Source organism: Sorangium aterium (assembly GCF_028368935.1).
Classification (GTDB): domain Bacteria; phylum Myxococcota_A; class Polyangia; order Polyangiales; family Polyangiaceae; genus Sorangium; species Sorangium atrum.
In genome coordinates, this window is sequence record NZ_JAQNDK010000001.1 from 1,036,400 (window position 1) to 1,091,942 (window position 55,543).

The 55,543-nt window shown below is 70.4% G+C and carries 51 protein-coding genes (1 of these 51 only partly in view); 28 read left to right on the forward strand and 23 right to left on the reverse strand.

Features of this window, described 5'->3' with window-relative positions; genetic code table 11:
• Positions 1–53, forward strand: partial view of a sulfate reduction electron transfer complex DsrMKJOP subunit DsrP gene (dsrP, locus tag POL72_RS03680; RefSeq protein ID WP_272093602.1) — the end only. The gene continues 1,222 nt to the left of window position 1, outside the view; only the last 53 of its 1,275 coding nucleotides appear in the window; its start codon lies off the left edge, out of view; it ends in the stop codon at positions 51–53.
• 126 nt (positions 54–179) lie between these two features.
• On the opposite strand, the gene POL72_RS03685 is transcribed toward dsrP, so the two are convergent.
• The gene (locus POL72_RS03685) at positions 180–1,922 is read right to left on the reverse strand and encodes a hypothetical protein (protein WP_272093603.1); all 1,743 of its coding nucleotides are present in this window, start codon (positions 1,920–1,922) and stop codon (positions 180–182) included.
• Positions 1,923–2,375: 453 nt separating this feature from the next.
• Here POL72_RS03685 and POL72_RS03690 point away from each other — a divergent pair, with 453 nt between their 5' ends.
• A complete protein-coding gene (locus POL72_RS03690; protein ID WP_272093604.1) occupies positions 2,376–4,052 on the forward strand; it encodes a carboxylesterase/lipase family protein in 1,677 nt (558 codons plus the stop codon).
• A gap of 153 nt (positions 4,053–4,205) precedes the next feature.
• The gene (locus POL72_RS03695) at positions 4,206–4,838 is read left to right on the forward strand and encodes an NUDIX hydrolase (protein WP_272093605.1); all 633 of its coding nucleotides are present in this window, start codon (positions 4,206–4,208) and stop codon (positions 4,836–4,838) included.
• An 82-nt stretch (positions 4,839–4,920) separates the two neighbouring features.
• On the opposite strand, the gene POL72_RS50155 is transcribed toward POL72_RS03695, so the two are convergent.
• A complete protein-coding gene (locus POL72_RS50155; RefSeq protein WP_272093606.1) occupies positions 4,921–6,993 on the reverse strand; it encodes a TonB-dependent receptor plug domain-containing protein in 2,073 nt (690 codons plus the stop codon).
• Between the two features lie 507 nt (positions 6,994–7,500).
• On the opposite strand from POL72_RS50155, the gene POL72_RS03705 reads away from it, so the two are divergent.
• Both POL72_RS03705 and POL72_RS03710 read left to right on the forward strand, forming a co-directional pair.
• A complete protein-coding gene (locus POL72_RS03705) occupies positions 7,501–7,977 on the forward strand; it encodes a MarR family winged helix-turn-helix transcriptional regulator (protein WP_272093607.1) in 477 nt (158 codons plus the stop codon).
• 4 nt (positions 7,978–7,981) lie between these two features.
• Positions 7,982–8,692, forward strand: a complete 711-nt coding sequence (locus POL72_RS03710) for a DUF8817 family protein (protein ID WP_272093608.1) — start codon at positions 7,982–7,984, stop codon at positions 8,690–8,692.
• Positions 8,693–8,887: 195 nt separating this feature from the next.
• Here POL72_RS03710 and POL72_RS03715 read toward each other — a convergent pair whose 3' ends face one another.
• From POL72_RS03715 to POL72_RS03725, 3 genes are all read right to left on the reverse strand, one after another.
• The gene (locus POL72_RS03715) at positions 8,888–10,966 is read right to left on the reverse strand and encodes a hypothetical protein (protein ID WP_272093609.1); all 2,079 of its coding nucleotides are present in this window, start codon (positions 10,964–10,966) and stop codon (positions 8,888–8,890) included.
• Positions 10,967–11,299: 333 nt separating this feature from the next.
• Entirely contained in the window at positions 11,300–12,016 is a 717-nt protein-coding gene (locus POL72_RS03720; RefSeq protein WP_272093610.1) for a TetR/AcrR family transcriptional regulator, read from the reverse strand.
• A 5-nt stretch (positions 12,017–12,021) separates the two neighbouring features.
• Complete coding sequence (locus tag POL72_RS03725; RefSeq protein WP_272093611.1) at positions 12,022–12,636, reverse strand: DUF3995 domain-containing protein; 615 nt, start codon at positions 12,634–12,636, stop codon at positions 12,022–12,024.
• A 545-nt stretch (positions 12,637–13,181) separates the two neighbouring features.
• Here POL72_RS03725 and POL72_RS03730 point away from each other — a divergent pair.
• The 5 genes from POL72_RS03730 to POL72_RS03750 all read left to right on the forward strand — a co-directional run bounded on the left by POL72_RS03730 (position 13,182) and on the right by POL72_RS03750 (position 18,946).
• On the forward strand, positions 13,182–14,249 hold the full coding sequence (locus POL72_RS03730; RefSeq protein ID WP_272093612.1) for a hypothetical protein: 1,068 nt from the start codon (positions 13,182–13,184) through the stop codon (positions 14,247–14,249).
• Between the two features lie 129 nt (positions 14,250–14,378).
• A complete protein-coding gene (locus POL72_RS03735) occupies positions 14,379–15,368 on the forward strand; it encodes a hypothetical protein (protein ID WP_272093613.1) in 990 nt (329 codons plus the stop codon).
• Between the two features lie 71 nt (positions 15,369–15,439).
• Positions 15,440–16,153, forward strand: a complete 714-nt coding sequence (locus POL72_RS03740; protein WP_272093614.1) for a hypothetical protein — start codon at positions 15,440–15,442, stop codon at positions 16,151–16,153.
• A gap of 193 nt (positions 16,154–16,346) precedes the next feature.
• Positions 16,347–17,705: an AAA family ATPase gene (locus POL72_RS03745; RefSeq protein WP_272093615.1), complete on the forward strand. Its 1,359-nt coding sequence runs from the start codon at positions 16,347–16,349 to the stop codon at positions 17,703–17,705.
• Positions 17,702–18,946, forward strand: a complete 1,245-nt coding sequence (locus POL72_RS03750) for a vWA domain-containing protein (RefSeq protein ID WP_272093616.1) — start codon at positions 17,702–17,704, stop codon at positions 18,944–18,946. The genes POL72_RS03745 and POL72_RS03750 overlap by 4 nt, the downstream gene beginning before the upstream one ends.
• A 74-nt stretch (positions 18,947–19,020) precedes the next feature.
• Here POL72_RS03750 and POL72_RS03755 read toward each other — a convergent pair whose 3' ends face one another.
• The 4 genes from POL72_RS03755 to POL72_RS03770 form a co-directional block, all read right to left on the reverse strand.
• Positions 19,021–21,801 (reverse strand): hypothetical protein, encoded by a 2,781-nt coding sequence (locus tag POL72_RS03755; RefSeq protein WP_272093617.1) that lies wholly within the window; start codon positions 21,799–21,801, stop codon positions 19,021–19,023.
• A gap of 403 nt (positions 21,802–22,204) precedes the next feature.
• Positions 22,205–23,746, reverse strand: a complete 1,542-nt coding sequence (locus tag POL72_RS03760) for an NCS1 family nucleobase:cation symporter-1 (protein WP_272093618.1) — start codon at positions 23,744–23,746, stop codon at positions 22,205–22,207.
• An 80-nt stretch (positions 23,747–23,826) separates the two neighbouring features.
• Positions 23,827–24,753 (reverse strand): PAS domain S-box protein, encoded by a 927-nt coding sequence (locus POL72_RS03765; protein WP_272093619.1) that lies wholly within the window; start codon positions 24,751–24,753, stop codon positions 23,827–23,829.
• Positions 24,754–25,069: 316 nt separating this feature from the next.
• Positions 25,070–25,561, reverse strand: coding sequence for a hypothetical protein (locus POL72_RS03770; RefSeq protein ID WP_272093620.1), 492 nt, complete (start codon positions 25,559–25,561; stop codon positions 25,070–25,072).
• A gap of 151 nt (positions 25,562–25,712) precedes the next feature.
• Here POL72_RS03770 and POL72_RS03775 point away from each other — a divergent pair, with 151 nt between their 5' ends.
• Positions 25,713–26,507 (forward strand): hypothetical protein, encoded by a 795-nt coding sequence (locus POL72_RS03775; RefSeq protein WP_272093621.1) that lies wholly within the window; start codon positions 25,713–25,715, stop codon positions 26,505–26,507.
• Positions 26,508–26,553: 46 nt separating this feature from the next.
• Here the strand turns inward: POL72_RS03775 and POL72_RS03780 are convergent, their stop codons facing one another.
• The 4 genes from POL72_RS03780 to POL72_RS03795 all read right to left on the reverse strand — a co-directional run bounded on the left by POL72_RS03780 (position 26,554) and on the right by POL72_RS03795 (position 29,890).
• Complete coding sequence (locus tag POL72_RS03780; protein ID WP_272093622.1) at positions 26,554–27,537, reverse strand: aldo/keto reductase; 984 nt, start codon at positions 27,535–27,537, stop codon at positions 26,554–26,556.
• Between the two features lie 340 nt (positions 27,538–27,877).
• Positions 27,878–28,231 carry a YciI family protein gene (locus tag POL72_RS03785; protein WP_272093623.1) on the reverse strand — a complete coding sequence of 118 codons (354 nt, stop codon included), beginning with the start codon at positions 28,229–28,231 and terminating at the stop codon, positions 27,878–27,880.
• A gap of 103 nt (positions 28,232–28,334) precedes the next feature.
• On the reverse strand, positions 28,335–28,757 hold the full coding sequence (locus tag POL72_RS03790; RefSeq protein WP_272093624.1) for a DoxX family protein: 423 nt from the start codon (positions 28,755–28,757) through the stop codon (positions 28,335–28,337).
• Between the two features lie 140 nt (positions 28,758–28,897).
• Positions 28,898–29,890, reverse strand: coding sequence for a sigma-70 family RNA polymerase sigma factor (locus tag POL72_RS03795; protein ID WP_272093625.1), 993 nt, complete (start codon positions 29,888–29,890; stop codon positions 28,898–28,900).
• A 242-nt stretch (positions 29,891–30,132) separates the two neighbouring features.
• On the opposite strand from POL72_RS03795, the gene POL72_RS03800 reads away from it, so the two are divergent.
• Positions 30,133–30,681: an EF-hand domain-containing protein gene (locus POL72_RS03800; protein WP_272093626.1), complete on the forward strand. Its 549-nt coding sequence runs from the start codon at positions 30,133–30,135 to the stop codon at positions 30,679–30,681.
• A gap of 43 nt (positions 30,682–30,724) precedes the next feature.
• On the opposite strand, the gene POL72_RS03805 is transcribed toward POL72_RS03800, so the two are convergent.
• The gene (locus POL72_RS03805; protein WP_272093627.1) at positions 30,725–31,120 is read right to left on the reverse strand and encodes a hypothetical protein; all 396 of its coding nucleotides are present in this window, start codon (positions 31,118–31,120) and stop codon (positions 30,725–30,727) included.
• Positions 31,121–31,417: 297 nt separating this feature from the next.
• On the opposite strand from POL72_RS03805, the gene POL72_RS03810 reads away from it, so the two are divergent.
• Positions 31,418–31,957, forward strand: a complete 540-nt coding sequence (locus tag POL72_RS03810) for an EF-hand domain-containing protein (RefSeq protein WP_272093628.1) — start codon at positions 31,418–31,420, stop codon at positions 31,955–31,957.
• A 10-nt stretch (positions 31,958–31,967) separates the two neighbouring features.
• Here POL72_RS03810 and POL72_RS03815 read toward each other — a convergent pair whose 3' ends face one another.
• Positions 31,968–32,543, reverse strand: a complete 576-nt coding sequence (locus tag POL72_RS03815; protein ID WP_272093629.1) for a hypothetical protein — start codon at positions 32,541–32,543, stop codon at positions 31,968–31,970.
• 379 nt (positions 32,544–32,922) lie between these two features.
• On the opposite strand from POL72_RS03815, the gene POL72_RS03820 reads away from it, so the two are divergent.
• Positions 32,923–33,717 (forward strand): hypothetical protein, encoded by a 795-nt coding sequence (locus POL72_RS03820; RefSeq protein WP_272093630.1) that lies wholly within the window; start codon positions 32,923–32,925, stop codon positions 33,715–33,717.
• Positions 33,718–33,796: 79 nt separating this feature from the next.
• Here the strand turns inward: POL72_RS03820 and POL72_RS03825 are convergent, their stop codons facing one another.
• From POL72_RS03825 to POL72_RS03835, 3 genes are all read right to left on the reverse strand, one after another.
• Positions 33,797–34,651, reverse strand: a complete 855-nt coding sequence (locus tag POL72_RS03825) for a hypothetical protein (RefSeq protein ID WP_272093631.1) — start codon at positions 34,649–34,651, stop codon at positions 33,797–33,799.
• Between the two features lie 345 nt (positions 34,652–34,996).
• On the reverse strand, positions 34,997–35,503 hold the full coding sequence (locus tag POL72_RS03830; protein WP_272093632.1) for a hypothetical protein: 507 nt from the start codon (positions 35,501–35,503) through the stop codon (positions 34,997–34,999).
• A 13-nt stretch (positions 35,504–35,516) separates the two neighbouring features.
• Complete coding sequence (locus POL72_RS03835; protein ID WP_272093633.1) at positions 35,517–35,669, reverse strand: hypothetical protein; 153 nt, start codon at positions 35,667–35,669, stop codon at positions 35,517–35,519.
• A gap of 150 nt (positions 35,670–35,819) precedes the next feature.
• Here POL72_RS03835 and POL72_RS03840 point away from each other — a divergent pair, with 150 nt between their 5' ends.
• The 11 genes from POL72_RS03840 (at position 35,820) to POL72_RS03885 (ending at position 48,354) form a co-directional block, all read left to right on the forward strand.
• Positions 35,820–36,221: a hypothetical protein gene (locus POL72_RS03840; protein WP_272093634.1), complete on the forward strand. Its 402-nt coding sequence runs from the start codon at positions 35,820–35,822 to the stop codon at positions 36,219–36,221.
• A gap of 94 nt (positions 36,222–36,315) precedes the next feature.
• Entirely contained in the window at positions 36,316–36,519 is a 204-nt protein-coding gene (locus POL72_RS51550; protein ID WP_373372184.1) for an HNH endonuclease, read from the forward strand.
• Positions 36,520–37,043: 524 nt separating this feature from the next.
• A complete protein-coding gene (locus POL72_RS03845; protein WP_272093635.1) occupies positions 37,044–37,652 on the forward strand; it encodes a YdeI/OmpD-associated family protein in 609 nt (202 codons plus the stop codon).
• A 29-nt stretch (positions 37,653–37,681) separates the two neighbouring features.
• Positions 37,682–38,035: a VOC family protein gene (locus tag POL72_RS03850; protein WP_272093636.1), complete on the forward strand. Its 354-nt coding sequence runs from the start codon at positions 37,682–37,684 to the stop codon at positions 38,033–38,035.
• A 139-nt stretch (positions 38,036–38,174) separates the two neighbouring features.
• Positions 38,175–39,317, forward strand: coding sequence for a penicillin-binding transpeptidase domain-containing protein (locus POL72_RS03855; RefSeq protein ID WP_272093637.1), 1,143 nt, complete (start codon positions 38,175–38,177; stop codon positions 39,315–39,317).
• Positions 39,318–39,512: 195 nt separating this feature from the next.
• Entirely contained in the window at positions 39,513–43,709 is a 4,197-nt protein-coding gene (locus POL72_RS03860; RefSeq protein ID WP_272093638.1) for a PAAR-like domain-containing protein, read from the forward strand.
• Positions 43,706–45,382: a hypothetical protein gene (locus POL72_RS03865; RefSeq protein WP_272093639.1), complete on the forward strand. Its 1,677-nt coding sequence runs from the start codon at positions 43,706–43,708 to the stop codon at positions 45,380–45,382. The genes POL72_RS03860 and POL72_RS03865 overlap by 4 nt, the downstream gene beginning before the upstream one ends.
• A gap of 134 nt (positions 45,383–45,516) precedes the next feature.
• Positions 45,517–46,149 (forward strand): endonuclease III, encoded by a 633-nt coding sequence (gene nth, locus POL72_RS03870; protein ID WP_272093640.1) that lies wholly within the window; start codon positions 45,517–45,519, stop codon positions 46,147–46,149.
• A 7-nt stretch (positions 46,150–46,156) separates the two neighbouring features.
• Positions 46,157–46,840: a uracil-DNA glycosylase gene (gene ung, locus POL72_RS03875; protein WP_272093641.1), complete on the forward strand. Its 684-nt coding sequence runs from the start codon at positions 46,157–46,159 to the stop codon at positions 46,838–46,840.
• A 7-nt stretch (positions 46,841–46,847) separates the two neighbouring features.
• Entirely contained in the window at positions 46,848–47,612 is a 765-nt protein-coding gene (locus POL72_RS03880) for a YkgJ family cysteine cluster protein (RefSeq protein ID WP_272093642.1), read from the forward strand.
• Between the two features lie 124 nt (positions 47,613–47,736).
• Positions 47,737–48,354 (forward strand): glutathione S-transferase family protein, encoded by a 618-nt coding sequence (locus POL72_RS03885; protein ID WP_272093643.1) that lies wholly within the window; start codon positions 47,737–47,739, stop codon positions 48,352–48,354.
• Positions 48,355–48,498: 144 nt separating this feature from the next.
• Here the strand turns inward: POL72_RS03885 and POL72_RS03890 are convergent, their stop codons facing one another.
• From POL72_RS03890 to POL72_RS03900, 3 genes are all read right to left on the reverse strand, one after another.
• Entirely contained in the window at positions 48,499–49,443 is a 945-nt protein-coding gene (locus tag POL72_RS03890) for a DUF4351 domain-containing protein (RefSeq protein WP_272093644.1), read from the reverse strand.
• A gap of 94 nt (positions 49,444–49,537) precedes the next feature.
• Entirely contained in the window at positions 49,538–49,762 is a 225-nt protein-coding gene (locus tag POL72_RS03895) for a hypothetical protein (protein WP_272093645.1), read from the reverse strand.
• A 12-nt stretch (positions 49,763–49,774) separates the two neighbouring features.
• Positions 49,775–49,954 carry a hypothetical protein gene (locus tag POL72_RS03900; RefSeq protein ID WP_272093646.1) on the reverse strand — a complete coding sequence of 60 codons (180 nt, stop codon included), beginning with the start codon at positions 49,952–49,954 and terminating at the stop codon, positions 49,775–49,777.
• Between POL72_RS03900 and POL72_RS03905 the strand changes: the two genes are divergently transcribed.
• Positions 49,953–50,858, forward strand: a complete 906-nt coding sequence (locus POL72_RS03905) for a PP2C family protein-serine/threonine phosphatase (protein WP_272093647.1) — start codon at positions 49,953–49,955, stop codon at positions 50,856–50,858. The genes POL72_RS03900 and POL72_RS03905 overlap by 2 nt on opposite strands.
• A 19-nt stretch (positions 50,859–50,877) precedes the next feature.
• On the opposite strand, the gene POL72_RS03910 is transcribed toward POL72_RS03905, so the two are convergent.
• Positions 50,878–51,777 carry an SCE4755 family polysaccharide monooxygenase-like protein gene (locus POL72_RS03910; RefSeq protein WP_272093648.1) on the reverse strand — a complete coding sequence of 300 codons (900 nt, stop codon included), beginning with the start codon at positions 51,775–51,777 and terminating at the stop codon, positions 50,878–50,880.
• 333 nt (positions 51,778–52,110) lie between these two features.
• Here POL72_RS03910 and POL72_RS03915 point away from each other — a divergent pair, with 333 nt between their 5' ends.
• Together POL72_RS03915 and POL72_RS03920 are read left to right on the forward strand one after the other, a co-directional pair.
• Positions 52,111–52,956 (forward strand): aldo/keto reductase, encoded by an 846-nt coding sequence (locus POL72_RS03915; RefSeq protein WP_272093649.1) that lies wholly within the window; start codon positions 52,111–52,113, stop codon positions 52,954–52,956.
• Positions 52,957–53,125: 169 nt separating this feature from the next.
• Entirely contained in the window at positions 53,126–53,998 is an 873-nt protein-coding gene (locus POL72_RS03920) for a hypothetical protein (protein WP_272093650.1), read from the forward strand.
• Positions 53,999–54,017: 19 nt separating this feature from the next.
• On the opposite strand, the gene POL72_RS03925 is transcribed toward POL72_RS03920, so the two are convergent.
• Complete coding sequence (locus tag POL72_RS03925; RefSeq protein ID WP_272093651.1) at positions 54,018–55,499, reverse strand: thioredoxin family protein; 1,482 nt, start codon at positions 55,497–55,499, stop codon at positions 54,018–54,020.
• Positions 55,500–55,543 lie beyond the last annotated feature (44 nt).

Below are 55,543 nucleotides of genomic sequence, written 5' to 3' on the forward strand. Positions count from 1 at the left end.
CGCGCTCCGGTGACACCCGCACAGGCGAGCACGCGCCGCCGCTTATGCACTAGCGCTGCTGTGCGGCATGGAGCGCCGCCGGACACATCTCGGGCTCGTCGCGCTCGGCTGCGGGCCTGACCCGGAGAAGGTCGGCGATGCGCCCCGGGTGGACAGCTCGACCGGCGGCGCTGCCCGGCTCACTCGGCGACGATCGCGACGGAGGCCGGGAGCGCCCCGATCTGCGCCGTGACCACGCCGTCCTCGTACGAGAAGGGCACCGCGCGATCTTCCTCGAAGTCGATCGACGCGGCGGTGACCTGCGTCGGGCTCGCGTCCACGGGGAAGCTCACCGTCACCCCCTCTTGCTCCACCACGCCTGCGCTGTACTCGTGGTTGATCACGTGGAGCACCGTGCGGCCGTCCGCGAGCCGCACGAGGTTATGGCTCATCTTCTTCTCGCCAGCGCACGCCTCGGGCTGCTCGGCGGACGCGCACTCCTCGAAGGAGAGGGTCACGGGCCCGGCGAGGTCCGTCGCTCCGTGGTACAGGCCCTCGTGGGACTTGTAGAAGTCGCGGAAGCGCGCGAAGAACTCCATCATCTCGAGCGCGGTCGCCGTGCTCTCGTCCGTTGTCGTGTGCAGCGGCAGGGCGAAGTACAGGCCGTTCGCGTAGGCCTCCGCGGCGTAGACGCGGAAATAGTCCTTCCGCTCCTCCAGCGGGAGCCCGTAGTAGCGGTTCATCATGTCATTGGGCCAGTCCAGGAACAACATCAGGGGCACTTCCTTGCCACCGACGAGGGCTTGAACGCGCTTCGAGCGCGCCTTGAGCCCCCGCAGAGCGGTCTGGAACGACACGGTCCCGTCGAGGTGCCCCTCCACGACAGGCACCCAGTTCATGCCGCGCGGGCCGTCGCCGTCGATGTTCCAGTCGTACAGGCCCACGCTCTGCATGTCGACGAACGGCACGATGCCGTTCGACGAGATGAAGATCTCGCGGCCGTGCTGCTCGCGCGCGTAGCGGCGGAGCTCGAGCACCACCTCCTGCCAGTAGACGAGCGCCGGATAGATCTCGACGAACGTCCCGACCTGCGGGTCTGGGCGGTTCCCCACGGTCCGACCCCACTCCTCGACGAGCAGCTCGTTCCCGCTGTCGAAGGGCTTCGCCGTTGCGTTCACGCGCTGGAGGTAGCCGCGGAAATCGAAGCCTCTCCCGGCCGTCTCCGGCGCTCCTCCGCAGTCGAGCCCGTCCTCGGGGAGGAGATCGAACCCCTGCTGCCAGCCGTCCGGACGGCCGCCGTGCTTGCGACAGAGGTAGTTGCCGAAGTCCGCGACATGGTGGTCGTCGAACCCCTCGTTGCCATCGTACTCCGCGCCCCCGTAGCCGCCGTTGATCTCGTCGAAGTTCAGCCCGTCGACGCCGAGGTCGATCTGGAGCTTGCCAATCTCGACGAGCCGCGCCCTGTAGCTCGGGGACGCCATGCTCGACCGGTGGGCGCCTGGCACGATCTGGTCGTGGGCGACGAGCTCGCCCGCGGCGTTGCGCGTGGTCTGCTCCCGAAATTGCTCGTCGCTGTCGACCTCGTCGTCGAAGAGGATGGATGCGGTGCTGCCCGCGACGAAGCGGACACCGCGCTCGCGGCAGCTCGCCAGATACTCGGCGTCATAGTCGTCGGCCTCGATCCCGGTATCGCGCCAGCGCTGCCACGCTCTCGGCACCATGTCCGGGGCGAGCTCGAGCACCTGGGGATCCGCCTCGTTCACCTCCACCTGGCTGAACGCGAACACCGTCAGCTCCGACGTGTCGAACGTGCCGAACACCTCGGGGTGGATATCGGGCATGACCGGCGTGATCTCGCCTCCACCCCCCTCTCCCTCCTCTCCCCCCGCCCCGGTCGCCGTGGTTGCGCCCTCGCCGCCCGCGCCCCCGCTGGACGCCGCCATGCCGCCGCTTCCCCCAGGTCCTCCAGGGCCAGGATCCGAGCTGCACGCGCTCTCGGTCAGGGCGCCGGCCATGACCATGCATGACAGCAGCCACGACCAGCCTGATCTCCCGGTCCGGGCCGCGCGACCCTGGTACCTATGCGCCGGAGCCTCTCGACGCCCGGCGCCGCCCGCGATCCCGTCGTTGCGATGAGTTGCCATGCGCACAGAAGGCGTTCGCGCCATCCGCCATGTCAAGGCGGCCTGCGCCGCAGCACGAAGCTGTCACAGTGGGAGCTTCTCAGACAACCACGTCAAATTCCAGCACCACCGCTCGCGCTTCATGGTTGAATTCCGCGTGCGCAGAACGTCGCTCCGCCGACTGGCGGCCTTCATCGCCACCTGCGTCCTCGGCGCCGCGCTCGCCTCTTCCCACGGTCCTGCATTCACGATTTGCTCTTGACGGAGACGATCATGCCTATTCGACCTTCATTGTCGCACACCATTCTTCTTGGCCTGCTCGCTGCCGCCTGCAGCTCGAGCGAGCCGGCTCTGGAGGGCTCCGGCGGCTCGGGCGGCGCCGGCGGCTCGGGCGGCGCCGGCGGCTCGGGCGGCGCCGGTGGGTCCGGCGGCAGCGACGCGGCTGCGCCGCTCGTCGAGACGGAGGCGGGTCCGGTGGAGGGCGCGCGCGTCGGCGCGACGCGCAGCTTCCTGGGCATCCCGTACGCCGCGCCGCCTGTCGGGGACCTGCGCTGGAGATCGCCCGCGCGGCACGAGCCGTGGACCGAGCCGCGGGCTGCCGTCGAGGTCGGCGTCCCTTGCCCGCAGATGGACCTGCTCACCCCGGGCTTCAATGAGAGCTCGGGAGAGGACTGCCTCACCCTGAACGTCTGGACGCCCGAGCGCCCGGCGTCCTCTCCCCTGCCCGTCCTCGTCTGGATTCACGGCGGCGGCTTCGAGCTCGGCAGCGGCGGGGAGGCCGATTACGACGGCCGGGCGCTCTCCGAGGCGACCGGGTCGGTGGTGGTCACCTTCAACTACCGCCTTGGCCCGCTCGGGTTCCTCGCCCTCCCGGAGCTCAAGTCGGAGGATCCCGATCACCCCTCGACGGGCGCGTACGGCCTCGAGGACCAGCGCGCCGCGCTCGAATGGGTCAAGGCCAACATCGCCGCGTTCGGCGGGGATCCGGGCAAGGTCACGCTGTTCGGCGAGTCCGCGGGCGGCATCAGCGTCTGCATGCACCTGGTCTCGCCCAAGAGCAAAGGCCTGTTCCAGCGCGCCATCATCGAGAGCGGACCGTGCGACTCCGCCGCGGACGAGGCGGCGGCCAGCGCGCAAGGGCAAGAGCTCGTCGAGGCGCTGGGCTGCACCGACGCGCCGTCGGTCCTCGAGTGCCTGCGCGGCAAGTCGGCCGAGGAGGTCATGAGCGCGCTGCCGCGGGGCGCGGCCTTCCTCGAGGGCGCCGGCCCGACGTGGTTCCCGGTCGTCGACGGGTGGAACCTCCCCGACAGGCCGGGCAAGCTCCTCGAGGCCGGGAGCTTCGAGAAGGTGCCGACGATCCTCGGCAGCAACGCGGACGAGGGCACGCTCTTCGTCGCGCTCTGGGGCGAGTCCGCGGCGGTCGCCGACGACGCCGCGTTCGAGACGTTCGCCGAGACGCTCGCCCCGGGCCACGGCGAGGAGGTGGTGGCGCTCTACCCGAGCCAGACCTACGGCTCGGCGCAGGCGGCGGCGATCGCGGCGCTCGGCGATTCGATGTTCGTGTGCCCGACGCGGCGGGCGGCGCGCGCGCTCGCGGGCGGCGGCGCGGCGACGTATCTCTATCATTTCACCTATGCGCCCGAGAGCTCGCTGCTCGGCGATCTCGGCGCCTTCCATTCTTCCGAGATCAAGTTCGTGTTTGGCAACCCGACATTGGTGTTGCCGGAGCCGCTGACCGCGGGCGAGCTCGGGATGTCGCAGAAGATCATGGGGTACTGGTCGCGCCTCGCGGCGAGCGGGGACCCCAACGGCGAGGGCGCCGTCACGTGGCCGAGGTATGAAGCGGAGGGGGACGAGAGCCTCGCCCTCGATCTCGAGATCGCTCCGCAGGCCGGCCTGAAGAGAGAGCTCTGCGACGCGTGGGACACCTTCGCCACGGCGGCTCCCTGACGGCGCTCGCACGGAGGGCCGCGGCGCGTCGCGCCATGGCCGGGGCACGGCGTGCGGCCTGCGTGCCTTGCCTCCGGGCCCGCCGCGCGATGGATCCCCGAGCGCAGCCGCCGCGCTCTAAATAGCGATAGATATTATGCTATCCTGACCACGGTGCTCTCCTCCTACGACCTCGCCGCCATCATGGCCCGCCTCGACGGGCGCGAGGCCGCGCTCGACCTGCTCACGCAGGAGCGCCAGGCCGCTGTCGCCGCGATCTTGCGGGCGCCTGCGGGACCTCTGGGCACGGCGCTCGACCCTGCGGGGGGCAGGGAGCCCGGGGAGGCCGAGCTCCTCCTGATCCGCCGGGCCGAGCACCCGGCCGATCCCTGGTCGGGGCACATGGCGCTCCCGGGCGGGCGGCGCGAACCGGCGGACGAGAGCCTGCTCGCCACGGCGATCCGCGAGACGCGGGAAGAGGTGGGGATCGACCTCGCGGCGCACGGGACCCTGCTCGCGCGCCTGCCCGAGGTCCCGGCGGTCGCGCGCGGGCGGCGCGCCGGGATGATCGTCGCCCCGTTCGTCTTCGCGCTGCGCTCCACGCCGGAGCTCACCCTGAGCGACGAGGTGGCCGAGGCGCTCTGGACGCCGCTCGGGCCGCTCGCGCGCGGCGAGCGCACCTCGCGTTACGCGTACACGCACGAGGGAAACGTCCTCCAGCTCCCGTGCCTGCTCGTGGACGAGCGGGTCGTCTGGGGGCTGACGTACCTCATGCTGAAGCAGCTCTTCGAGGTGCTCCACCGGTAGCTCGCGCGGCCGTCGGATCAGCCGGTCTGCCGCGACGTCGCCGGCGTCGTCGGCGTCGTCGGCGTCTTTTTCCCCTATCCCCTCAGAAACCGCCCTCGATCGCGAGCCCAGGCATCGTGATGGGCCCGAGCTTCCGCGGCGTGCACCCGCTGTCGTCGCAGCTCACGTCGAACACCTCCTTCGCCAGCGTCGCGTTCTGCACGTCGAGCACGAGCCCGAGGTAGCTCCGCGCGCCAAGCGCCCAGCGCTTCGACAGGCGCATGTCGAGCCGGTAGAACGGCGCGATGCGATCCGGGTGCTCGCGCGGGGGGCGGCCCGGGGCGGCCTCGTCGGCGGGAAAGCCGGTGTAGAAGACATGGCGGATCCCGGCGCGCCAGCCCGCGCCGAGGTCGTAGAGCAGCGCGACGTGCGCCACGTGCGTCCGGTCGTAGGCGGAGGGGACCGTCGACTTTCCCCGCGTGCGCGTGGAGCGCGACAGCGTGTACGACGCCAGGAAGAACATGTCGCGGCGGAGCGCCCCGCGCGCCCCGAGCTCCAGACCGTACGTGTCGCCGAGGCTCCGCGTGAGGAAGCGCTCCGTGCTGAGGTTCGTGCCGCGGCCCGTCCCGATCGGATCGCTCAGGCCGAGGGTCACCTGTCGAAACACCGTGGCGCTGAAGTTGACCGGACCCGCGTCGGCCTCGACGCCGAAGCTCGACTGCAGGCTGCGCTGCAGCCCCCCCGGGATGCCGCCGATCTGGAGCGCCGGCAGCGGGGCGAGGCCGGGCAGCTGCGAGGCGAGGCCGAGCGCCGGGATGAGCCGCACGTGGTCGCCGACGCCGAAGCGGCCGACGATCCTCGGGTCGATGGCGAGCGCGCTCTTGCCGAGCGACGTGTAGTGGTCCACGCGCACGCCGGGCGTGAGGGTGGACCGCTCGTCGAGCACGATCAGCGCGTCCGCCCACGCGCCCAGCGCCAGGTCGAGCCGGCTGCGGAAGAGCTCGGGGAAGCTCTCGTCGAGCTGGGCCGTCCCCTCGGCGGGCGTGTCCTCCTCGGTGGACGCGCCGCCATCGGCCTCGCCGTCCGCTCCGCTGGGGTGCGGCGTCACCACGTAGCGGTCGACCGCCGCGTCGACGCCCACCCGCAGGAGCGCGCGCCCCGCGAGGATGGGCCGGGCCAGGCTTATCCTCGCGTTGAGCTTCCAGGCCTCGGCGCTCTGCACGCCCACCCCGCGCGACCGATCGAGCCCGAGGGTGAGCGCCGACCTGACGCGCGCGCCCAAGGTGTCGTCGTCGCGGTCGTAGCGCAGGTCCAGGCGATGAAAGTCGCTGTCGAGGAGGACGTCGGTCACCTCGGCGCCGCGCACCTTGCCGATGCTGGCGAGGTAGTCGTACGCGCCGAAGGCGAAGACGGTGAAGCGCTCCTCCGGCCCGAGCCGGTACGTCATCCGCCCCTGGTAGTCGGCGTAGCCCACATCGACGCTCGGGACGAGCGCCGACGTGAGCGCCGCGCCGGCGGCGTAATGGCCTCCCACGAGGACATGGGTGTCCCTGTCCATCGGCCCTTCCACGACGCCGCCGAGGTCGACGAACCGGAGGCTCCCCTCCCCGCGCCAGACGTCGGACGGCGGCGCGCTCTCGGCCTCGATCGCCGCGCCCGCGAGCCGCCCGATGTCCGCGGGATAGGGGCCGAGGTGCATCTCGACGCGCTGGACCATCGCGGCCGGGATGACGCTGGGGCCGGCGCCCACGTGAAAGAGGAGCGGGACCTGGATGCCGTTGAAGAAGTAGCCGATGTTCCCCGGCGGCGCGCCGCGGATGTAGTAGTACGGCATGCCGCTCGCGATGGAGGTCACGCCGGGCTGGATCTCGATCGCGCGGTAGGGGTCGCCGAGGGCGCCGGGCAGCTCGCGGACGTCGCGCCGCGTGAGCGAGACGGAGCCCGGCGGAGCCCGGTTGCCCTCGACGGTGACCTCGATCCCCGCGGGCGCCGCGGCCGACCCGACGGGAACCTCGGACGCCGGCGGCTCGGCCGGGGCTGCGCCGGGCGCCGGCGTCCCTCCGGTTCCTGCCGATTCACCGGCCGGGCCGCCTGCAGGCTGAGGGCGCGCCTCGCCAGCATGAAAGGTGGCGGCGGCCGCGAGCGCGAGGGAGAAGAGTGCGCCTGGGGATCTCACGCGGATGTCGTTAATGCGCCGCCGGGCAGCCGGGAGAACCTCCCCCGTGGCGCCCCGGAATTAGCAAATCCAGGGGCTCGGCGGAAGCCAGGGAGTCCATGCACGCTCAGCCATCCACGTGCCCTGGACGCCCATCCCGCGTGCAAGGTGCCGATCAACGGCATCGTCGGGCTGCGCGTCCCTTGCCCCGATCCGCGGCACAAAAAACGGAGCGCCCATTCGACGGCGGGGGGGGATGCCGTCACGGGCGCTCTGGCCTCCGTGTTTAGCAGGAGTCGAGCCAAGGCTCTCCCCTTCTCTGTTCCTGGGGTTACCCTTAAGGATGCCCCCGATACCTTTCGATTCTGAGATCTCTGCTTTCAAACCTGGCATGAGATCCGCGCCCTTGAACATCCCGCCGGGCCTCCCGCCGCGCCGAGCTCCCCGAGACGCAAACCAGGTCGATTGGAGAACGCCGGCGCGGCGTTTCTTTTGACAAGTACTTGTCAACATGACAACTTGATGTCCATGACGAAGCTCACCGCGGAGGCGACCGCGCTCAGCGAGCTGGTGATCGAGGTGTTCCGCTTGAATGGTCTGGCGCTCGAGGCCGGGGACGCCCTGGCCAGGCCGGCGGGGCTCACGAGCGCGCGCTGGCAGGTGCTCGGCGTCGTGGACCATGGCCCGGCGCCGGTCTCGAACGTCGCTCGGACGATGGGGCTGACCCGCCAGGGCGTGCAGCAGATAGCGGACGCCCTCGAGCGCGAGGGCTTCGTCGAGTACGTCGAGAACCCGCATCACCGCACGGCCAAACTCATCTCCATGACGGCGGCAGGGCGCGAGGCCCTGCGGCAGGTCGAGGCGCGCCACGCCGCGTGGGCGGACCGGATCGGCAAGCGGCTCGATCTGTCGAGCCTGCGCGCGACCGTCGATGCGCTGCGACAGGCCGGACGTGTGCTCGAAGAGGACGCGGCGTCGCCCACGCGACCCGCTCGAAAGGCGTGATCCCATGAGCGAAGCGATGACGATTCCCGTGCTCCCGTGCGTGTCGCTGCCCGAGACCCTGGCGTTCTACGGCGCCCTGGGCTTCGAGGTCACCCACCAGCAGAAAGCGCCGTACGTGTATGCGGCGACGCAACGCGGGGAGGTCCAGCTGCACTTCATGGGCCTCAAGGGGCTGGATCCCACGCAGGCGTACAGCACGTGCCTGGTGATCGTGCCCGAGGTCGAGCGGCTCCACGAGACCTTCGCGGAGGGGCTGCGGCGGGCGTACGGCAAGCTGCCGATCTCCGGCCTGCCCCGGATCTCGCGCATGAAGAAGGGGCAGAGCCGCTTCAGGGTTGTCGACGTCGCGGGCAATTCGGTGATCTTCATCCGGCGGGACGCGCCGGACGACGACGACGGGGCCGCCAGGTCGCGCTCGGACTCGAGGCTGGGCAAGGCCCTACGCGCGGCGGCGCGGCTGCGCGACTTCAAGAACGACGACGCCGCGGCCGCCAAGGTCCTCGACGTGGCGCTCGCCCGGAAGGGGGCGGACGACCCGCTCGAGCGCGTCCGCGCCCTCGCCGCGCGGCTCGAACTCGCTGTCGCCCTGGGCGAACAGGCGCGCGCCCGCGCCCTGCGCGACGAGATCGACGCGGCGCCGCTCTCCGGCGAGGAGCGCGCCCAGCTCCAGCCCCAGCTCGACGCCGTGGACGCGCTCCAGGGGTCGCAGCGGTAGACTCTCGTGGTCAGGAGAGAGGAGGCGTGAAGCCTCCGAGCGAAGATCAGGACGTATCGCCAGGTGGAGTCGAAGAGGCGTGACCTAGAATGTTTGCCCTGAAAAATCGCCTGCTTCGAGCTAGCGAATGATGGCTGGCGCCCTGAATCGTGCGAACACGATATGCATGCCTGCCGGAATCTGGCTACTCAGACGTCATGTCGTCGTTTCATCATACTTCGCCTTGCTAGACTCATCCCAGCTCTCATAGGACGAGTTGTAGACGTCGTCGACCTCGGCGTCGAAATCGTCCCCTCCGTTATCTCGGTCGTCTGTATCATCCGCAGAAGCCGTGACAGTCGCCGTACCGTGGCGGCGCCGGTAGAGCCGGCCCCAGATGTTCAGTTCGTCACCGATCCGGCTGAGAAGCTGACGTCGCACAGAGCAAAACTGGATATCGACACCATCAACGTCAACGAGAGGGTGGCCGTCGTTGCCCTTAACCTCGCCAACCGCCTTGAACGCATCCTCCAGCCTGTCCATCGCATCGCTTAGATCGGCCAGACGGGTCTTGAGTTGCTCCATGGGCGTCGTGCCGGAGCTACGGGCGCGGACCTTTCCCGGAGGCGGAAACTGCTCGCGGAGATAGATGTCACTAACGACTAAATCGCCAATGCCGTCAGCCCGCTTCCTGACATCCCCCTTCTCATCGACCGCTCGGATGTACTGGTCCGCAGCGAAGTCCTTGAGCGCTTGCACAAGCTGGTGAATACCGGCAACCGTGCGACGCATTGCATCCAAGACTTCTCCGGGCGTCCGGCGATCCGGCTGATTGTTATTCGCTGTCCCCCGGTCGGCGTTGAGCCCGCCAGTCACCACTAATGGATACGCCGCCCGCACGGCCAGCTCGAGGGACGCCGGTCCTGGCTCGGTAATGGTATCGTCTCCGATCGAACGCAGGACGTCGGCCAAGGCTTCCTTCGCCAGCGAATCGGTGTCCCGATCTGTGCTCTCCCACTTTTCGTGATGGACAGTCTGACCGAAGGCATGACGCATATAACGACGCACCTGGTCAATCTTCCCGACATCGCCGGCCACAGACCTCACGATGAGAGCTGTGGCCAATTCGTTGCACATCTTCTTCGTGATCCGCTTCCGTGTGGACTGGCTCGTCACAGCGACACGAATGGCCTCGCTCGTCCGCTCGTCCGTCTGCGCGAACAGCGCCACGATCTTGGCGGCTCGGCAGGCCGGGTTATCTGAGAGACGCGCTGCCCTGGCTTCGGTCTTAGTGTAGGCCCCGGCGTAGTAGGCACGCTCGGTCGTAGTGATCAGCTTCCGTCGGCACAGCTCATCCAGCACCTCGTCGGCTAGCGACTCATTTTCCGGCCCATCACCCCACGGCTTGGGCGGATCGACGTGGCGGAGCGCCACAAGCGATTTCACAGCAGTCGGGAACCCAGCCGTGCTGCTCGCATTACGACGAAAGCCGACCAAGATCAGCGCGGGCATCCGCTCGCAACGAAGCGCGACGAGCTGCTCCCCCGTGGCGATGCCACGTTCATACACCTCGTTCAACTTGCGGTAGTGCGTCCGCAGCTTCTGATCAGGGTCTTCGTAGGGAATGTCCGAGGATCGAACATTCAACAGGTCATGCACCGCCGTTGTGCGAGAAGAGCCTTCGACAGTCGTCGGCACCGTGACCGGGGCCGATCCATCATCGTGAAGATAAGTTGTTGCCGCGACCCACACTGCTTCCATCACGCCCTGCGATGCGATGGATACACGCCAATCGTTCTCCGCGAGCACATAGTCCGCTGCCTGAGCCGAAGCCCATTCGAGGTGGTGCCTAGATTCAATCTCAACAACCAGTTCGGGAGAGGTTTCGAGCTTGTCCTCGGGTGAGCGCGGCTCGGGCACCGGTCGGAATCTGGAATCCTCACCCGCGGTACCCGGTTCGACCGCGATTGGATGCTTACGCGAGGGGCCGATCCGTGGATTTCTAGGGTCCGGCATGATCCGCCGAGACCAGACGATCGTGCGAATGCCGAGAACCGTACCTCCCGGAACCGCTATCTCTTCGACCTGGGGATCTGCAGCATCACCAATGTACTTACGGACAGCAGAGGGGTCCACGACAGCATTGGCAACCGCGTCAGCAGCTGGCCCGGACAAGCCAAAGGCTTCAACCAGTCGCTCCGAGAGGGAACGACGGGCCTTGGCATTGGCGTAGTCAGGTAGCCTTTCGACCGGACGCGGAAGGACGTGGTCGTCGGCCGAATAGAACTTCTTCATTTTTGTAGCACCTTGCGCTTTGGCGGCCGACAGCAGCAAACCCGTCGGGGAACCCTCTCGGCCGCAATCTGTATGATTGCCAACACCGAGGTCGCAAGGGCTCAGTGATCCCTGCAAATCCCCCTCCTGCGTACCGAGCAGTGCTCGGCGTTACCGGAGGCGGCAACAGCACCTTCAGCCATCTCCAAGACGTACGAGGGGCACGGGGATAAAGCCGAGCGTCTCGCGTAGCCGCCCCCGTCAAGCCATGTGACGGGGTGAGATGACACAGGTAGCCGTGTCGCGGTCGGACGAACCTTACTCGTGTTGCGTTCGGAGTTCAAGCCCTCGGCTTCACTTTTCCTCGCCGCGCGAACTGCGGCGAGCGGGATCAGAACAGCCAGCCGAGCGAGCAGGTTCAGCTTTCAGCGTTCGCTTTCCACATCGGGACTTACCACGAACGTCTTCTTGTCGAGCCCCCATCGAGTACGTGGCAGATTGGTCCTCAGCCAAACGCAGAGCTCGCTCGTCCTTGGCCAGGAGCTCGAGCGCGCGATCGAGCGCGAGCCCTAGCGAGCGCGCGCCATCGACCGAGAGGTCGGAGAAGAGCATCTGCGCGCCGATGAAAGCCGCGTACTCCAGCCGCGCGAGCACCAGGGCGGCCCCGCGCGCGCTCCCCCCGGAGGTGTACAGGGACGCGAGGTAGTCGACGCGGCACGCGTCGACCCGCCGGAGCACGGCCGCGGCGCGCACGTCTCGGAGCGCCCACGCCCGCACGGCGAGCTCGAGCCGGCCGTCGAGCGAGCGCACGACCGCGGAGAGCCGCTGCCGCTTCTGCTCGGGGCTCCCGCCCGCCTCGGCGTGGTGGATCGGGGCCGACGTCTGCCGCTCCTCCCAGCGAGCGAGGAGCGCCGCGAGGAACGCCGCGATGTCCTCGAAGTGATGATAGAACGAGCCCTTCGTTCGCCCGAGCCTCGCGCAGAGCCCGTCGACCGTGAGCGCGCCCTCGCCGCCGTCGCGGAGCGCGTCGAGCCCTTGGTCGAGCCAGTCGTTCCTCGAGGTGCGCGCCATGCGGGTCAGTCGAGCGTGGCGCCCGCGACGGCGGCCGCGAGGGCGAGCGAGAGCGGCGAGTACACGAGGCGGTTCAGCCGATGATACGGCAGCGCGCGCGTGCCGGGCCGCAGGCGCGCGTCGAAGTAGCCGCCGACGCCCCGCGCCCCGAGCACCAGCGCGACGGCCCACGCGCCGGGCCGGAGCAGGGTCGGCGAACCGCCGCGGCCGTACCGCTGGGCCAGCACCAGCGCGGCCGACGACGCCAGGAGACACGCCACGACGAGACACGCGCCGAGGGAAGGAAAGGGGCTCCCCTTCGGCAAGCCGACCACCATCTCCACCTTCTCGTGCCGAGCATCCCCGGGCCACGCACCTCCCAGACCCCAGTAGACGTGAATCGCCGCGAGCACCCCGAGGGCGCCGCCCGATGCCAGGGCGAGCACGTCCCGCCGCGGGACGCCGACGCCCAGCCCCCCGGCCGCGCACAGGATCGCGAGCAGGCCAAGCAGCGTCCACGGCGACACCCCGTGCGGCGCTCCGGGCCGGGACACGCCGGCGACCAGCACGATGAGCGCGGCGACGACCGCCGCGCCCGAGAGACGAGGATCCATCTTGGCCTCGCTTTCAAACCATACCATACGGTATGGTTTGGACCTGGACAAGCGCCTGCTCCTCCCGAGCGCACGGCGCAGAGACCCGTCGGCGGCGCGTACGCCACGGACGCTCCGGAGCCACGGGAGGCCCTCGGCTCCTGAAGTTGCTCTCGCCCGCAGCCGCTCGCGCTGCCCAGCGCCTCCCTGCGCGCCGCCCGCCACGCCCGGCGCGGCCTGATCCCGCCGGCAGCGCGGCAGCGCCACCGTGCTTTCCACCATCCAAGGTGAGATTCTCACGAAAAGCGCTCGACCAACAATTGCTGATAATTTCTCGTGGCCTATCGAAATATACTCAATTCATCGTGCCTTAACGACAAGATTCAGCTTCCTTGGCCCCGCCGACCCAAGTATGAAATACGCATGCGAGCTCTCCTTGGCTCCGGAGTGACAAGGGCGCCGCGCGCCCCCGGTCGGGTCGCCTCGCCGGCGTGAAAGGAGCAGGAAGAGAGAGGCTTGGGGCTGCGCCGAGCGATCGTCGCGGTGCCCCCTGCCGAAGAGCCGAAACGCGACACGCGAGAAGGACCATCACGATGAGGAGAAGGAAGGACCCGTTCGGCATCGCGCTCGCGCTCGCCGGCGCCGGCGCCGGCGCCGGCAGCTTCGCGGGCTGCTGGGAAGGCGGCGCTGTCCAGATCTATTCGTGCAACGAGCCGTGCTTCAGCCTGGATGCTCACGAGTGCAATGATCCGTGCCCCGTGTGCGACGGCGCGTGCGTGCCGCCGCCGGCCCCCGGGTTCGACGCTCCCATCCTGCTCTGGAGGGGCGACGCGACAGGCGGGACGTCCCCACCGGAGTGCCCGGCGGAGGCGCCGGATCTCGTGTTCGACGGTTACAGCGGCTTCGACGGCGAGCACACGTGTCCGACGTGCCTTTGCACGAAGCCCTCCTGCGAGCTGCCGTCAGGCCTTGTGGGGAGCGCCTCGGCGACGTGCGACGGGACGGCGTCCACGTCGTTCGCCGCCCCCGAGGGGTGGAGCGGCGCGTGTACGGCGCCGGACGCGGCGACCTCGGGCGAGATCGGCTCGTTCCTCATCCCGGCGCCGACCGTGAGCGCGTGCGCCCCGACGCACGATCCCGGAGGAGCGCCGCCCGGGCTGGCCGCCCCCGCGAGCACCCGGGTGCGCGCGTGCACGGGCACGGCCGACAAGGACAAGTGCAGAGATCCCTCGAGGATGTGTGTCGCGGCCCCCAGGCGGCGGTCGGGGGGCTTCACGATGTGCATCCGCTATCTCCAGCAGCGCACGCCGGAGTGCCCTGAGCAGTATCCCGATCTGCTGGCCGCCGCCGAGCGCTTCGACGACACGCGCAGCTGCACGCCGTGCGCGTGCGAGGAGCTCGAGGACGCCACGTGCTCCGCGCTCGTCTCGGTCTACGAGGACGGCGGCTGTCGCGAGCTCCTCGGCGCAGAGATGGTGACGATGGCCGGGCCGAAGTGCGTCGCGGGGCCGGATCTGCGGCTCGAGAGCATGGCGGCCCGATGGATCAGGGAAGACCCGGGCAGGTGCGCCCCGACCGGCGGAGTCGCCGTGGGCCAGGTGACACCGGAGAGCCCGGCCTACTATTGCTGCCAGTCGGACGAGGTCATCCCTATCTACTGATGACCCCGCCCGCCAAGGGCTGTTCGAGCTGTTCGACCCGGACGCCCCTTTGAGCGAGGGTGCGAGTTCGTGTACCCGTGCGCGCGCTTCGCGGCTATAAGAGCGAATCACGCGAAAGGGAGAGCGGATATGCGAATCGCACGAGGGTGCTTCTGGATCGCGCTCGCGGCGGCCGGCTGCAGCGCGTCCAACCGCGGCACGTCCGCGACGGAGACCGACCCGTCCTCGGGTGCCGAAAATAGCAGCGTAGCGAGCGGCGCGGGCGGCCAGGACGATCCGTTTGGCTCCGGGGCCGGGATCGGCGGGAACAGCGGAGACATCGGGAGTGGGGACAACGGGAGTGGGGCCCCGAACAACGGGTGCATCGAGCGGGCCTCCCTCGTGTATGTGCTCTCACAGGACAACGAGCTCTACAGCTTCAGGCCCGATCGTAAGGAGTTCACGAAGATTGGTGTCCTGGGGTGCCGGACCGGCATGGATCCCAACTCGATGGCGGTCGATCGCAACGCGGTGGCGTGGGTCAACTATGTGGAGGCCGACGACAGCGAGGGGACGTTGTTCAAGGTCAGCACCGAGGACGCGAGCTGCGAGCCCTCCGGGGCCACGCTCTCCGACGGATGGGCCCGGCTCGGCATGGGCTTCTCGAGCGACCTCTCGCGCCCGGACACCGAGGAGCTCTTCGTGGCAGGCGCCACCAGCACGCCGGGCATCGGGCTGGGGAGGATCGAGGGCGCGTCGGTGACGCCGGTCGGCGAGTTCAGCGGCTCGATGCGCGACATCTCGGCGGAGCTGACCGGCACGGGGGATGGACGCCTCTTCGGCTTCTTCACGACCACCCCGGTGCAGCTCGCCGAGATCGACAAGGACACCGGCGAGATCATCGAGGCCACGGACCTGCCGGGCATCGAGACCCCCAGCTCCTGGGCGTTCTCGTTCTGGGGCGGCGACTTCTATTTCTACACCGCCCCGAGCGAGCTCGGGTCCCCGTCGCGAACCACCAACGTGAGCCGCTATCGCCCGTCGGACGGCTCGATCGACACGGACTACATGACGGACATCGGCTTCCGCATCGTCGGCGCCGGCGTCTCGACCTGCGCCCCCCTCGATCTGCCTCGCTAAAGAGGGCCGATCGGAGGAGCCATCGGGACGGAGGAGCTGGGGTTGTCCCTGATGTCATCGGGAACGGAGCCGTGAAGCGCGCTCCCGGCGGGACAGCCATCTACCGGTTCGGCATCGCCGGCATCACGTTGCGCGTGGCCGATCGGGCACACCCGGTCGGGCGTCGAGGTGTTGCGATGCGGATGAACCTGCTCCCCGGGCGCGCTGTCTGGCTACTCGCGCTCGCGCTGTCGCTCACCGCGGCGTGCGGGACGGCGCCGGCCGCCGAATCCCCTGCGCGCGAGGACATCTTCCGCGCCGCGGGGCCGAACGAGTTCATCCTGCTGACCGCCCGGGGCGAGCTCGTGAGCGCCGACATCGAGCCGGGGCGCGTCGTCGGCCCGGACGTGAACCTCGGCGTGTACGCCGCCGATAGGGGGCGCGACGGGCAGACGGTCCGGGGCGTGGCGTTCGACCAGGCCGTGAACGTCACCGCGACGGGGCAGCGCGCGGCCGGCACCGTCGGCGCCATGCCGCTGGAGCTCTCGGTGACCCGGGCGGAGGCAGGGCTCCACGCGCGGGGCCTCCTGGCCGGCGCCCTCTCCGACTACCGGCTGGACGAACGGCAGCTCACGGGCACGATCGGGCGCTGTAGCTACGAGCTCACACGGACGGGGCGCACCTACGAGGGGTCGCGGAGCTGCGAAGGCCGGCCGCATCACGCGACCGTCCTCCTGCCCCGCGGGCTGTCCTCGTGGAGCGACGCCGCGCTCGCAGCCAGCCTCGGGCTGCTCCTTGGCGCCTGAGCGCGCCGCGGGCCGCCCCGTCGCGTGGGCGGTGGTGAATGACAGGCCGCGCAGCGGCTGCTAGAGCTCGGGGCGACCCGGCAAGAAAGACGAAGCGCGCCGGAAGCCCGTCGGGTACGGAAGGGCCGACCCTCCTGGACCCCGGGCCTCGGCGGCCCTTTCTTCGCCCTCGCGCGGCACCCCCTCTTCATCCGTGACGAAGCCCAGATCCGATGGCAACGCGCCGGGCAGGCCGGCCCCGGCGACTTCACCGAACCTCCTCGAGGGACGCTCCGCGCCCATCCCGGTCGGGCCGCGCCTCGAGGCCGTGCTCGAGCTCGCCTACCGCGCGCGCCGCGCGGTGCTGCTCGAGGGGCCCACGGGGATCGGCAAGAGCGAGCTCGTCCGTCAGCTCGCCGAGCGGCTCGGCATCGCCACCGTCGTGCTCGATCTGAGCCTCCTCGAGCCGCCCGACCTCGTGGGCCTGCCGGTCATCCGGGACGGCCGGACCACCTACGCGGCGCCGTCGGTGCTTCCCCAGGACGGCGCCGGCATCCTGATGCTCGAAGAGCTCAACCGCGCGGAGCGCTACATCCAGCAGCCGGCGCTCCAGCTGCTCAGCGCCCGGCGGCTGCACGAGTACGAGCTTCCCACGGGGTGGGTGTGCTTCGCCGCCGTCAACCCCGAGTCGGCCGATTACCAGGTGACCCCCCTCGATCGCGCGCTCCGCGCGCGGTTCCTTCACCTGAACGTCCGCGCCGACCGGGCGTCCTGGCTCGCCTGGGCGCAGGTGAACGGGCTCCACCCGGGCGTGATCGCCCTCGCGCAGGCGCACGAGCGCGTCCTGGACGACGTCCCCCCGCGCACCTGGACCTATGCGTCGCACGTGCTGAGCGCGCTCCGCCCCCAGGAGCTCGCGGACGGCGTGCTCCTGCGCGACACGCTGGGCGGGTACCTGCCCCCGAGCTGGGTCGAGCTCCTGCTCGCGTCGAAGGACACCTGGTCGACGCGGCTGCCGTTCGATCTGCGCGCGCTGCTCGCCGATTACGGGCCGAGCTCGCCGGCGGGCAAGGTGCTGCGCGGGGCGCGCGAGCGCGGGGAGACCGACCGGTTCGACGAGGTGACGACGCGGCTCGCGCCGCTGCTCGAGGGGCCCGAGGTCGGCGTGCTCGCGGCGCAGCGCAAGCTGTCGCTGGGCGCGTTCGAGGCGCTGCTCGCCGACCTGCCCGGCGACCACCGCGAGCGCCTCCAGGACGCGCTCGGCGGCAACGCGACGGCCACGCAGCTCATCGACGTCCGCCCCGAGGAGCTGCTCCAGAACTATGCGGGCAGCGCCGCCGAGCAGAAGGTGCTGGCGTGGCGCGCCGATCCGCTGCGGCAGCACCGCGTGGGGCTCGTCGTGACCGCGCTGTCGGCGCACCTCGCGCAGCAGGCGAAGCTCGTCGACGTGCGGCGGAGCAACGTCGCGCGCGTGTGCCTTGGCCAGCTGCTCGCGCAGCTGCCGGAGCGCTGGGCCCTCCGGCTCGCGGGCGCGCTGAAGAAGCACGGCGTCACGCCGGTCCGGCCGCAATGAGCGAGGCGGCGGGGCGCGGCGGGCGCGGCGAGGTGTCCGAGGACGCGCTCGCCGCGTGGCTCGACGCCTTCGTGCGCGATCCCGGCTTCCTGGAGAAGTACCCCTGCTACGCGGCGATCCTCGCGCGGCTCGCGCCGGTCGCGGACCCCTCGGTCAAGCGCATGGCCGTCTCGCTGTTCGATGGCCGCTTCTTCCTCCACGTCAACGTGGAGTCGTTCATGAACGAGCCCGTGTTCCTGCGGGGCGTGCTCCTCCACGAGGTGCACCACGTCGCGCTCGGGCACCTGTGCCACCCCAAGTTCGCGGGCGCGGACGAGCCGGAGCTCATGGACCTCGCCCTGGAGATGTCGGCCAACGAGTACATCGAGGAGCCGCTCCCCGACCCGATCCGCTGGCAGCCCTACGCCTCGATCGGCCTGCGCGGCGGCCAGAGCACGCTCGAGCGCTACGAGCTGCTCGTGAGCGCGGCGCGCGAGGGCAAGCTCCCGCAGCGCGGCGGCGAGGCCGTCGACGATCACCGCGTGCTCCGGCGCCCCTCGCGGGAGCCGGGCGCTGTGGAGCAGACGCGGCAGCTCCTGCTGCGCGCCGCCGAGGAGGCGGACGCGCTCGCGGAGGACGGCGATCCGGCGGACGTGCCCGGCCTGCTGCTCGCGGGCAAGACGCCGGGGCGGCTCATCGAGGAGCTGACGGACGCGCTGGGCCCGCCCGCGCACCCGCTCGACTGGAAGACCGCGCTCAGGATGTTCGTGGCGAGGGAGCGCGCGCCGGTGCACACGTACGCGCGGCCGAACCGGCGCTTCCCGGGCCGCGTCGGCGAGGTCCCCGGCAGGACGTACGCGCCCCGCGCGATCACGAAGCCGTCGGTGCTCGTCGCGATCGACACGTCGATGAGCATGCGGCGCGAGGAGCTCTCGGAGATCGCCCGGCAGCTGCAGGTGATGAGCGAGTCGGCGCGCATCACCGTGGTCGAGTGCGACGTGGAGATCGGGCGCGTGTACGCGTTCGACGGGCGGCTCGACGAGGTCGGCGGCCGCGGCGGGACCGATCTGCGTCCGGTGTTCGCCCCGGAGTTCCTGGCGGCGCGGAAGGTCGCCGGCGTGATCTATTTCACGGACGGCGCGGGGCCCACGCCCCCGGCGCCGCCGCCGCTCCCGGTGCTCTGGATCCTGACGAAGCCGCAGGATTTCGCGTGCCCGTGGGGCGAGCGTGCGTGGCTTGCGAGGAAGCCTCGGCCAAGGTGATGTGAAGGCGGCGCGCGAGGGCGCGAAGGCGCCCGCGCGGCGTGGGCTCGCCGCGCGGGCTCGGACTCGGGGCCTCAGGGCGTGCTCGCCGGGTCCGCCGGGTCGCTCCCCGCGTCCTCCTCGTCACCGTCGAGCGCCCCATCGCCGTCGCGGTCGAGCGCCATCCGCGTCCCCGAGCCGGGCGGCGCGCAGGTGAAGGTCAGCGCCTTGTTCGGCCCCGCGATCGCGCGCAGCGCCGCCGCGCTGATCGCCGGGCTCGCCGCCCTGTCGGGCAGGAACGTGCCAGCGCCCTGTTGATAGAGGAAGCCCTGCTCATCCCCGTGGAGGCGGACCTTCGCCACGAGATCGCACTCCCCCACGTCGGCGCGCGCGATCAGGAGATCCACGCGCAGCTCGGCGGCCGTGTCGCCCGCGCCGGCGAGCGTCGCTTGCTGGCCCACGATGGGCGCCAGGTTGCTGTCGAAGGCGTGAAGGTACTTGGTCACCTGATGACGCAGCACCTCGCCCGCCGCCCCCGGCGGGAAGCCGGCGACCCCCGGCGCCTCGTTGAAGCCGTTCTGATCGTGGAAGCGGAAGACCGTATCCATCGTCCCGTCGTGGCCAAAGCCGAACCCGCGGATCTGGTCGCCCTGGAACTCGAAATTCCGGTTGTTGAAGCGGGGGTTCTGCACCATGCCGAACATCCCCACCTTCTGATAGACGTTGCGGAGCTGGGCGACCTTGAAGCTCTGGAAGATGAAATCGAACGTGTAGCGCCCGTCGGTCCCGAAGAAGCCGGGGAACTCGACCCCGTACTCGGCGTTGGCGGTGGGATCGAGCACGTGGCACGAGGCGCACGCGCCGCCCTCGCTGGGCGGCAGGGTGAAGAAGGCCTTGCCCGCCGCCTGATCGGCGGTGAGCGAGTTGTCCAGGTGGCGGATGGGGTTGGGCGGATACATCACCTGCATAGCGAAGTCGGTGAAGGCCTGCATGTCCGCCGCGGGGATGGGCGCGTTCCGCCCGAGCAGGCCGACGAAGGCGACGCTGAACTTCTTGAACGCGGCCTCCTCGTCGAACGTGCCGCTGTTCGGCTGCGCGCTCGGCGCGTCCTCCCCGCCAGTTCGGTCTCCGCGCCAGTGCATCGGGCCGTGGTTGGCCATCCCGCGCAGGCTCTGCGTCGTCATCGGCCCCTTGAGCGCGGCGAACTCGGCGGGCGCGCCGAAGATCGTCGGATCGAGCACGAACGGGCCTGGCATCGGCCTGTTCACCGCGTCGGGGTCGCCGAGGTCCCACGCCAGGCTGTCGAGATCGCCGAAGACATGGCAGCTCGCGCACGCCGAGTCGCCGTGGCTCGACGTGAACGACGCGTCGTAGAGGAAGCGGCGGCCGCGGACCACGCTCTCCGGCTCGGGGCTGTACATGGGCACGTGCGCGACCTCGGCCTTGTCATCGACGTCGATGATCGAGATGGAGTTGTCGAAGCGCGTGAGGGCGTAGAGCTGCCCGCGCGCCTCGTCCAGGACCACGCCGGTGGGCCCGCCGCCGGAGACCGGGATCTGGCGCGCGAGCCTCGGCACGAAGGTGTCGGCCTCGAGCGCCGCGGTGTTGAAGATGCCGATCTTGTCCGAGCCGAGCGCGGCGACGTAGAGCTTCTTCCCGTTGCTGGAGACGGCCATGCCCGTGGGCAGCGCGAGGCTCTTCCGGTTCTCGGCGTTCGGGACCGGGGCGCAGCACGCGCTGTAATTGATGTGTTTGTTCAGGTGCCGCGGGGCGACGCTGCCCGTCGCTGGATCGAGCACCGTGATGTTGTTGTGGTTGAACCGGCCGCGCACGGTGTGGCCGGCGAAGACGCCGGGGCCCTCGAAGCGATTCTCGTTGAACGCCTCCGTGTTGGCCACGTAGACGCGCCCGCTCACCGGGTTGACGGCCATGTTGTAGAGGACCGTGCCGACTCCCCGGAACACGCCCCCGGCCCCCGCGACGGGCGCGGGCGGGTCGGCCAGGGCGTCGATGACGAAGACGTCCTTGTCGGGCAGCGAGAAGTTCACCTTGTCGTCCCAGGATCGATTCAGCTCGTCCACCCAGTGCGTCCCGTTGAATTTGACGATGAGGGGCGCCGAGGGCTGCGCGACCCCGGCGGCGTTGGTGGTCGGCGGGGGCAGGCCGAGGCCCAGGTTCACCACGTTGGTCTCGATCACCGTTGTGCGGTTTCCTGAGTGGAAGGCCGCCGCATAGACGCGTGAGCCGTCGGGCGTGGCCGCGAGCGCGCGCGGCGTGTCGCTGAAGAGGGTGATGATGTTGAGCGGCGCGGGGCTCGGGCTCGCCGCCGAGAAGACCCAGACGTCGGCGCGGCCAACGCCCGGCGTGGTGAGCGCCGGATCCACAGGGCTATTCTGCCCGCGGTGCGCCGTCGTGATGAAGGCGCGGCTCTTGCCAGCGCCGGCGAACACGATGTCCCGAGGCTCGTCGCCGACGAGCAGGGTGCGCACGACGCGGGGCTTCCGCGGCTTCGAGACGTCGACGACGCTCACACTGTCGGAGAGGTGGTTGACGACCCAGACCTCGTCATCGCTGCGGGCCGCGACGGCGACGGGCTCCAGGCCCACGGCGACGGAGCCGCGGTGCTCGAGCCCGCCGCTCCGGACCTTGAAGATCTCGAGCCGGTTGTCAGGCGTGTTGACGGCGAAGAGCATCGAGCCGTCGGGCGAGAGGGCGAGAGGGCGGACCTGGCCGCTCTCGAAGAGGGAGTAGGGTCGGGCGGCGGCGACCGTGATCGGGGCGCCCGCGACGGCCGGTGTTTCGTCGACAGGCGTGCCGTTATCAGCGCATGCGGCCAGGGCGAGAGCCGGGAGCGACCAGAGGACGAGCTTCTTCATGGGCACCTCGAAGGCGGGAGATGAGCGACATTTTATGATCCATCGAAAGGCGCCCACGGAGCAAGGGACAGACGAATGGAATCAACCCACGTTGTTTGGCAAGACACTTTGCGGAGTGCCTCGGCGGCGGGAGCGCTCCACAACACACCACAGGTCTCCCACGGTGGGGCCCCGCCCCACAACAACGTTGTTGCCGTGGGGGAGTCTCGTCGTTGATCACGAGATGAATGCCCGCGTACAAAAAAAAACGCAGCCCGTCGGCTCCTCGCCGGCGGCGCTCCCGAGGCAGAGGGCGTCCTCGGGAGCGCGCTCCGCGGGAAAGACGCGGCGTTCGCGGCTGACCGCGCTGATGCTGAGTTGAATGGGCGGCGGGGTCGCGCGCCTCGCCGCGAGGCGATGAAGATCAGGCCGCGGCGAGCTTGGCCGGGCGGCGAATCAGCGAGAGGGCGACGTAGACGACGAACGAGATGGCGAAGCCCGAGAACCAGGCGTAGCTATAGAGATCCATCCATGCGCTGGAGACCGTCGCGACCTTGATGGTGCCGAAGAAGCCAGGCAAGTTGGGCAGGATGCCGAGGACGAGGGCGACGATCGCGATGGGGTTCCACCCGCCCGCGTACCAGTAGATCCCCCCCCGCTTGTAGAGCTGGGCGAGATCGAGGTTGGTCCTGCGGACGACGTAGTACTCCGCGATCAGGATCGCGCCGAGGGGCCCGAGCAGCGCGGAGTAGCCGACGAGCCATGTGAAGATATAACCCGTCGGGTCGCTGACGAGCCGCCACGGCTGCATCAGGATCCCGATGATGCCTGTGATGAGGCCGCCGGTGCGGAAGGAGATCCGCGACGGCCAGAGGTTCGAGAAATCGTTGGCCGGGCTCACCACGTTCGCGGCGATGTTGGTCGCCAGGTTGGCGATGCAGAGGGCCGCGAGCGAGATGATCAAGACGACCGGGTTCTCGAAGCGGGTGATGACGACGACCGGATCCCAGAGGGTCTCGCCGTAGATGACGACCGTGGCGGAGGTGACGGCGACGCCGATGAACGAGAAGAACGCCATCGTGGGCGGCAGGCCGATCGCCTGCCCGATGACCTGATCGCGCTGCGAATGCGCGTAGCGAGTGAAGTCCGGGATGTTGAGGGCCAGGGTGGCCCAGAAGCCGACCATCGCCGTGAGCGCCGGGAAGAAGAAGACCCAGAACTGACCTTCCTTGGGCTGCCCCACCCCGAAGGACGAGGGCTTCTCGAGCATCGGGCCGAACCCGCCGGCGCGGCTATAGGCCCAGAGGAGCAGCGCCATGCCGAGGCCGATCAGGAGAGGCGCCTTGACGTTCAGCAGGATCCGGATCGACTCGATGCCCATGCGAATGATCCAGATGTTGATGCCCCAGAAGAACAGGAAGCAGACGAGCTGCGGGACGTTGATCCCCAGCGGCGTCGGCGGCATCTGCTCTATCGACGGGACGAAGACGGCCACGATCTTGTAGATGGCCCACCCGCCGAGCCACGTCCCGATCCCGAACCAGCCGCAGGCCACGAGGGCGCGCAGCACCGCGGGCACGTTCGCGCCTCGGACGCCGAACGCGCTCCGGCAATAGACGGGGAAAGGGATACCGTACTTCGTGCCCGCGTGCGCGTTGAGGATCATGGGCACGAGCACGATGACGTTGCCGAGGAGGATCGTGAGGACGGCCTGCCCCCAGCTCATCCCCTCGGAGATCAGCCCCGAGGCGAGCATGTACGTCGGCGTGCAGGCGCACATGGAGACCCAGAGCGCAGCGATGTCCTTCATCCCCCATTTGCGCTGGTCCGAGCGCACGGGCGCGATGTCTTCGTTGATGTAGCGCGAGTCGATGTCCCCTCCTAACCCCTGAAAGCCCTCGCCGGCTTTCGCACCGTGAGCAGCCGAATGCACGTCGGGTTGATCAGTCGTTTGCGTGTGCGCCATCGTCGATGAGGCTACACGATCGGACGTGAGACTGGATAGTGGGCAGGCGCGCCCTCTCCGGCGCACGCCGAGGCTCGGAGCTAGCTGCCCTGGAGGGCCGGAGGTCGAGAGGCGGTGAGCCCGCGCCGCAGGGCGAACGCGATACCCTCTTTCAGGGTCCGAAGCGTCACGACGCCGCCCACGCCGACGCCCTGCGCGACCAGCGTCTGCGCGATCCGCGGCTGGATGCCGGTGAGCACCACCTGGGAGCCGAGGAGGTTCACGGCCTTGGCCAGCCGGATGAGCGAGTCGGCCACCTGGGAGTCGATGACCCCCACGCCGGTGATGTCGAGGACCACCGTCCTGGCGCTGTGCGTGACGACCCCGTTGAGCACGGTCTCGAGCGTCGCCGCGGCGCGGTCGCTGTCGAGGAAGCCGATCAGCGGCACCGCGATGACCTGATCCGCCACCGGCATCAGCGGGGTCGACAGCTCGCGGACCATCTGCTCGAGCCGCTTCGTCTTGTCCGCCACGCGCGCCTCGAGCTCGGCGTTGAGGCGCCTCACCTCGTCCTCCGCGTGCCGTCGCTCGGTGACGTCGACGCCGATCGCCTGGAACTCGGCGAGCGGCCCCCCCTCGCCGAGCGGGGCGCGGTTGGTCCAGTGCAACCAGCGGATCGAGCCGTTCGGGAGGATGACGCGGTGCTCGGTGTGGACGATCGGGTTCTCGGGGCCGAGCTTCGCGAACTGCCGAGCGAGGTGCGGCCCGTCCTCGTCGGGGACCATCGGCATGAAGCGGTGGCCGACCAGCTCCTCCCGCGTCTTCTCGAAGTACCGGCAGTAGATGTCGTTGACGAAGGTCAGCGTGCCATCCATCCGAAAGCGGCAGATGAGCTCCGTCTGGTCCTCGACGATGCCCCGGTAACGCGCCTCGCTCTCCCGCAGCGCGTCCTCGACGCGCTGCTTCTCGGCGAGCTCCCGCTCGAGCTCGGCGTTGCGCCAGCGGAGCATCTCCAGTTCCGCTCGCATCGTAGCGACAACATCCGCTTCGCCGTCGTTCATGATCCGGTGATTCCTTGGCGCGCCGTGTGGACAGTTACGTCCGTCCTAGCTATCTTACCAGAGGACGATAGCGCCGGGTCAACTTCGAGCGTGCCGGAGGCGCGTGCAGCGCATCCCACAGCGCATGCGTTGTCATTCCATCGACGCACCGGAGCGCACCAGAGCAGGCCTGCACGAGCATCCGTCTCTTCGTCTCATCAAGAGAGCATGTCAGGCGCATCGCGCGCGGATCTGCTCCAGCTCCGCTGCTGACGGGCGTCGACGCGAGAGGGCCGGCCGCCCGCTACTGTGCCCGCCGGAGCGTGGCGACGCCCTTCCAGGGCGGCGTCTGTGCGTGAACGATGAGCTCTTCCTGGCCCGAGAACTCGCACAGCGCCTCGTAGGCGACCCCCGCCTCGTCATAGGAGACGATCTTGAACCGATCCCACGCGGGGTCGCGGATCTCGTAGGCGCGGTCCACGTGGAGGCCGGGTGAGTCGGCGAGGATGCGCTTCCCATCGAAGCGGACGACCAAGTGCGCGTACTGGAACTCGAGCATCGACGCGAGCATCGGCTCGAGCGGGACCTCGGGCTCGAACCGGACGAGCCTGAAGCTGCCGCGCAAGCGCGCGTCGATCGACGAGATCGCGGCGCCTGCGTCGGGCCCCCGGGAAGCGCTCGAGCCGCAGCCTGCCGCCTGCGCGGCGAGGACGGCGGCGCAGGCGGCGAAGAGGAAGCGGGGTGCGCGGGGCGCGCGGGACGGACGCAGGGAGAGACGGCTCGCCGGGGGCGACATGGGGCGGAGCTTAGGGCGAGCGGACGGACAGCGCAAAGCGGCACGGGAGCGTGCGGCCGTAGACGAGAGAGCGAAACACCTTCCTGCCGCGCCCGCTTCCGCTCACGCTTCCACCTCGAGCGCCGCGGTCGCGCTCGCGGGAGGGGGGAGCATGACAGACGTCCTGAGAGGCACCGATTTCGTCGCAGGCCTTCCAGAGCACGCGTGCGCGGCGCGCGAGGAGGCCATCCTGGAAGCGGTGCAGGCCGGCTACCTGGCGCCGATCTCGTGGGTCCCTGTGTACAGCCAGCTCGACGATCGCCGCGCGACGTTCCTCGTGAGCGCCGACGCGCTCCGCATCGGCGACGCGGAGGACTCCGTCCGCGTGAATGCCTCCGCGCGGACGACCCAGCGAATCGCGGATCTGCTCGAGTGCGCGTTGCTGACGACGCACCTCTGCGACCTCGTGTGGGAGCAGGCCAGCGTGCGGATCCCGCCGTGCATCGGCGCCCCGGATGCCACGATGGCCAGCACCTCCCGCATGCTGGAGCATCACCGCCGCGTCGAGGAGCACGTCGCGGGGCGCACCGGGCTCATCGAGAACGTGGGCAAGCACTGGGTACTCACCAACCGCCTCGCGGATCGCCCCGACCGGGCCGCCAACTACGGCTGGTTCGACCCGGGCGCGGCCCACAGGTACGGCCAGCACACCCTGTGGCAACCCCTCGGGCTCGCGCACGATCCGGATCACGTGGACTACTCGCAGGTCGTCCGCCTCGTGCGGCGACGGTGCACGGTCGACGACACGGAGCGCGACCTCCTCGAGGTGATGACCGATCCGGCGCTCGCCGGACTGCTCTCGTCCGAGGGCCCCCTGCATGTCTTCCGGCTGCCCGGGGTGCCCGAAGAGGCGAGGGTCGCCGCGCGCCCGAAAGACAGGGCTGACCCCGCGCCCGAAGACACATGATGCCGCGCGCCGGATCGGCGTGCGCGCGGTCCTCAGGCCGCGTCGCTCACTGGTTCACGAGCTGCATGCCCGGCTCCGGGTAGCGGAGGCCGACGGCCGCGCCCTTCGGCACCACCGCGTCGAGGCGCCGCAGATCGCCCTCGGTGAGCTCGAGCGCCTCCGCGGCGACGTTCTCCTCGAGGTAGGTGCGACGCTTCGTGCCGGGGATCGGGACGATGAAGTCCCCCTGCGCGAGCACCCAGGCGAGCGCGAGCTGCGACGCCTTCACGCCCTTCTCCCGCGCGATGCCCTCGACCTTCGCGACGAGATCCAGGTTCCGCTGGAAGTTCTCGCCCTGGAACCGCGGCGAGATGCGGCGGTAGTCGTCCGGCGCGAGATCCTCGAAGCGCCGGATCTGCCCCGTGAGGAAGCCGCGGCCGAGGGGGCTGTACGCGAGGAAGCCAATGCCTAGCTCGCGGCACGTGGCGAGCACGTCGTCCTCGGGATCGCGCGTCCAGAGCGAGTACTCCGTCTGCACCGACGCGAGCGGGTGCACGGCGTGGGCGCGCCGGAGCGTCGACGAGCTCGCCTCCGAGAGGCCGATTGCACGCACCTTGCCGGCCTTCACGAGGTCCGCCATCGCGCCGACGCTGTCCTCGATAGGCGTCTTCGGATCCACGCGGTGCAGCTGGTAGAGATCGATCACATCGACGCGCAGGCGCCGCAGGCTCGCGTCGCACGCCGAGCGGATGTACGCCGGCGCGCCGTTGATGCCGCGGACCGTGACGTCGTTCGGGTCGCGGACGATGCCGCACTTGGTCGCGAGGACGACGCGATCGCGCCGGCCCGCGATGGCCCGGCCGACGAGCTCCTCGTTCGTGAAGGGACCATACATGTCCGCGGTGTCGAGCAGCGTGACGCCGAGCTCGATGGCGCGGTGGATCGTGGCGATCGACTCGGCCTCGTCGCGCTCGCCGTAGAAATCGCTCATGCCCATGCAGCCGAGGCCGAGGGCGGAGACCTGCAGAGTTCCGAGCTTGCGAGTGTGCATGGTTGGGCTCCTTGGCGCCACGGAGAGGCCGCGGCGGCGGACGCCAACGTAAAAGTTAGCGCACGCACTAAGTCAAGGGCGGTTCGACCTCTCGAGCGACCGGTTGGAGGGTGCTGGCACCCTCCCAGGAGAGATGAAACTCTGGCCGGAGGCTGTCGACACCTTCCCGGGAAAGACGAAACTCTGGCCGGAAGCTGTCGGCACCTTCCCGGGAAAGATGAAGCTCTGGCCGGAGGCTGTCGACACCCTCCCGGGAGAGATGAAACTCAAACCGGAGGCTTCAAACAGCCGTCACGCTGTACAATTCAGACGACAGCGCAACGGCGCACGGCTGGCGCGCTCAGGAGGGCGGAGGCCCGTCCATCAGCGGCAGCACCTCGCAGTAGCCCTCCCCCGCGACATGGAGGAAGCGCTTCGCCCCCGCGATCGCCTCCTCCTTCGAGGCCGCCCGGATCAGCGCGTAGCCGACCATCGGATCCTTCATGTCCGGGAGCGCCCCGTCGCTCACGGTGAGCTCGGCGCCTGCTCTCCGGACGCGCGCGCCCATCGCGGTGGGGAGGAGCGCGTCGGTGCCGAGGAGCACGCCCTCCCGCGTCATCTCCTCGACGAGCTTCCCCATCTGCGCCATGTGCTCCGGATCGGGTGCGCAGAGCTCCTGGCTTTTGTCAGGTCGATACAGCATCAAGAATCGCATCGTCGTCTCTCCTTGGGTGCTCGCCCGGCACGGCGGGCGTTCCTCGATCGGACCGCGCGAGCCGCTCCGACTCCTCGATCGCGCGGCGGTTTCTCGACCCCAGCTACTTCCGGAGCGGAAACAGCGCGCGCAGCCGCTCGTCGCGCAGGAGCAGCCCGCCCCAGATCATCGCGGCGACGTACACAGGGAACAGGACGTGGCTGAACAGCGGGTTGTCGACGCGCACATGCGTGGCGATGGCGCCGCCCAGGAAGCCCGTCAGCAGGACCGCGCCGAGCACGGAGGTGCGCGGGATCACGTACGTGACGACGCTCGCCAGCAGGACGAGCCCGATGCCGCGGACGGAGCTCACGGGATATCCGAGCTGCTCGGACCCCTCCAGCACCTGGGGCACCATCATCAGCTTCCCGATGCTGTCGAAGAGCAGGAACGCCACCGAGAGGCCGCTAAGGACACGCCCGGCCCAGACCTTCTTGTTCGACACCACCACCGGCTCCACGTGCTTCTCCGACATCAAGGCGCTCATCTCCATCGTCTCCTCCGGGTCGTTCTGGACAGATCGGTCCGCCCACCCCGGGGTCACGGTGGCGCGGCGCGGCCGATTCGATCCCTAGGACCGCGCGACGGCGCCCGATTCATCGGTCGTCCGAAAGATTTTTTTCGGAGCTACGCCTCGGGCCGGAGGGGCAGGCCGAAGAGCGGGAAGAGCCGCTCGGCGTCGAGGAACGAGCACACCCCGACGATCTCCCCGGCGGACAGCTCGATGACCTGGATCGCCCACGGGACGAAGGCGCCGCCAGGGCCGCTCGGCCGGTACTGCCCCAGCGCGAAGGATCCGTTCGCCGCCACCGGCAGGAGCCGCGAGCCTCTGCACCCCTCGCCCACCTTGAGGAGCCAGGCGTGCACCGAAGGACGCCCCCGGAGCCACAGCCGGTAGGGCGGCATCGACCAGGTCGCGTCCTCCCGGAGCAGCGAGACCAGCGCATCGACGTCCTGCCGCTCGAAGGCCGCGACGTAGCGGCCGAGCAGGGACCGCTGCGCCTCGTTCATCGGCTCATGGAGGTCGGTCTTCTCGTCCTGGCCCATCGTCGCCCGGGCGCGCTGCAGCGCGCTGTTGACCGAGGCGACGGTCATCCCGAGCAGCTCCGCGATCTCGGCGGCCTCCCAGGACAGGACCTCCTTCAGCAGCAGCGCCGCGCGCTGCCGGGGCGGGAGCCGCTGGAGCGCCGCCACGAACGCGAGCCGGATCGTCTGCCGCGACGAGACCAGCTCCGCCGGGTCGCAGGACGCCGCCAGCACCCGACCGTCGGGGATCGGCAGCACCCACGTCGCCTCCACCAGCGTGTCGAGGACCGGGTTCTCGGCCGAGCCCGCCGGGCCGAGATCCATCGGTCGAGCCCGCCTCGACCGGCCCCGCAGCATGTCGAGGCACACGTTGGTGGCGATGCGGTACAGCCACGATCGCATCGCCGCGCTGCCCTCGAGCTGATCGAAGCTGCGCCACGCCCGCACCATCGTCTCCTGCACGGCGTCGTCCGCGTCGAACGCGGAGCCGAGCATCCGGTAACAGTGTCCGGTCAGCTCCTGCCGGTGCTGCTCCAGACGCAACGCCATCTCGCTGGGAGGCGGGCTGGCTGCGGGGATCGAGGAGATATCCATCGCGGTAGGTTACCTCGTGGGACGCCTCGTCCCTTGAGCCTTCGCGACCCCTGCCCTCCGTCCGCGCGGCAGGCGCCTTGGCGAGCCCAGCCGGCACGAGGCCCACCGCGAGCGCGCCGGGGGTCCGCCTCGTCACCGCTCACAAAAGATCGAGGGGCGCGGAGGGAGGGCGGCTTGGGGAGGGTCCCAGGAACAAAAGCCGGCACGCAGACGCTGTCCGGTGCACCAAGGAGCACAACCCAATGACCCTCGCTCTCTTCTCCAACGAGACCCACAGCGCGATCCGTCGCTTCGCACTCGGCAGCTTTCTCGCGGCGGCCGTCCTTGCTGGCGGCGGAGCGGCCTACGCGGCGGACGGCGCGGGCGGCACGGGAGGCAAGCCGGCGCCGCACCAGAGCCAGAGCAAGAACGCCCACCGCGAGCACGGCCAGAAGGACCCAGCCCGCCTCATCAAGCGCTTCGATAAGAACGGCGACGGCAAGCTGACCGTCGCAGAGCTCCCCGAGAAGATGCAGAAGCAGCTCGGCCAGGCCGACACGAACAAGGACGGCACCCTGTCGGCCGAGGAGCTCAAGGCGAACGCCGAGCAGCAGGTGAAGGAGCGGCAATCGAAGCAGAGCGCGCGCTTCGCCCAGAACGACAAGAACGGCGACGGCTTCCTCACCAGGGACGAGGTGGGGGAAAAGCGCTGGGAGCAGATGAAAGCGGCGGACGCGAACCGCGACGGCAAGCTCAGCCCCGATGAGCTGCGCGCGGCGCACCCCGCGCATAAGGCGCCGGCAGCGCGGTAGATCCCAGGCGAGCGCGAGACGTGGAGAGGCGCGGTCCGCCCGCTCAGGAGCCGAGCGGCGCGCCGCAGCGATTGCAATCCTTCGATCGGTACGAGTGCTTCGCCTCGCAGTTCAGGCAGTGCTTCGGCAGGAAGTAGAGGAGCGCCAGCCCGATGCAGGTGGCCAGCCCCACGATGCCCCACGCGCCGCTCCGGCCGCGCATCTTCGCGTAAACCACGAGGGCGAGGATGAACAGGACGACGCCGAGGAGCGAGAGGGGAGCGCTGTCCATCGCGCGACCCGCCGATTGCAGGAGGAACCCCGGCACCCCGAAGAGGAAGCTCAATCTGCTGAAGCGACTCAGCTTCTTCTGGATCTCGAGGCGCCGCTCCGGGCTGATCGGCTCGACGGCCGCGGCGTGAGGCTCGGTGGATGCGGTCGGAGGTGCATAAGGGTTCATGCGTTCATCCTTCTCGGCGCGCGTTCCGGCGCGGTCTCGCCGGGCGCCGCGCGGTGAGGATCCCACGTTATGCGCCTTCCCGACGCGGAATAGCAGGATTTGCACAGGATACCTGCGGGCAAAGGCGTCCTCGACCTCGAACCGGGGCACCCCGCCGTGACCCCCGAGGCGCCGGGGGTCGCGCCCGCGCCCGCTGAAAAAAGATCGAGGGGCGCGTAGGGAGGGCGGCCCGGGGCGCGTCCCAGGAACAGAAGCCGGCAAGAACAGGCTGGCCCTTGCACCAAGGAGCACGACCCAATGACCCTCGCCCTCTTCTCCAACAAGACCCACAGCGCGATCCGTCGCTTCGTCCTCGGCACCTTCCTTGCAACGGCCGTCCTTGCCGGCGGCGGGGCGGCCTACGCGGCGAACGGCACGGGGGACAAGCCGGCGCCGCACCAGGGCCAGGGCAAGGATGCCCGCCGCCAGCACGGCCCGAAGGACCCGGCCCGCCTCATCAAGCGCTTCGATAAGAATGGCGACGGCAAGCTGACCGTCGCGGAGCTCCCCGAGAAGGCGCAGAGGCGGCTCGGCAAGGCGGACACGAACAAGGACGGCAACCTGTCGGCCGAGGAGCTCAAGGCGCACGCCGAGCAGCGCATGAAGGACCGGCAGGCGAAGCAGAAGGCGCGCTTCGCCAAGAAGGACAAGAACGGCGACGGCTTCCTCACCAGGGACGAGGTGGGCGAGAAGCGCTGGGAGCGGGTGAAGGCGGCGGACGCGAACCGCGACGGCAAGCTGAGCCCCGATGAGCTGCGCGCGGCGCGCGGCGCCCGCAAGGCCCCGGCAGCGCGGTAGAGCAGCGAGGTCAGCGCCGCGGCGCCGTCGCCTCGCCGGACGCCGTCTCCTCGGCGGGCGCTGTCTCCTCGCCAGCGCCCGCCGCCGCCGTGGCGGCGCGCTTCCTCGGACGCTTCGGGAAGAGCGGGAGCTGCCGCTCCAGCACCTGGCTCCGCCAGGCGAGCAGGGTCTGCGCGCGCCGGCGCGCCGTCTCCTTCCCAATGCCCGCGGTGAAGCGGAAGATGCGCCGCGCGAGCGCCTCCCGCGTTGGCGCCGAGGGCTCGAAGAGATCCGGCGCGACCTCCTTCACGACCTCGCAGGCGAAGATCGCGCGCCGCAGGTGCGTCCGCTCGTCGGCAGAGCCGGACGAGGTGGCGAGCAGCTCGCGTGCCGCGGGCGTGATCGAGGCGCCGTCGTCGCCGAGCCAGCCGAGGACGCGGGCAGCGGCGAGCGCATAGCCGACGTGCCGCAAGGAGATGCCCGTCTGCTCGGAGATCCGCTCCTTCTCGGTCACCCCGCCCGAGAGCGCCTCCAGCACGCGCCGCACGTTCGCGAGGTTGTCGGCCTGGGGGATCTCGGCGCTGTGCAACAGGCGGGTCGTCGGCATGGGCGGCAAGGAACCCCCGGCCCCCGGCCGGGAGACGACACCATAGCGCGCCAAGGCACGGCGTGGGTCTCGAAGACGCCCGCCGGGCTGGGCGCGTCGCCGCCGCTCTTCTCCAGCGCGCACGCTGCGCCGGCGGGCCGTGGGCGCCTGGTCCCTGTGCCAGAGCTGTCTGCGCCTGGCACACATGGCGCAGCGCGCCAGCGGGCGCGCTCGGGAAAGCGCCCGGATCGCGCGGAGCGGCGATGGAACGGTTGCTGCCAAGTCTGCCAGGGCCGACGCTGACGTCGAGTCCGCCACGGCCCTCCGGGACATCGCGCCTGAAGGTAAAGCGCTCCGGTCTTCCCCCCTACAGCTCTCTCGCGTGTTCCAGGTGCTCCCCATGAGAATGAGGTCCTTTCTTCGCGCATTGACCCGCTGGCAAGCAACTCCCGTGTTCACCCTCGCGCTGCTGTGTCTCCACTGCAGCTCGAGCGTCGAGGCGGACTCGATGGGCGGCGGCGCCGCCGGCGAGGGCGGCAGCGGTAGTTCCACCGGCGAGGGGAGCGTCGGCAGCGCCTCGACGGGCGAGGGCGGCGGCAGCAGCTCCAATGGAGCGGGCGCTGGCGGCTCCACGGGGGAAGGCGGCAGCTCCACGGGGGAAGGTGGCGGCGGAGGCTCCACGGGGGCGGGCGGTGGCGGCGGGTGCCGCCTGCCGGACAACCCCGCGGTGTTCGAGATCGGGACCGGCGAGACCTGCTTCGAGAGCATCGAGGGGGGCGCCACGCTGCCGGTGACGGCCGGGCCCCAGGGGGGATATCACCTCTGGTTCGCCGTCGGCTGCACCGACTGCGGGGAGAGGGTGCGTGTTCGGTACAGCGTCAAGGACCCTGCGACCGGGGACCTGTTCCCGCCGGGCGTGCCGCAGGAGGGGATGATCGAGCTCGTCCCCGGGGAGTTCCCGCACGCGTACGGGCTCATTGCGTTCCTCCCCGGAAGAGTGTGGGATCCGGCCGCCGCGCTCAAGGAGGGGACCCACGTGCTCCTCGCGGCGGAGGCGCGCAACGACGACGGTTCGGCGAAGCACACGGCGCAGGTGGAGGTCGTCCTCGGCGCCACCGTGGCCTGGGGGCCGCCGTGCAGCGACGATCCGGCGACCTGCGGCGCCCCCGGCGGGGCGCCGTGCTGCACCGACTGAGCGATGCAGCGCGGAGCCCATGTTCGGTGCGCCCGGCGCGGGTTCTCCCGACTTGCGCGCCGGGCGGCGGCGGCGTGGATCAGAAGACGACGCCGCCGGGCGAGCAATACTGGTCGAGGAGGGGCGAAGGCGTCGCCGACACGTTGGCGTCGTCCACGTAGTACACGGCCGGCCCGCCGATCGTGTAGATATAGACCTCGTTGTTGAAGGACGTGCCGCAGGTCTGGAGGTACTCCCACTTTCCGGTCTGGGTCGAGGTCCTCGTGTTATAACCCGTCCCGCCGCTGCCGAGCCCTATTGTCACCTGCCCGGTCACTGTATAGACCCAGACGCTGAACCGCAGGTAGGGGTTGTTCGGCGGCGGGCTGGCAGATGTCCAGTACTGCTGGGCGATGCCGCCGTTGGTCGTCGTCGCGGACACGAGGAGGCTGCGCCTGTTGGCCGTGTGCACGACGTCGGTCTTGAGCCATGTCGCGATGGCGCCGTAGTTCAGATCATTGCTCGTGGCAGGCCAGGAGTCCGCCGCGGTGCCCCAGCCGGCGAACCATGACGCATTGGCGCTACCATGATCGATGAAGCCCGACGGGATGCCGGCCTGCGCGTTCTCGAAGCCGGGGTTATAAAGCAAGTTGACGATCGGGAGCTGGAGGAGGACGAGGGACTGCGCGCTGCCGGAGCTGACCGCGATCTCTGCGCCAGACTTCCCGACGGGGCTCATCGTCTCCTGGGCGAGGGCGTCCGGGGCCGGCGCGGTGTTCTGCGCGCCGATGCCTTCGGACGGCTGCACCTCCGCCGGGGCGCGGGCTGCCTCGGGGAAAGCGGCGACCTCCTCGACGTCCATGGGCCCCTCGTCGTAAAGTTCGGAGTCCGAGACGCAACCGACGAGGGCGACGGGGACAACGAGGCTGCTGAGGATGAATGCGGTAGATTTCATGACGGGTTCTCTCCGGTCGGGGATCGATTGTTCGACTGACGATCCTTCCTCCTGAGCACGCTGAGCACGCAGCGTGCCGGTCCGGCGGGCGCGGATTTCCGGCGATCTCGAGGGGGCGCTCGTGGAGCGAGCGCCGGTACGGGAGCACGGCGACAGTCTTGCTAAAATGCTGGGCGCCTCTATGGAGGCTGTGGCCTGGAGGCCAAGACCTTCAGGCGCGGAGGCGTGCCCCTCCAGGGCGCCGCGCCGATGGTGCTGCCTGCACGCGAGCGCCGCGTGCTGTGCGCGAGCGCCGGGTGGATGGAGGACGCGCTGCGGTGGAGCGTGCCGTGCCGCCGCCGGGCGTCAGGCCGGCGGGAGCAGGGCGAGCAGCGCTCTGGCGGCAACCTTCTTGTCGAGGACAAGCACGCTCCGGATCAGTCTTGCGCTCCCCGTGAGCTTCTCACCCAGCGACTCGCCGGCGATCTCGAGCCGGCAGGCCAGGAGGCGCTGGGGGTAGCGGGAGAGGAGCGCGTCGCAGTCGCGATAGAAGCGGGTGCTGCCGTCGCTCGCGAGGAAGAGGATGCGCGACGCGCGTGCGTTCTGCGGGCTCTCCGGGGCCCTCCTGGCCGCGGCGTCCAGCCCCTTCTGCTCGCCGGCGAGCTTCTCGGCGATGAGCTCGAGGCCGTGGCAGGCGTGCTCGGCCGCGAGCGCGCCGCGGAGCTCCGCGGCCAGCGCGTCGGTCATCGGGAGCGTCGCCACCTGGTTTCGGCCGCTCTCCCACAAGAGACCCGCGTGCTTGGTGAGGAGATCGGACACCGCGTCATGGCGCGGATCGGCGACGAGATCTTTCGGCAGCTTGAGCACAGGCACCTCTGTGCGCACCCTACCAGACCCGGAGCGCGGCGACGACCGCGGCGGCGGCGAGCCTCCCGCACGCGGATCCGTCGGACCAGGCCGTCCCTTCCGTGGGCTCGCGCGCCCGGCATTCCGGAGCTTCCAGCGGGAACCCTAGCCGCGCGGGGATCTCCGTCGCCATCACGGGCTCAGTGTTGGGCCGACGATGATACCGATCATGGCACGGCAGAGGGGAACGGCCGGCTGCGCCTCGCGCTGCGCCTTGTACCGCCGGGCTTGCTGGCCTCGACGGCCCATCGTAAACTAGGATATGGCCGTTCAAGCCGTTACCGTGAACCTGCCCGAGCCGCTGTACGAGCGCCTGGCTCGCCGCGCGCAGAAAACGCAACGAACCGTCGAGGCCGAGCTCGTCGATGCGGTGGCAACCTCCCTCCCTGACGAACCCGACGAGCTGGCGGTCGACATGGCGGAGGCCATCGCCGCGCTGCACCTGCTAGGCGACGAGGATCTCTGGCGGGCCGCCAGGCAGAGCCTCGCCCCGGAGAAGGCAGCAGAACTAGAGGATCTGCACATCAAGCGCCAGAGCGAAGGGCTCTCCGCGTCGGACATCGAGGAGCTCGCGACGCTCATGAAGGAGTACACGCGGATCATGCTGGTTCGTTCCCGATCTGCCGCGCTGCTCAAGCAGCGAGGTCATGACGTCTCGGGGCTTCACCAAGGACATGAGCCGTAGCTACATCGGGAGGGCGCTGCGTGAGCAGGTCGCCAGTGAGGCGCGCCATCGCTGCGGCTATTGCCTGACATCAGCGCGTATAATCGGCACGCCGATGGAGATCGACCACATTATCCCTGAGTCGCTGGGCGGACCTACTGCCAGGGAAAACCTCTGGCTCGCATGCTCGATGTGCAACGATCACAAAGGCAATCGAATCGCTGCTCCCGACCCGCACACCGGGAAGTCGTGCGTCTCTTCGACCCACGACAACAGGTCTGGCTGGTTCATTTCGGCTGGAACACGGAGGGATCTCTGATCATCGGCAAGACGCCAACTGGCCGTGCTACGATCGCTGCGGTTCGCCTGAACCGCGCCGAGCTCGTGAAAGCCCGGCGAGGCTGGGTCATCGCGGGTTGGCATCCGCCCGAGGATTGAGCCATGAGGCCGCCCAACGAAATTGCGCTAAAACGCTATTTCGTTAGGCATCACATGGGCAGGGAGGATTCACATGTCTTCTACTGACACTCCCAAGTATTGGTTTCCCGCCAAGCACCACGGTTGGGGGTGGGGCCTGCCCTCTACATGGCAAGGCTGGGTCGTCCTCCTTATCTATTTCGTATTGGTCCTTGGTGGCATTCCTCTCGTTCACGCCACAAGGGGGACGGTTGTCTACTTCATTCACGTACTCGTCCTCACGGCGGCGCTCATCGCCATCTGCTGGCTCACGGGTGAACCTCCCCGCTGGCGGTGGGGAGGCGATGATGCCTGAACCGTCGCGGTGGATCCGGCGCGCCGGCCCCCTGGCTCCTTGATCGATAGGCTTCAACCGGGATCGTTTTCATGGCACCGATCATTCCCAATCCAGACAAGATAAAGAGCTTCCCCACCGAGGCGGCCTTCGAAGCCTGGCTGGCCGCGAACCACGCCCGCGAGACCGAGCTGTGGCTGAAGATTCACAAGAAGGACTCGGGCGTGCCGACGGTGACCTACGCGCAGGCGCTGGACGTGGCCCTGTGCTGGGGGTGGATCGACGGCATCCGGAAGTCCTTCGACGAGATCTCGTTTCTGCAGCGGTACACCCCTCGTAAGGCGAGGAGCGTCTGGAGCCAGATCAACAGGGATCACATCGCTCGGCTCACGACGGCCGGCCGCATGACCCCGCACGGCCAGCGGCACGTCGACGCCGCAAAGGCGGATGGCCGCTGGGAGGCCGCCTATGCCCCCATCCGCAGCGCGACCGAAGACACCCTTCCTGCGGACCTGCGCGCGGCCATCGAGGCGAACCCACGGGCGCGCAAGACGTTCCAGACCCTCGGACGCCAGAACCTCTTCGCGCTGGCGTTTCGCATGAACAACGTGAAGACGCCCGCCGGGCGCGCGAAGAAGATCGAGACGCTGGTGGCGATGCTGGCGCGCGGTGAGACCATCGTGCCGGAAGGGCGGCGCTGACCTCGGTCGGCGCGCGCGGCTCCCCTCCGATGAGCGTGCAACGTGTTGCCTACCTGGTCCTCCGATGCGCGGACCTCGAGCGCTCGCGGCGGTTCTACGAGGGCCTTGGCCTGCGATTGTCCCCGGAACAGCACGGCAGCGGAGCAAAGCACTACTCGTGCGATGTGGGAGGAATGATCCTCGAGCTCTATCCGCTCTCGGACAGGCCGACCTCCGGTCTCCGCCTGGGGCTCGTCGTCTCCGACCTCGCGCGGGTCCTGGAGTCGCTCAGAGCATCGGGCGCCGTCGTCGGCGCCGTCCGCGCCGTGGGCTCCGAAGGCAGCTCGCCCGTGACAGTCATCGATCCCGACGGCCATTGGATCGCCCTGGAACAAGAACGCTGAGCCGCTCCAGGGCAAAGCAGAGGAGCGAGCGCAGCACCTCATGAGCCGCTCCCGCCCGTCCTCCGCGGGCGACGAGGCACCTGTCGCGAACAGCGCGCGGAACTTGGCCCTCCCGCGCGCCGCCTGGCATCTCCGCGCGGTGCGATCGCGTCTCTTCCTCGCGCTCGCCGCCGCGATCGCCGTCGGGATCGCGCCGGCGACGGCATCTCCGGCGCCGCCGGGCGTCCGAAAGCTCCACGTAGAGGCCGGGGCGGTCCACGCCACGGTCGGCGCGTCGGGCAAGCAGGTGCGCCTCACGCTCGATCCCGAGCTTCAGCGCGCCGCCGAGCGCCTCCTCGCCCGCTCCGGCGCCCCGGAGGGCGCCATCGTCGCCTCCGACGTCCGCACCGGCCGCATCCTCGTGTGGGCGAGCCGCGGAGACCGGGACTACGTTGCCACCCCGCTCGCCCCCAGCGCGAGCCTCTTCAAGATCGTCACCGCGGCGGCGCTGCTCGAGGGCCGCAAGGTGAACATCGCCACGCCCGTCTGCTACACGGGCGGGATGAGCGCGATCACCGCGGCCGATCTGGAAGGCCGCGGCGCCACCTGCACCGTCTTCGGCGAGGCGCTCGGCCGCAGCATCAACGGCGTGTTCGCCCGCCTCGCAGGCCGGCACCTCACGGCCGACGACCTGCGCAACAAGGCGCGCGACCTCGGCTTCGACGGCGAGGTCCCCATCGACATCCCCGTCGCGCCGAGCACCGCCAACATCCCCGCCGGCGGGCTCGGTTTCGCCCGCGCCGCCGCGGGCTTCTGGAGCGGGCGGCTCAGCCCGCTCGGCGCCCTGTTCGCGATGCAGACGATCGCCAACGACGGCGAGCGCGTCCGCCTCTCGCTGCTCGCGCCGCCGGGCGCGCAGGACCGCGAGGACGCGGACGCCGTCACGCCGCGGAGCACCGACGGCCGCGGCCTCCGGACCGACGTCGCGCGCACCCTCCGATCGATGCTCGAGATCACGACGCGGCGGGGCACCTGCGCCAAGGCGTTCCGCAAGCCCGACGGCACCCGCGCCCTCGGCACCATGCCCGTCGCCGCCAAGACCGGCACGCTCGTCGGCGGCAGCCCGTCGCGGATGTTCTCGTGGTTCGCCTCGTTCGCGCCCTCGGATCGCCCCGAGATCGCGGTCTCCGTGATGCTGGCCAACGACATCGCGTGGCGCACCAAGGCGAACCTCGTGGGACGCGAGCTGCTCGAGATCTACTTCGGCCGGAGACGGCCGGGGCCCGTGGCGCGGCGGCGCTGACGGCCCTGACGGCCATCGACGCCGCGCACACGACGCGCCCGTGGCGCATCGCCTTCACCGATCACACGCGCAGCTGCTTCCGTGACGGCGCCCGCGCGTCAGGCGCAGCCCTTTGCTCGACCTGCATCACGCCTTGCGCTCCCCTCCCCGAGGATGTGACGCTCACGCGCCATGGCGAAGGTTACCGCACTCGGCATGGACACGATCACCGAGAAATCCGGTCATCAGATGACGGGGACGGCCGTGAGCGTGTGCCTCACGCCGGCCGCGCCGAGCCCGTTACCCATCCCCTACCCCACGATGGGCACCGTCGCGGAGGGGATCATCGACCCGTGCATGCGCACGAAGATCGAGGGCGCGAAGATCCTCACCGTCGGCGGCTGCATGAAGGCCTGCCACGGCAATGAGCCGGGCACGCTCAAGGAGGTCGTCAGCCTCAACACCGGCGGCCCCTGCTTCCCTTGGCTCGGCGCGCCGAACGTCATCATCGAGCTCGGCATGGCCGGCATCACCGGCAGCATGGGCCAGATGAACAAGAGCATCACCGTCGGCGCCGGCGCCAACGCGAGCGGCGCAGGCGGGGGCGGCGGCGGCGGAGGGGGCGGCGGCGGCGGCGCCGGAGGCCCGGGCGGCGGCAGCCCGCAAGGCGGCGGCAACGGCGGCGGAGGCGGCGGCGGCGGCAACAGCGGCGCCGCGCCGCCGAGCCCGCCTGCGCCGCCGGGCGCCGAGGGGCAGGCCAGCGGTGGGCACCCGGTCGATGTCGTGACCGGCACGATGTTCACCCATCCCACGATCGATTTCTCGATGCCGGGCTTCCTCTCGGCGCAGATGACCCGGAGATACCGCAGCTCTGCGGTGCGACACAAGGTCGGCCTCGGCTGGGGTTGGTCGCACGGATTCTCGTGGCAGGCCACGCGCGCCGGAGATCGCGTCGTCCTCGTCGATCCCGACTTCCGCGAGGTTCCCCTCGCGCTCCGAGGCGAGGACGAGGTCGTCGCGCTCGCGTTCGGCGTCCAGGTTCGCTTCGTCGGAGACGACATCGTGGTTGCGCTGAACGACGGCTATTTCCGCGTGCTGCGCCGCGCGGCAGGCTCCCCCGTCTACCGGCTCGCGGCGCTGCGGGACGAGACCGGAAATGCCATCGAGTGCGTCTGGGAGGCCGGAGAGCTGGTCGCGCTGCTCGACTCCGCCGGACGGCGCGCGACTTTGCGGCGCGACGGCTCCTACCGGAGCTGGATCCAGTCGGTCGACGGCGAGGACGGCAAGACGCACGAGCGACGCCTCGTCACGTACGAGATCGACGCGCGGGGCGATCTCGTGCGGGTCATCGACGCGGGCGGCGTCGAGACGAGCTATGCTTACGACGAACATCACTACCTCGTCAGCGAGAGCTTGCCGGACGGGACGGTCTATCGCTTCCTCTACGCCGACCACGCCGGGCAGCGTCGCTGTGTCGAGACCTGGGGCGAGTTGCAGGGAGGCGACATACTGGGCTCCCTCGGCGCGCGCTCCGCGGGCTCGCCTGTGCAGGCGAGAGGTCTCTTTCACGCTCGTTTCGACTACGGGCCTGGCCCCTTCGAGACGCGGATGATCGACGCGGCCGGCGGGGCGCACCGCTACCGGGGCAACGCTCTCGGGCTCGTGGAGGAGTACGTGGATCCGCGCGGCTATTCTTGGACCTACCGCTATGACCAGGCGGGCCGCCTGATCTCCACGAGCGACGGCGGGGGTCGCCTCGAGCGACGCAGCTTCGACCTGCACGGCCGCATGCTCGGCCTCACCAGGCCAGACGGCGCGCGGTGGGCCTGGAAACGAGACGACGAGCAGAGCAAGGTCGTCAGCGTCGACGCCGCTGGCAAGCGGGAGATCGAGACGACGTGCGGCACGCGGACGGTGGAGCACCAGGACGCCCGCGGGCGCATCACCCGCTTCGCCTACGATGCCCACGGGTTGCTGCGCGACATCGCCTATCCCGACGGCACGGTGGAGACGCGCTCGTACGATGCTCACGGCAACATAAGCGAGCATACCTTCGAGGATGGCAGCCGGGCGCGGTACACGTTCGATCTCTTCGGTCGCCCCGTGTGGATCAGGACGCCGCACGGAGCGGAATACGAGCTCGGCTACGACTCGCGAGGCGATCTCGTGTTCATCGCCGAGCCGGGCGACAAAACGACAGAGTTCCGGATTGGCCCGACCCGCCTGATCGAGGCGATGCGCGATCCGTCTGGCGCGGTGACGCGCTACCGTCACGTCGCGGGCGCTCTTGTCGAGTGCGTGCGCGCGGATGGAACCCGCTACGCGTTCGGTCATGATGCCCTGCACCGCCTCGTGTGGATCGAAAACCCGGCCGGCGAGCGCTACCAGCGCGCCTATGACGCCGCGGGGAACATCGTCCGCGAGACATCGTTCGCGGGCGTGACGACGGAGTACGCTTACGACGGCTCGCGCCAGCTCGTGTCCGTCACCCGTGCAGACGGGGCGTGGATCCACCTGCTCCGCGACGCGGAGGGGCGAATCGTGGCACGGGAGCACTCGACCGGGCTCGTCGAGCGGTTCACCTACGGCGCGGGCGGCGCGCTGACAGCGGCCGAGAGCCACGGCGTTCGCGTGCAGTTCGAGCGCGACGAGGACGGGCGCATCCTACGCGAGATCCAGGAGGCGGGCGGGTGGCGGTTCGAGATCGGCACGGAGTACGACAGCAACGGGGGCGTCCTCGGGAAATCGTACTCGACCGGCTGGAGCGTCTCGTTCATCCGGCGCCCGGGAGACGGCGTACCCCTCGCCCTGCGTGCCGTCGCGACGACCCCGGAAGAGCTGCGCTTCGAGTACGACGATCGCGGGGTGGAGACGCTCCGCCGGCGCGCCATCGGCCCAGGCGCCATCGCGACGGAGAGCGATGCGTATGGGCTCCCGACGCGCGTCTCCGTGTTGGGCGAGGACGAAGCAATGCTGCGCGAGCGACGGTACGAGTGGGCCGTGGGTGGGCCGCTGCGGCGAGTCGTCGACACCCACGCCGGGCAGCGGCGGTACGAGCTCGATCCGCTCGGACGACCGCTCGCGGCGGAGGGGCTCGGAGCTGCGGAGCATTTCCACTACGCCCCTCACGGTACGCCGGTGCCCCGCGCACAGCCGTGGGCGATCGGCCGCGGCGGGCGCCCGACGAGCGCCGGTGACGTGCGCGTCGCGTGGGATGCGCTCGGACGTCTCGCCGCGCAGAATACCCCCGATCCGCTGCGGAGCTGGGCGTATACCTATGACGAGAACGATCGCCTGATCGAGGCGCGGCGCGGCGACGGCCGGAGCGTGCGGTACCTCTACGACCCGTTCGGGCGGCGCCTCGCGGAGACGTATGACGACGGCGAGAGCACCTGGTTCGGGTGGGACGTCGACAGCCCCGTCGAGGAACGCAGCACGAAAGGAGGCGTGGTACGCCGCGTCTTCCGCGACGACGGGTACGTGCCGCTGCTCGAGGCGGAGGACGGACGCGCATTCCGGATGATCGCCACCGACGCGGCGGGCACGCCGTGGCTGTACGTGGATCCGAGCCACGACTGCGACGAGATCGATCTCTCGGCGTGGGGCACGGTCGCTCGCCGGAGCGGCCAGCCGGGCGGTCTGCGGTTCGCCGGGCAACGCGAGGACGCGTTCACCGGGCTGCACTACAACCATCACCGGCACTACGCCCCCGCGCTGCACGTCTTCCTCACGCCAGATCCGCTGGGGATCGACGTAACGCTGAACGACGTGGGCTTCGTGCCCAATGTGACGCTGTACGTCGATCCTCTCGGGCTCACGACCATCGTGGTGGGCGCTCCGCACGACCCCACGATCAAGAGCCACGCGAAGCTCCTCAGGAAGCAGTACCCGGGCGCGAAGGTGATCTCCTCGGATCAGCTGGGAAAGCCTCCGAGCTTGTGGCAGAAGCTCCGGGGCAAGAACAACAAGATCGATCCCAATGAAAACCATGTCGTCGTGACGACGCACGGCGCGCCCGGGAGCGCACAGTGGGGCAATGGCAGCGCGAGCGGCGAGCAGATCGGTGATATGCTGAAGAACGCCGGGTTCCAGGGCGGCCCGGGCGCGGTGGTGGACGTCTCCGCCTGCAACGCGGCGACGCCCGCGGCGGGCCAGAAGAGCATCGCCCACGGGATCGCTTCGTCCACGGGCGCCAACGCGAACGGCGCCATGCGCGACCCGTCGGTCGATCCGAACCAGGTCCACAACTACCAAGGCAAGAAACCCTCCTGGAAATTCTGGGGGAAGCCCCCCCAGTATCCCTATCGTCCTGGCGAGATGTGCCCCACGCCCCAGGGCCCCTTCGTGCATCAAGGCTACTACGTCGGAGTGACGCCATCCGGATCGGTCAGCGGCGTCCCGTTCAAGCCATGAGCCCTCGTCTCGCGAGCGTACCGTCCCCCTTTGGCGGGCTGCCCCGGCAGGCGGATATCGACGCGCTGCTCTCGCGGGCCAGCTTCGGGCGCGTGCTGGCGCGACCGCCGGCGCCGGGGCGCAGCGTCGCGCCGACGCTCTCGTGGGTCGACCGCAGCGCGCTCGCCGAGCTGCGGCCGCTGCTCCAGATCGGCGACGGGGCGCCACCGGCCGAGAGCGCATGGCATGAGGCGCCGGTGCTCGAGCTGATCGGCCGAGGCGAGCGCGTCGCAACGCTGACGCTGCATCACGGGCTCGCGGTCGGCTATCCCGGCTGGAACGCAGCCGCCCCGCTCGCGCGCCCGGAGAAACTCGCGCGCTGGCTGGCCGAGCGGGGGTGTCTCACGCCGCCGGGGGGGACGCCGGGCGCCGGGCCCGAGAGCGCGGCGGAAGGGCCCCGCTGGCCGGAGGGCGCTCCGCCTGACCTCGCGCCGCTCCGCGGGGCGCTCGCAGCCCCGGCGGGGGGCCGCCTCGGAGGAGCCGTCGAGGCGTTGTCGGTGCTGGGGCAAGCGCGTCCGGCGCCCCTGGATCAGGCCACGATACTGCTGGAATGGCTCGGTCATGACGCGGGCGCCTGGACGGCCGCGCCACACAGCGATCCCGTGCCGCTCGCGCTGCTCCGCGTGCTCGGGGATGCCGTGGTGGACGACGCCATCCGCGCCGGGCTGAGCTCGGCCGAAGCGCGGCGCGGAGCGGCTCGCTTCGTCGCAGCGACGATCGCGACCCGCGCGGATCAGAAGCGGCGGCGCGAGCGGCTCGCGGGAACCCTCGTCGCCCTGCGGGAGGCCGCGCGGACTTCGGGGGTCGAGGGGAGCAGCCGCGCTCTCGAGGCAGCGCTCGCTCCCGCTCCGCTGGCCGCTCCCGAGGGCACCCGGCTCCTCGCGGCGGCGCAGCACGGTCGCCTCTCTCGGATTTGCCGAGACGGCGATCACGTCGCTGCGCTGGACGGGCTCTCCATCACCCGGTTCAGCGCCGGCGCGCCCGAGGGGCAAATCCTGTTCGAGCTACCCGGCGTGCACACCCCCCTCTTCGCGCGCAACGGGCGCGCATACTTCCTGCTGAACGGCCGCGTCTGCGAGGTATCGACTCCAGGGGGACCGCTCGTCGCAACCGAGCCCAGCCTCTGGTCCCGCATCGCGCGCTCGTCGCTTTCCTACGGCGTCGCGCGCGCGCGGTGGGAGCGCGCGCGGCGACGCTGCGCAGAGCGGGCGGAAGCGCAGGAGCCAATGCCCATCTTCCTCGAGATTGACGAAGAGGAGGAGGAAGCGTACGCGAAGCTCGGCGCGATCGGGGCGCCATTACCGCGCGCGGTAGCGACACGCGCGCTCGCGTGGTTCGCGCCGGGGCTCAACCTCGTCGCCTGGGAGGGTGCGCGCTCCGGGTCCGCCAAGCTCGGAGGTCGACCCATCCACCTCGCAGCCGGCGATGACGGGCTCTACGTGCTCGTCGAACACGCGCCGGGAGAGCACGCCGTCCTCCGGATCGACGGCGGGGCGATCACGACGTCAGCGCGCTTCCAGGTGGAACCTCGGGCCATCGTACACTGGAGGCCGGCAGGAGAGAGCGTGCACCTGCTCTTGGAAGCGCCGCTCGGCGACGTGCTCGTGGACGTGGCGCTCGGCAAGAAGGCGTGAGCGGCGCTGGCCGCTCGGGAAGGCGAGCGCCGACGCCCCGCGCTCGCCGCGCACAGCCTCGTCGCCCGGCGTCGCTGAGGGGCCGAGCGCCGCTGACGGGCGGCCCGGGGCTGGGTTACGCTGCGATGACCCCCATGAACGCCCGAGACCGCATCCCCCTCCTCCTCGCTCAACTGCGCGAGGAGTACCCCGACGCGCGTTACGAGCTCGACTGGAAGACGCCGCTCGATCTGCTCGTCGCGACCATCCTGGCCGCGCAGTGCACGGACGAGCGCGTCAACCGGGTGACCGCCACGCTCTTCCCGAAGTACCCGACGGCGCAGGCGTACGCCGACGCGCCCACGGCGGAGCTCGAGGAAGAGCTCAAGCCGACCGGCTTCTACCGCCAGAAGACGAAGATGGTGCAGGCCATGTGCAGGGAGCTCGTCGCGCGCTTCGGCGGCGAGGTGCCCGCGACCATGGCCGATCTCACCACGCTGCCGGGCGTGGCCAGGAAGACGGCGAACGTCGTGCTCAACACGGCGTTCGACATCGCCTCGGGGATCATCGTCGACACCCACGTCGCCCGCCTCAGCGGGCGCATCGGCCTCTCGAAGCGCGAGAAGCCCGAGCAGATCGAGGAGGATCTGATGAAGATCGTGCCGAAGGATCAATGGACGTTCTTCGGCCCCGCGCTGGTGCTGCACGGCCGCTACACCTGCGTCGCCAGGAAGCCGAAATGCGGGGAGTGCCGGATGAGCGAGTTCTGTCCGAAGGAAGGGGTCTGAGCGAGAGATGAAGATCGATCTACCTGCCTCGTGGGAGCGCGTGCTCGCCGGAGAGCTCGAGCAGCCGTACTTCAAGAAGCTGGCGCGCTTCGTCGAGGACGAGCGGAAGGCGCACCAGGTGTTTCCCGCGGAGGAGGACGTCTTCGCCGCGTTCAAGCTCACGCCGTACGAGAGCGTGCGCGTGCTGCTCCTCGGCCAGGACCCGTACCACGACGACGGGCAGGCCCACGGGCTGTGCTTCTCCGTGCGCCCGGGCGTCACGCCACCGCCGTCGCTGGCCAACATGTACAAGGAGGCGGTCTCGGATCTGCCGGGCTTCGCGATCCCCAGCCACGGCTGCCTCACCACGTGGGCGACCCAGGGGGTGCTGCTGCTGAACACCGTGCTCACCGTCCGGGCGCACACGCCGAACTCCCACAAGAACCAGGGCTGGGAGTCGTTCACCGACGCGGTCATCAAGAAGGTCAACGACAGGCCCGACGGGGTGGTGTTCGTGCTCTGGGGCGGCCACGCGCAGAAGAAGGCGAAGCTCATCGACGCGAAGCGCCACACGGTCATCAAGGCGGCTCACCCCTCGCCGCTGTCGGCGAGGAGCGGGTTCTTCGGCAGCAAGCCGTTCTCGACCATCAACAGCGCCCTCCGCGCCCGCGGCGCCGAGGAGATCGACTGGCGGCTCCCGGAGACCGCGTAACGCCGCGATGACGCCGCGGAAGCGCTCCCTGCCGCTCTCCCCGGGGACGCGGTACACCCCCGCCGTCCTCGAGGGGATCGCCGACGGGGAGCGCGCCGCGCTCGCGCCGTCGCTCGCCGCGCGCACCGAGGCCGGCGCGGTGTCGGCCGCGGCCTCGGCGCTCGCGCGGGCCGAGGCGCTGCAACGGGCCTCGGTGGGCGCCGAGCCGCCCGAGCGGCCCATCGCCTGCAGGGAAGGCTGCTCGACCTGCTGCGTCAGCAAGGTGCTCGTGCTGGCGCCGGAGGTGCTCCGCATCGCAGCCCACCTGCGCGCCACGCGGAGCCAGGCGGAGCTCGCCGCGCTGGAGGAGCGCGTCCGCGCGGCCGACGCGGCGACGCGCGGGCTCTCCCGCCTGGAGCGCGCCGAGGCCGGCGTCACCTGCCCGCTGCTCGACGAGCGCGGCGCCTGCTCGATCCACGCTGTCCGCCCTATCGTGTGCGCAGGCTGGAGCTCCCTCGACGCCGCGGCGTGCGAGCGCCACTTCGCCGCGCCCGCGTCCATCCCCACGGCGCCCATGCACCGCCCGGGCTACGAGGTCGCCAACGCCGTCCTCGCCGGGCTCGGATGGGCTGCGAAGGAGCAGGGCCTCGACGCCGCGCCGCTCGAGCTCATCGCCGCGCTGCGCATCGCGCTCGAGCGCCCGAACGCCGGCGAGCGGTGGCTCGCGCGCCTCCCGGTCTTCGCCGCGGCCCGCGACGCCGAGTGGCAGGAGGATCGGCGGCGCGAGGGATGAGCGCGCGCCGCGATCGGCCGCGTCATCTGGGCGCTCGCGGTCGGAGAAATCCGTTTAGGCTAGCGCGCCGCGGAGGTCGCCGCCGGTCGGCGCCTCGCGACGGAACACAGGACAAGGAGACGCGATGAAGATCTACGGACATCCCATGAGCACGTGTACGCGCAAGGTGCTGACGGTGCTCGCCGAGAAGGGCCAGGAGGCGCAGTTCGTGCTCGTCGACCTGACGAAGGGCGCGCACAAGCAGCCCGAGCACCTCGCGCGCCACCCGTTCGGCGTGATCCCGGTGCTCGAGGACGAGGACTTCACGCTCTACGAGTCGAGGGCGATCATGCGTTACCTCGATCACAAGCTCCCGGGAGCTCCGCTGACGCCGACCGAGCTCAGGGCGAGGGCGCTCATGGATCAGTGGCTCAGCGTGGAGCAATCGTACTTCGCCACCCCGGCGGTCAAGATCGCCTTCCAGCGGGTCTTCCTGCCGATGCAGGGCAAGCCGGGCGACGAGTCCATCGTCGATGCGTCCAAGGCCGAGGTCTCGAGGACGCTCGACGTGATCGAAAAGGCGCTGGCCGGCCACGAGTACCTCGCGGGCTCGAGCTACTCGCTGGCCGACATCTCGTGGATGCCGTACCTCCAGTGTCTCGTGGTGTCGAACGTCGGGGAGCTCATCACCGATCGGCCGAACGTCGCGGCGTGGTGGAAGCGGATCAGCGCGCGCCCCGCCTGGGTGAAGGTGTCGTCCTGACGCCTGCCGGCCTGCCCTGAGCGGGCGTCTTCTGCGCAGAGAGCGACGGGGGGGTCGCCGACGCCTGAGACGCCGGAGCATCGCTGCCGCCCCTGCGCGGCCATGCTGCCGGACGGCCAGGCGCGGCGGGCCTTCCTCGGCCCTTCAGCTCGGGGCGCCGAGCACCTCGTCGAGCGTCCGCGCGCCGAGCACCCGCTCGCCCCACCGCTCGAGCTCGGCCACGTCGGCTGCATCGATGCGAGCGACGACGGCCGCGGGCAGCTCGCCGAAGCGGGCGCGGAGCTGCCGCAGCAGGAGGTTGCGCCCCCCCTCCTTCAGCCCCTCGTCGCGCCCTTCCTTCAGCCCCTCGTCGCGCCCTTCGTTGCGCAGCTTCTGCTGGTAGTCCTCGAACCACGCCCGGATCTCTGCGCTCACGTCGTCCTCCTCGCTCGTCGCCTGCTCATCGAGCCCGAGCTGGAAATGTACCAGGAGAGGCGTGGCGACGCTCCTCTCCCAGGCATCCTCCCGCATCGCCGCCAGATCGGCGAGCGCCTCGCGCAGCACGCGCCCGGATCCGAGCAGGCGCAAGAGCAGCGTCTCCTGTGTCCGGGGCAGCTCGGACAGCACGACGATGCGAAGCGCGAGCCCCGGCGCCGCGTGGTACACGCCGGGCTTCACCTCGTGGCACTCGTACGCTGCGAGCACGCTCTCCGGCCGGCCCGAGCTGATGACGACGAGCGCAGGGAAAGCCACGGCCGGCTGGGTCGATGCGTCGGGTTCGGCATCGTTCGACGAGGCGCCAACGGGAGACGCAGACGCGCGGGCCCGGCGTTCGAGCTCGTGATACCAGGTGAGCTGCTTGCGGAGACACGAGCGGACCTGCCGCAGGCCGGGCGTGCGGTGAAACGGCTCGAACAGGCTCGGCTCCGCGGAGAGCTCGCCCAGCAAGCCCATCCCGGCGCGCTCAGCGTCCCGCGCGGGATCGGGCACGCTGTAGACATCGATCTTCTGCGTCGCCGCGAGCACCTCCACCTCCGTCTCCGGAGACGAGGCTCGGCTGAGCGCCTCGCGCAGAATGTTCTTCGCGAACTGGTCAGCGCCGTTGTGCATCGGCGGCGCACCCTAACCGCATCACGGAGAACGGCCCACAAGATAGAGCGGAATATGAGCGGCAAGCATGCTTACGCGAGGAGCTCTGTGCTCATCACGAAAACGACTCTCCAAGCTGCGGCGCCCGCCAATAGGCGCTACCGAGCCACGCCGGGGTCGACGCTTCAAGCCACCTCATCCCTCGCCTGGCGTGTCCGCCGGAGAGCACCTCCACTTCGCCGGAGAACGGCAGGACGCGCCGCTCGATCTCGGCGCGCGCGAGGGTCTGGACGTGCGTGGCGCGCTCCCACGCGCGCTCGGGGTTGGGGAGCAGTCTCATGCGGTCTCTTCTTCATTTCAGGTACGAGGCGCGCCGCGCGTCGAGCGCCCACGTCGCCTCGGCGAGGGCTCCGCCGGGCGTGGCCGCCGCGGTCGCCGCACGCGGCAGCTCCACGCCCGCCGTGGCGATCTCGACGAGCGGCGCGTCGAGCGCCCTCCCTCGGACAGCGCCCCCGCGGTACGATGCGCGCATGCCCGTGTACCGCACGTCCGCCGTCGAACACGCCGCGGCGGTCGCCGTGGCGGCCCGGACCGACGTGGGCCACAGCCGCGAGCACAACGAGGATACCTTCCTGATCAGCGATCTCGCGCGCGGGCTCGCCCATGGGCCCCCGGCCGTCCAGGCGTCCATCGAGCCGCCGCTCGCCCTGTCGCTCGGCGTCTACGACGGCTCGGGCGGCGCGTCGTCCCCTGACGCTGCGAGCCGGCTCGCGGCGCGCATGGTCCACGCCCTCCTCACCCGCTCCGCGCCCCGATCGAGCGACGCCCTCGAGCGGAGCCTCCTCGAGGCGATCGGCGAGGCCGGACGCGCGGTCCGCGAGAACGCCCGCCGGAGCTCACAGCACCGGAACAGCGGCACCACGGCGACCGTGGCCGCGCTCTGCGATGAGCGCCTCCTGCTCGCGCAGGTCGGCGACAGCCGCGCCTACCTCCTCCGCAGCGGCGTCCTCACCCAGCTCACGCGCGACCAGACCCTCCTCCAGTCGCTGCTCGAGAGCGGCAAGCTGCGGCCCGAAGAGGCCGCCACCTTCGAGCACAGGGGCGTGATGCTCCAGGCGCTCGGGCTCCGCGAACACCTCAGGATCGCGCTCTCCGCCGTCGAGCTCCGCCGCGAGGACACCCTGCTGCTCTGCACCGACGGGCTGAGCGACCTCATCGACGATCGGCACATCGCCGCCACGCTCGACGCCCACCCCGAGCCGGCGGCAGCCGCCAGCGCCCTGATCGACGCCGCGCTCGCCGCCGGAGGCCGCGACAACGTGACCGCGCTGGTCACGCGGTTCGACGGCCCCTGGCTCGCTCCGCCGGCCAGCGACCGCGCCGCGGAGATCATCGAGATCGCCAGGTTCTCCGAAGGGTCGACGCGCCGCTCCTGACGGCGCGCCGGCCCCGCGATCACGAGCGCCGCGACCGGCGCCCGGCAGCGTCCCGCCGCGGCGCCAGCCGGCCTCGCCTCCGCCCGCGCGCCGCGAACGCAAGGGCGGCGAGCGCGCCGAGCCCCGCCGAGATCGGAGCCCCGCCCGCCGCGCCGCCGAAGCTGCACCCGCCGTCGTCCTCCGCTGCGCCAGATCCCTCGTCAACGCCAGCGCCCGTCGTTGCGCCCCCGCCCGTGCCCGCGCCAGCGCCCGTCGTTGCGCCCCCGCCCGTGCCCGCGCCCGCGCCCGTCGTCGCATCCCCGCCTGCGCCCACCGTGGCGCTGCTGCTCGCGCTCGTCGTTGCGCCCCCGCCCGCGCCCGTCGCGCCGCCACCGGCGCCGGCGCTGGCGCTGGCGCTGGCGCTGGCGCTGGAGCTTGCGGGGGCAGGGTCGGAGGACTTGAGCACCAGATCCGCACAGCGGTAGTACAGGGTGGCCGGCCTCCTGTCCGTCATGACCTGGATGAGCTGAAGCGTGCAGTTGTCACACTCCACGTCCGGGAGCGTGACCTCCGCCGAATACGACCCTCCCTTCTTGTCGGCGATGCCGTCGAGCAGGCAGCCCTTGTCGACCCCCGGCTCGCAGAGATCGTTCTCGTTCGCCGGCTCCGGGAAATCGTCGAAGCCGTCGTCGTCGAACATGATCCGGAAATGCCCGGGGTGATCGATCGTCTCGTTCCACATCACCGTGATGGTCTCGCCCGGCTCGAACACGGTGACGGTCTCGCCCCGCGCATCGCCACGAGCACCGCAAGGCGACACCTTCTGCTGGTCGTCCGCGTGCCTCGGCGCGGGGGACGTGAGGTCGATGTGCGCGCTGCTCACGCCAGCGAACGACATCACGGCGGCCAGTACGAACGATCCCATCAGCATGCAACGCATCGATCTACCTCCTCAGAGCTCGCGGGCAGCGCAATCTACACAGCGGCTCATCGTCTGTCTGCGACATCCTCAAGCAAGGAATTTTCTATGGACAAGGCGCCAGCGACCGACGGCGCGAACCGCCGGGCTCAGCCCGGTGAAGGCGCTCGGGCTTGCCTTTCGTGGCGAATTCAGCGATCCCACCCGGGGCGGAGGGGCGCCCCTGGAACGCCGATCAGGTAGAAACGCTGTGTCCATGCGGCTCTCCGTGAAGGGAGGCCAGCACGGACCGCGTGGGGGCGGGGCGGGGGCGGCGCGTGCCGCCCCCGGTGACAAAAGCGGAGGTTCATCATCATGGAGCAGCGCGCACTCGGTTCTACTGGCGTCAAGATCCCGGTCGTCGGACAGGGTACCTGGCAGATGGAGATAGGCGATGAGGCCGCCTGCATCGACGCCATCCGGCGGGGGATCGACGCGGGCATGACGCACATCGACACGGCGGAGATGTACGGCTCGGGTGCTGTCGAGGCGCTCGTCGGCAAGGCGATCGCCGGCCGCCGCGACGAGGTGTTCCTCGCCTCCAAGGTGCTGCCGAGCAACGCGAGCTACTCCGGCACGATCGCCGCATGCGAGCGCAGCCTGGAGCAGCTCCGCACCGACCGGCTCGACCTCTACCTCCTCCACTGGCCCGGGCCGCACCCGCTCGAGGAGACGTTCCGCGCCTTCAAGGACCTGAGGGACCGGGGCAAGATCCGGTATTTCGGCGTCAGCAACTTCGACCAGGCGGAGCTCTCGAAGGCGATCGCCATCGCCGGAGCGCGCGAGATCGCCTGCAACCAGGTGCTCTATCACCTGCTCGAGCGGTCGATCGAGCACCGGGTGCTGCCGCTCTGCGAGCGGCACGGCATCGCGGTCGTCGCCTACAGCCCGTTCGGCTCGGGCCGGTTCCCGGCGCCGGACAGCACGGCGGGCAGGGTGCTCGCGTCCGTCGCCGCCGCCCACCGCGCGACGCCGTGGCAGGTCGCGCTGCGCTTCCTGCTCCGCCGCCAGCCGCTCTTCGTGATCCCCAAGGCCGCGAACGCCGCACACGCGCTCGACAACGCGGCCGCGGGCGATCTGCGCCTCAGCAGCGAGGACATCGCTCGCCTCGAGACGGCCTTTCCGCTCGGGCGGGATCGCGGCGTGCTGCCGACGCTGTAAAGCGGGCGGCGAGCAGAGGAACCGTGAGGACGCCAGAAGCCACCAAGATTGGAATTTCCGTCTGACGCCTTCTGGCACCTGGGCGTGTCTTTCCTTCGCGAGCTCGGCTTCGTTCCGCCGAACGGCGGGGGCCCTCTTGGCGGGCGGCCGAGCGTGGCATACTACGCACATGAGCCACGCACGCCTATCCTCGCTTCTCTTCGGGCTTTCTCTCGCCGCCTGCAGCGGCACGGTCGAGATCCCGTCGAGCGACGGTGGCGCCGATGATTTTCGCAATCTCTGCGGCGGCACGGTCGACATGCCGTCCGGCACCGGCGGCGCCGGCGACAGCGGCGGCACGGCCAGCACTGGCGACACCGGCGGCGGCGGTGCTGGCGGCTCCGCCAGCTCGACCTCGAGCGGCGGGACACCGCTCGCCTGCGGAGGGCGCAGCGGTGGGATCTGCAGCGCGGAGGAGTACTGCGACTTCCCCGACGACTCGTGCGGAACGTTCGACACCATCGGCAGGTGCACCCCCCGGCCCGGGGGGTGCCCGGAGGACTGCCCGGGCGTCTGCGGGTGCGACAACCAGTTCTACTGCAATGCGTGCGCTGCGCAGCAGGCCGGCGTGGACGTCTCGGCGAATGCGTCCTGCGTCGAGCCCGAGGTCGGCCGCTACACCGTCTCTTACTGGCCCGGCGGGTACGATCACCTCACCATCTACAAGGCCCGACCCGAGGCGGACCTCTGCGTGGTGCTCTACGCCGAGGCGCCGAGCAGGCAGTCGCCCGAGGGCTTCGCCATCGTCACGGTCCCGGAGGTGTGGAGTGTGTCGCGCATCCTGATGAGCAAGGGGGCGGCCAGCTGCACGCCGGACGGCCAGGGCTCAGCTGGCGCCGCCGTGAGCGCGACCAGCGCGACCGGGAGCCTGACGGTGCAGACCTCGGGGAGCACTTCCTTCCCATCCACCATCGACGTGGACATCACCGTGTTCTTCCCGGAGGAGCCCACGACCGACCGCCTCCGCGCGACGGGCCTTGTCGTGGGCACCGGGGAGAACTAGCGGCCCCTGGAAGCCGCCGTCAGCGCTTCTTCACACCGCCGCCGCGCTGGGCCTTCTCCGCCTCGTCGAGCCGCCGCCGCGCGTCGTCCAGGGCCGCCTGGCTGGCGTGGCCCTTCGGGAGCGCCTCGTAGCCGGCCACCTCCTCGCGCAGCGTGGCGATCTGCTCCGCGCCCCGCCCGAGCCGCTGCTGGATCTCCGCGCGGAGCTTCAGGTAGCGCAGCCGGCGCGGGCCATAGGCGCGCCCGACGGCGCGCTCCACCGCGGCGAGCGCCTCCGCCTCGCGGCCCATCGCGTGGAGCACCTGCGCGAGCCGCGCGGGCGGCTCGTACGACGCGGGCATCTGCGCCTCGCGCTGCGAGAGCATCGCGATCGCCTCCTCGCCGCGGCCGAGCGCGACATAGGCCATGGCGCGCCCGTAGTCGTACGCGGCGGCCGCCTCGGGCGTCTTCGCCTCCTTCGCGGCCCGCTCCAGCACGGCGAGCTTCGACTCGCTCGCAGCGCGGGCCCCGCCCGCATCGCCGAGCGCCTCGAGCCCCTCGGCGAGCAGGCCCCACGCGTCGGCCCTGTCGTCTGCGCTCGCGTCCGCGGGCGGGCTCGCGACGATCGACCGCAGCCGGGCGACGGCCGCCTCGCGCGCGGCCCGCTGGGCCTTGCCGCCGGGGAGCGCGGCCGCGCAGGAGAGCAGGACGCTCGCGAAATCGGCGGGCAGCGCCGCGCCCTTCACCTCGCCGACGTGCGCGCTGCCGAGCTCCACGCACGCCGCAGCGTCCTTCTTGCGGTAGAGCGCCGCCAGGAGACCGAGCAGCGCCTCGCTGCGCCGCGGCCACGCCTCTCCGCCCCGGGCCAGGGCGCGCCGGTAGGCGGACACCGCCGCGGCGTGGTCACCGGCGCTGTGGGCCCGCTTCGCCTCGACGAGCAGGCGGTTCGGATCGTCCGCCGGCAGCGCCGACGCAGCCTTGGAATCCATCGCGAGCAGCGCGTCGCGGATCAGCTCGCGCAGCTCCTCGACCGAGGCGGCGCCCCGCCAGAGCCCGATCACCTCGCCGGCCGCCGGCTCGAGGACGAAGAACGTCGGCCACACCGTCACCTCGTGACGCTCCAGGAACGGCGCGCTCTCCGGTCGATCCGTGTCGACGTCCGCGAACACCACCCGATCGGCGAGCGGGCGCAGCGACGGATCCGTCAGCACGTAGTGCTTCATGCTCAGGCACGTGTGGCACCACGGCGCCCACGCATCGACGAACAGCGCCTTGCCCTCCGTCCGAGCCTTCTCGCGCGCGCGAGACACGTCGTCGTGGATGAACTCGAGCGGCGGCCTCGCCGCGGTCGGCTCCGGCCTCTCGGCCGGCACCGGCCTCCCGGCGGGCTCCGCAGCCGCGGCCGCGGGCGCCGCGGCAGCCGGCGGCGCGGGCGCGCGCGGCGGCGGCGAGGCAGTACAGGCGGCGAGCGTGGAGAGCGCGGTCGCGGACAGGAGGACGGGGAGCGACGCCGTGGGACGCACGCCGCCATGGTAGCCCGAGCGCGGCGGCCACGACAGGGGTTCAC

What these genes read in the sequence shown, in the direction of transcription:
- POL72_RS03685 (WP_272093603.1), bottom strand. Translation starts at nt 1,922, where the DNA reads ATGGCGGCGTCCAGCGGGGGCGCGGGCGGCGAGGGCGCAACCACGGCG.
- POL72_RS03690 (WP_272093604.1), top strand. Translation starts at nt 2,376, where the DNA reads ATGCCTATTCGACCTTCATTGTCGCACACCATTCTTCTTGGCCTGCTC.
- POL72_RS03705 (WP_272093607.1), top strand. Translation starts at nt 7,501, where the DNA reads ATGACGAAGCTCACCGCGGAGGCGACCGCGCTCAGCGAGCTGGTGATC.
- POL72_RS03710 (WP_272093608.1), top strand. Translation starts at nt 7,982, where the DNA reads ATGAGCGAAGCGATGACGATTCCCGTGCTCCCGTGCGTGTCGCTGCCC.
- POL72_RS03715 (WP_272093609.1), bottom strand. Translation starts at nt 10,966, where the DNA reads ATGAAGAAGTTCTATTCGGCCGACGACCACGTCCTTCCGCGTCCGGTC.
- POL72_RS03720 (WP_272093610.1), bottom strand. Translation starts at nt 12,016, where the DNA reads ATGGCGCGCACCTCGAGGAACGACTGGCTCGACCAAGGGCTCGACGCG.
- POL72_RS03725 (WP_272093611.1), bottom strand. Translation starts at nt 12,636, where the DNA reads ATGGTATGGTTTGAAAGCGAGGCCAAGATGGATCCTCGTCTCTCGGGC.
- POL72_RS03730 (WP_272093612.1), top strand. Translation starts at nt 13,182, where the DNA reads ATGAGGAGAAGGAAGGACCCGTTCGGCATCGCGCTCGCGCTCGCCGGC.
- POL72_RS03735 (WP_272093613.1), top strand. Translation starts at nt 14,379, where the DNA reads ATGCGAATCGCACGAGGGTGCTTCTGGATCGCGCTCGCGGCGGCCGGC.
- POL72_RS03750 (WP_272093616.1), top strand. Translation starts at nt 17,702, where the DNA reads ATGAGCGAGGCGGCGGGGCGCGGCGGGCGCGGCGAGGTGTCCGAGGAC.
- POL72_RS03755 (WP_272093617.1), bottom strand. Translation starts at nt 21,801, where the DNA reads ATGAAGAAGCTCGTCCTCTGGTCGCTCCCGGCTCTCGCCCTGGCCGCA.
- POL72_RS03760 (WP_272093618.1), bottom strand. Translation starts at nt 23,746, where the DNA reads ATGGCGCACACGCAAACGACTGATCAACCCGACGTGCATTCGGCTGCT.
- POL72_RS03765 (WP_272093619.1), bottom strand. Translation starts at nt 24,753, where the DNA reads ATGCGAGCGGAACTGGAGATGCTCCGCTGGCGCAACGCCGAGCTCGAG.
- POL72_RS03770 (WP_272093620.1), bottom strand. Translation starts at nt 25,561, where the DNA reads ATGTCGCCCCCGGCGAGCCGTCTCTCCCTGCGTCCGTCCCGCGCGCCC.
- POL72_RS03775 (WP_272093621.1), top strand. Translation starts at nt 25,713, where the DNA reads ATGACAGACGTCCTGAGAGGCACCGATTTCGTCGCAGGCCTTCCAGAG.
- POL72_RS03780 (WP_272093622.1), bottom strand. Translation starts at nt 27,537, where the DNA reads ATGCACACTCGCAAGCTCGGAACTCTGCAGGTCTCCGCCCTCGGCCTC.
- POL72_RS03785 (WP_272093623.1), bottom strand. Translation starts at nt 28,231, where the DNA reads ATGCGATTCTTGATGCTGTATCGACCTGACAAAAGCCAGGAGCTCTGC.
- POL72_RS03790 (WP_272093624.1), bottom strand. Translation starts at nt 28,757, where the DNA reads ATGAGCGCCTTGATGTCGGAGAAGCACGTGGAGCCGGTGGTGGTGTCG.
- POL72_RS03795 (WP_272093625.1), bottom strand. Translation starts at nt 29,890, where the DNA reads ATGGATATCTCCTCGATCCCCGCAGCCAGCCCGCCTCCCAGCGAGATG.
- POL72_RS03800 (WP_272093626.1), top strand. Translation starts at nt 30,133, where the DNA reads ATGACCCTCGCTCTCTTCTCCAACGAGACCCACAGCGCGATCCGTCGC.
- POL72_RS03805 (WP_272093627.1), bottom strand. Translation starts at nt 31,120, where the DNA reads ATGAACCCTTATGCACCTCCGACCGCATCCACCGAGCCTCACGCCGCG.
- POL72_RS03810 (WP_272093628.1), top strand. Translation starts at nt 31,418, where the DNA reads ATGACCCTCGCCCTCTTCTCCAACAAGACCCACAGCGCGATCCGTCGC.
- POL72_RS03815 (WP_272093629.1), bottom strand. Translation starts at nt 32,543, where the DNA reads ATGCCGACGACCCGCCTGTTGCACAGCGCCGAGATCCCCCAGGCCGAC.
- POL72_RS03820 (WP_272093630.1), top strand. Translation starts at nt 32,923, where the DNA reads ATGAGAATGAGGTCCTTTCTTCGCGCATTGACCCGCTGGCAAGCAACT.
- POL72_RS03825 (WP_272093631.1), bottom strand. Translation starts at nt 34,651, where the DNA reads ATGAAATCTACCGCATTCATCCTCAGCAGCCTCGTTGTCCCCGTCGCC.
- POL72_RS03835 (WP_272093633.1), bottom strand. Translation starts at nt 35,669, where the DNA reads ATGGCGACGGAGATCCCCGCGCGGCTAGGGTTCCCGCTGGAAGCTCCG.
- POL72_RS51550 (WP_373372184.1), top strand. Translation starts at nt 36,316, where the DNA reads ATGGAGATCGACCACATTATCCCTGAGTCGCTGGGCGGACCTACTGCC.
- POL72_RS03845 (WP_272093635.1), top strand. Translation starts at nt 37,044, where the DNA reads ATGGCACCGATCATTCCCAATCCAGACAAGATAAAGAGCTTCCCCACC.
- POL72_RS03850 (WP_272093636.1), top strand. Translation starts at nt 37,682, where the DNA reads ATGAGCGTGCAACGTGTTGCCTACCTGGTCCTCCGATGCGCGGACCTC.
- POL72_RS03860 (WP_272093638.1), top strand. Translation starts at nt 39,513, where the DNA reads ATGGACACGATCACCGAGAAATCCGGTCATCAGATGACGGGGACGGCC.
- POL72_RS03865 (WP_272093639.1), top strand. Translation starts at nt 43,706, where the DNA reads ATGAGCCCTCGTCTCGCGAGCGTACCGTCCCCCTTTGGCGGGCTGCCC.
- nth (WP_272093640.1), top strand. Translation starts at nt 45,517, where the DNA reads ATGAACGCCCGAGACCGCATCCCCCTCCTCCTCGCTCAACTGCGCGAG.
- ung (WP_272093641.1), top strand. Translation starts at nt 46,157, where the DNA reads ATGAAGATCGATCTACCTGCCTCGTGGGAGCGCGTGCTCGCCGGAGAG.
- POL72_RS03880 (WP_272093642.1), top strand. Translation starts at nt 46,848, where the DNA reads ATGACGCCGCGGAAGCGCTCCCTGCCGCTCTCCCCGGGGACGCGGTAC.
- POL72_RS03885 (WP_272093643.1), top strand. Translation starts at nt 47,737, where the DNA reads ATGAAGATCTACGGACATCCCATGAGCACGTGTACGCGCAAGGTGCTG.
- POL72_RS03890 (WP_272093644.1), bottom strand. Translation starts at nt 49,443, where the DNA reads ATGCACAACGGCGCTGACCAGTTCGCGAAGAACATTCTGCGCGAGGCG.
- POL72_RS03895 (WP_272093645.1), bottom strand. Translation starts at nt 49,762, where the DNA reads ATGAGACTGCTCCCCAACCCCGAGCGCGCGTGGGAGCGCGCCACGCAC.
- POL72_RS03905 (WP_272093647.1), top strand. Translation starts at nt 49,953, where the DNA reads ATGCCCGTGTACCGCACGTCCGCCGTCGAACACGCCGCGGCGGTCGCC.
- POL72_RS03900 (WP_272093646.1), bottom strand. Translation starts at nt 49,954, where the DNA reads ATGCGCGCATCGTACCGCGGGGGCGCTGTCCGAGGGAGGGCGCTCGAC.
- POL72_RS03910 (WP_272093648.1), bottom strand. Translation starts at nt 51,777, where the DNA reads ATGCGTTGCATGCTGATGGGATCGTTCGTACTGGCCGCCGTGATGTCG.
- POL72_RS03915 (WP_272093649.1), top strand. Translation starts at nt 52,111, where the DNA reads ATGGAGCAGCGCGCACTCGGTTCTACTGGCGTCAAGATCCCGGTCGTC.
- POL72_RS03920 (WP_272093650.1), top strand. Translation starts at nt 53,126, where the DNA reads ATGAGCCACGCACGCCTATCCTCGCTTCTCTTCGGGCTTTCTCTCGCC.